The organism is Verrucomicrobiota bacterium (assembly GCA_016200005.1).
Classification (GTDB): Bacteria; Verrucomicrobiota; Verrucomicrobiia; order Limisphaerales; family PALSA-1396; genus PALSA-1396.
The window spans coordinates 1-57671 of record JACQFP010000069.1 but is presented as its reverse complement, the minus strand read 5'-3'; the positions used below and the strand labels follow the sequence as shown (position 1 = coordinate 57671).

General features: G+C 56.1%; 42 protein-coding genes (1 of these 42 running past the window's edge). 33 read left to right on the top strand and 9 right to left on the bottom strand.

The genetic code is table 11. The annotated features are described in order from the left end of the window. The 7 genes from HY298_23530 to HY298_23500 form a co-directional block, all read right to left on the bottom strand. Nucleotides 1-996 carry the 5' portion of an AP protein gene (locus tag HY298_23530; GenBank protein MBI3853233.1) on the bottom strand. 267 nt of this gene lie to the left of the window's left edge, so the window shows 996 of its 1263 coding nt (coding positions 1-996); the start codon lies at nt 994-996; the stop codon falls past the left edge of the window. After that, nucleotides 974-2197: an FAD-binding oxidoreductase gene (locus HY298_23525; protein ID MBI3853232.1), complete on the bottom strand. Its 1224-nt coding sequence runs from the start codon at nt 2195-2197 to the stop codon at nt 974-976. The genes HY298_23530 and HY298_23525 overlap by 23 nt, the downstream gene beginning before the upstream one ends. 16 nt (nt 2198-2213) lie before the next feature. Then, nucleotides 2214-3179: an electron transfer flavoprotein subunit alpha/FixB family protein gene (locus HY298_23520; protein ID MBI3853231.1), complete on the bottom strand. Its 966-nt coding sequence runs from the start codon at nt 3177-3179 to the stop codon at nt 2214-2216. Nucleotides 3180-3189: 10 nt separating this feature from the next. Continuing rightward, nucleotides 3190-3942: an electron transfer flavoprotein subunit beta/FixA family protein gene (locus tag HY298_23515; GenBank protein ID MBI3853230.1), complete on the bottom strand. Its 753-nt coding sequence runs from the start codon at nt 3940-3942 to the stop codon at nt 3190-3192. Nucleotides 3943-4101: 159 nt separating this feature from the next. Then, nucleotides 4102-5370, bottom strand: a complete 1269-nt coding sequence (locus tag HY298_23510; GenBank protein MBI3853229.1) for an FAD-binding oxidoreductase — start codon at nt 5368-5370, stop codon at nt 4102-4104. 67 nt (nt 5371-5437) lie between these two features. Further along, on the bottom strand, nt 5438-6967 hold the full coding sequence (locus tag HY298_23505; protein MBI3853228.1) for a trimethylamine methyltransferase family protein: 1530 nt from the start codon (nt 6965-6967) through the stop codon (nt 5438-5440). A gap of 127 nt (nt 6968-7094) precedes the next feature. Next, on the bottom strand, nt 7095-8378 hold the full coding sequence (locus HY298_23500) for an aromatic ring-hydroxylating dioxygenase subunit alpha (GenBank protein ID MBI3853227.1): 1284 nt from the start codon (nt 8376-8378) through the stop codon (nt 7095-7097). A gap of 213 nt (nt 8379-8591) precedes the next feature. Here HY298_23500 and HY298_23495 point away from each other — a divergent pair, with 213 nt between their 5' ends. Further along, nucleotides 8592-10172 carry a sulfotransferase gene (locus HY298_23495; GenBank protein MBI3853226.1) on the top strand — a complete coding sequence of 527 codons (1581 nt, stop codon included), beginning with the start codon at nt 8592-8594 and terminating at the stop codon, nt 10170-10172. Nucleotides 10173-10184: 12 nt separating this feature from the next. Here HY298_23495 and HY298_23490 read toward each other — a convergent pair whose 3' ends face one another. Next, nucleotides 10185-11519 carry a response regulator transcription factor gene (locus HY298_23490; GenBank protein MBI3853225.1) on the bottom strand — a complete coding sequence of 445 codons (1335 nt, stop codon included), beginning with the start codon at nt 11517-11519 and terminating at the stop codon, nt 10185-10187. Between the two features lie 439 nt (nt 11520-11958). Here HY298_23490 and HY298_23485 point away from each other — a divergent pair, with 439 nt between their 5' ends. The 3 genes from HY298_23485 to HY298_23475 all read left to right on the top strand — a co-directional run bounded on the left by HY298_23485 (nt 11959) and on the right by HY298_23475 (nt 16354). Beyond that, nucleotides 11959-12735, top strand: coding sequence for a prepilin-type N-terminal cleavage/methylation domain-containing protein (locus HY298_23485; GenBank protein MBI3853224.1), 777 nt, complete (start codon nt 11959-11961; stop codon nt 12733-12735). A 77-nt stretch (nt 12736-12812) separates the two neighbouring features. Next, complete coding sequence (locus HY298_23480) at nt 12813-13145, top strand: hypothetical protein (protein ID MBI3853223.1); 333 nt, start codon at nt 12813-12815, stop codon at nt 13143-13145. Nucleotides 13146-13285: 140 nt separating this feature from the next. Next, on the top strand, nt 13286-16354 hold the full coding sequence (locus HY298_23475) for a hypothetical protein (GenBank protein MBI3853222.1): 3069 nt from the start codon (nt 13286-13288) through the stop codon (nt 16352-16354). Between the two features lie 23 nt (nt 16355-16377). Here the strand turns inward: HY298_23475 and HY298_23470 are convergent, their stop codons facing one another. After that, nucleotides 16378-17223, bottom strand: a complete 846-nt coding sequence (locus tag HY298_23470; GenBank protein ID MBI3853221.1) for a glycoside hydrolase family 16 protein — start codon at nt 17221-17223, stop codon at nt 16378-16380. A gap of 145 nt (nt 17224-17368) precedes the next feature. Here HY298_23470 and HY298_23465 point away from each other — a divergent pair, with 145 nt between their 5' ends. From HY298_23465 to HY298_23325, 29 genes are all read left to right on the top strand, one after another. Next, on the top strand, nt 17369-18541 hold the full coding sequence (locus HY298_23465) for a Gfo/Idh/MocA family oxidoreductase (protein MBI3853220.1): 1173 nt from the start codon (nt 17369-17371) through the stop codon (nt 18539-18541). Between the two features lie 372 nt (nt 18542-18913). Next, nucleotides 18914-19615: a response regulator transcription factor gene (locus tag HY298_23460; protein MBI3853219.1), complete on the top strand. Its 702-nt coding sequence runs from the start codon at nt 18914-18916 to the stop codon at nt 19613-19615. A 282-nt stretch (nt 19616-19897) separates the two neighbouring features. After that, complete coding sequence (locus HY298_23455; protein MBI3853218.1) at nt 19898-20635, top strand: transcriptional activator RfaH; 738 nt, start codon at nt 19898-19900, stop codon at nt 20633-20635. Nucleotides 20636-20734: 99 nt separating this feature from the next. Then, nucleotides 20735-21436, top strand: coding sequence for a sugar transferase (locus HY298_23450; protein ID MBI3853217.1), 702 nt, complete (start codon nt 20735-20737; stop codon nt 21434-21436). 89 nt (nt 21437-21525) lie between these two features. After that, nucleotides 21526-22689, top strand: coding sequence for a Gfo/Idh/MocA family oxidoreductase (locus HY298_23445; GenBank protein MBI3853216.1), 1164 nt, complete (start codon nt 21526-21528; stop codon nt 22687-22689). 24 nt (nt 22690-22713) lie between these two features. After that, a complete protein-coding gene (locus tag HY298_23440) occupies nt 22714-23247 on the top strand; it encodes an N-acetyltransferase (GenBank protein ID MBI3853215.1) in 534 nt (177 codons plus the stop codon). 217 nt (nt 23248-23464) lie between these two features. After that, on the top strand, nt 23465-25732 hold the full coding sequence (locus HY298_23435; protein ID MBI3853214.1) for a hypothetical protein: 2268 nt from the start codon (nt 23465-23467) through the stop codon (nt 25730-25732). A gap of 459 nt (nt 25733-26191) precedes the next feature. Then, a complete protein-coding gene (locus tag HY298_23430; protein MBI3853213.1) occupies nt 26192-27319 on the top strand; it encodes a DUF354 domain-containing protein in 1128 nt (375 codons plus the stop codon). A 65-nt stretch (nt 27320-27384) separates the two neighbouring features. Beyond that, on the top strand, nt 27385-28581 hold the full coding sequence (gene wecB / locus HY298_23425; GenBank protein MBI3853212.1) for a UDP-N-acetylglucosamine 2-epimerase (non-hydrolyzing): 1197 nt from the start codon (nt 27385-27387) through the stop codon (nt 28579-28581). Nucleotides 28582-28584: 3 nt separating this feature from the next. After that, nucleotides 28585-29463 (top strand): glycosyltransferase family 2 protein, encoded by an 879-nt coding sequence (locus HY298_23420; protein ID MBI3853211.1) that lies wholly within the window; start codon nt 28585-28587, stop codon nt 29461-29463. Between the two features lie 49 nt (nt 29464-29512). Further along, nucleotides 29513-31408 carry an asparagine synthase (glutamine-hydrolyzing) gene (gene asnB, locus HY298_23415; protein MBI3853210.1) on the top strand — a complete coding sequence of 632 codons (1896 nt, stop codon included), beginning with the start codon at nt 29513-29515 and terminating at the stop codon, nt 31406-31408. 53 nt (nt 31409-31461) lie between these two features. Then, nucleotides 31462-32451, top strand: a complete 990-nt coding sequence (locus tag HY298_23410; protein MBI3853209.1) for a glycosyltransferase family 2 protein — start codon at nt 31462-31464, stop codon at nt 32449-32451. 12 nt (nt 32452-32463) lie between these two features. After that, on the top strand, nt 32464-34389 hold the full coding sequence (asnB, locus tag HY298_23405; protein ID MBI3853208.1) for an asparagine synthase (glutamine-hydrolyzing): 1926 nt from the start codon (nt 32464-32466) through the stop codon (nt 34387-34389). Between the two features lie 412 nt (nt 34390-34801). After that, entirely contained in the window at nt 34802-37414 is a 2613-nt protein-coding gene (locus HY298_23400; protein MBI3853207.1) for a hypothetical protein, read from the top strand. A gap of 565 nt (nt 37415-37979) precedes the next feature. After that, complete coding sequence (locus tag HY298_23395; protein ID MBI3853206.1) at nt 37980-38996, top strand: hypothetical protein; 1017 nt, start codon at nt 37980-37982, stop codon at nt 38994-38996. A gap of 45 nt (nt 38997-39041) precedes the next feature. Next, entirely contained in the window at nt 39042-40271 is a 1230-nt protein-coding gene (locus HY298_23390) for a DUF2334 domain-containing protein (GenBank protein MBI3853205.1), read from the top strand. Nucleotides 40272-40335: 64 nt separating this feature from the next. After that, nucleotides 40336-41016 carry a hypothetical protein gene (locus HY298_23385; protein ID MBI3853204.1) on the top strand — a complete coding sequence of 227 codons (681 nt, stop codon included), beginning with the start codon at nt 40336-40338 and terminating at the stop codon, nt 41014-41016. A gap of 73 nt (nt 41017-41089) precedes the next feature. After that, nucleotides 41090-42037, top strand: coding sequence for a glycosyltransferase family 2 protein (locus tag HY298_23380; protein ID MBI3853203.1), 948 nt, complete (start codon nt 41090-41092; stop codon nt 42035-42037). Nucleotides 42038-42119: 82 nt separating this feature from the next. Then, nucleotides 42120-42932, top strand: coding sequence for a methyltransferase domain-containing protein (locus HY298_23375; GenBank protein ID MBI3853202.1), 813 nt, complete (start codon nt 42120-42122; stop codon nt 42930-42932). 34 nt (nt 42933-42966) lie between these two features. Continuing rightward, nucleotides 42967-43953 carry a glycosyltransferase gene (locus HY298_23370; GenBank protein ID MBI3853201.1) on the top strand — a complete coding sequence of 329 codons (987 nt, stop codon included), beginning with the start codon at nt 42967-42969 and terminating at the stop codon, nt 43951-43953. 53 nt (nt 43954-44006) lie between these two features. Continuing rightward, nucleotides 44007-44957: a glycosyltransferase family 2 protein gene (locus HY298_23365; protein ID MBI3853200.1), complete on the top strand. Its 951-nt coding sequence runs from the start codon at nt 44007-44009 to the stop codon at nt 44955-44957. A 340-nt stretch (nt 44958-45297) separates the two neighbouring features. After that, nucleotides 45298-46884, top strand: coding sequence for a lipopolysaccharide biosynthesis protein (locus tag HY298_23360; protein ID MBI3853199.1), 1587 nt, complete (start codon nt 45298-45300; stop codon nt 46882-46884). A gap of 1 nt (nt 46885) precedes the next feature. Further along, nucleotides 46886-47833 carry a glycosyltransferase family 2 protein gene (locus HY298_23355; protein MBI3853198.1) on the top strand — a complete coding sequence of 316 codons (948 nt, stop codon included), beginning with the start codon at nt 46886-46888 and terminating at the stop codon, nt 47831-47833. An 11-nt stretch (nt 47834-47844) separates the two neighbouring features. Beyond that, entirely contained in the window at nt 47845-48942 is a 1098-nt protein-coding gene (locus HY298_23350) for a hypothetical protein (GenBank protein ID MBI3853197.1), read from the top strand. Between the two features lie 109 nt (nt 48943-49051). Continuing rightward, nucleotides 49052-49924, top strand: a complete 873-nt coding sequence (rfbA, locus tag HY298_23345) for a glucose-1-phosphate thymidylyltransferase RfbA (protein MBI3853196.1) — start codon at nt 49052-49054, stop codon at nt 49922-49924. Between the two features lie 16 nt (nt 49925-49940). Continuing rightward, nucleotides 49941-50921, top strand: coding sequence for a sugar nucleotide-binding protein (locus HY298_23340; protein MBI3853195.1), 981 nt, complete (start codon nt 49941-49943; stop codon nt 50919-50921). Further along, entirely contained in the window at nt 50918-51988 is a 1071-nt protein-coding gene (rfbB, locus tag HY298_23335) for a dTDP-glucose 4,6-dehydratase (GenBank protein MBI3853194.1), read from the top strand. Before HY298_23340 ends, rfbB begins: the two co-directional genes overlap by 4 nt. A 106-nt stretch (nt 51989-52094) precedes the next feature. After that, entirely contained in the window at nt 52095-53120 is a 1026-nt protein-coding gene (locus tag HY298_23330) for an SDR family oxidoreductase (GenBank protein MBI3853193.1), read from the top strand. A gap of 417 nt (nt 53121-53537) precedes the next feature. After that, nucleotides 53538-57671, top strand: a 4134-nt coding sequence (locus HY298_23325; GenBank protein MBI3853192.1) for a hypothetical protein, incomplete at its 3' end; no start/stop codon positions are given.

Below are 57671 nucleotides of genomic sequence, written 5' to 3'. Positions count from 1 at the left end.
GCCACGGCCATGATCGCAAGTGAGAATGAAGGTGGTTTTGCCGCGATATCCACGCAGCGATTGAACGGTCAGCCATAAAGTTTTCACGTAGTCGTCCATTTTGCGAGCGGCAACCAGGTAACGGTCGTAGCGACTCTCATGGGCCCACTCGTCGGTTTCGCTGAAGGCGATCCAAACCAACCGCGGCCTCTTTTCCGTGACGTATTCGACCGCGGCGTGGAGGTAAAAGGAATCAAAGTTCATGTCCGGCCACAGTGGTGTCGTGTCGCGGAAAAGTTTTTCCACCAGTTCCAGGCGCGAGCCGCGTTTGGCGGTGGGAGTTTTTTCGTAGCCGGTCCAGACGGGGATGCCGCTGCGGCCGGCATTGAGAATGTAGGGATGGACATCCCAATTGGCAAAGCCGGCGACGCGGTTGGTGAAGGCGGGCTTGCGGTGCAGCCATTCCAGTACGCTCACGTTGGGGTTGTTCCGCTTTTCGTTTTTGTCGATGCGGTCGTCGGCAAACCCGGTGAAGATTTCATTGAAGCCGGGGTAGGTGAATTTTTTTCCGTTCGTCAGGACGGCGGTACTGCCTTTGTTCTGGTTGCCGTGGAGCTGTCCCTGCTGCGCAATCACGGACCAGAAGAAGGGGAGGAGCGCCGCCCGGCGTTCTACCGGTGTTTCGCGCCCGAACATCTGGCGCAGGCGGTTGGTATCAGCCACCCCGCCGTTTTGGTTGTCCATCAGCAAAGCCTCGGCGCCGCCAAAAACTTCCTGCCAACGCAAGCCGTCGACAGTGATCAGAAAGACATTCTCCGTTTTGGTGGAAGTCGCGTTGAGTGATGGGCCGGTGAGCAGGAGCAACGCGGCGAGCACAAGGCATCTTGGGGCAGCCGGGATGACGAGACGCCGACCGGGAAATCCGAAATCCGAAATCCGAAATCCGAACGGGCGCGGAGATTCGTTGCTTCGGCCAAGGTGAAGGGGTTGCGAGTTAAAGGCCATAGTAAGTTTCATAAACGTGCGCGGCTTGAGTTTGAGCTTGGTCCCAGTTCCAACTGGTTTCCGTGAATCGATCCGGGCCGAGGCTTTGGACGTAGGGTGAGGGCTGGGATTCCAGCAGGGATTCGACAACGTGGCGGCCAATGCCGGCCGAACCCGAAACCCCGTGGGCGTTGCAGCCGCCGGCCATGACGAAGCCTTTGATTTTCGCGGTTGGCCCAATGATGAAGCGGCCATCCGGCGTGAACGTTGGCCAGCCCTTGAAAACACTCCGGATGCCGAGGTCGGCGACTTTCGGGAATTGCGGCACGAGGTCTTGCGCAAACTTCGCCAGGACATCCCAATCCGGTTCGATGCCGGGCGGATTTCCGTTCAGCGCATACTTCTGCGGGTCGGTGTGAAGCGGATTCGGCTCCCAACCACCGACGAGCAAAGCATTGACGTCGGTGCGGATGTAAAGGCTGAGGTCAGGAACGCGGATGACAGGCAAAGTTGGCGTCAGCCCATCGCATGGGACGCTGACAAAATATTCGTGGCGCACGGGCACGATCGGCAACTGCAGCCCGACGAGTTTGGCGATGTGAAACGCGTGCGCTCCGGCGGCGTTGATGACGACGTCGCATCGGATCGTTCCTTTGTTGGTTACCACGCCCGTGACGCGGCCCTCATGCATCAGGATTTGTTCCGCCGCTGTGTTGACGCTGAATCGCACGCCGCGCCGCCCGCTTTGCGAGCAGTAACTCGCGGTCAAATCATACGGCTGCAAATAGCCGTCGGTTGGACACCAAAGAATCGCCTTGGCCATCGAAAAGTTCATCCCCGGCCATTTCTCTTCCGCGACCTTCGGCGTGATGAATTCCGCTTCCAATCCCGCGCGGTCGGCGATCGCCTTCATCCGTTTGAATTCTGCCACCCGTGCGGCGTTTAACGCTACGCGCAACGATCCTACCTGCCGCCAGGTCGGATTGGTTTTGGTGTCCTTCTGCAAATCCGAAAAGGTCTTCACCGACCACATGGCGAGTTGCGTGCGCTCGATGGTGGTGCGCACCTGGCCGACCAGTCCGGCCGCTTGGGCTGAGGTTACGGCGGCGACCGACGGCTCTTTTTCGATGACGAGGATATCGGTCTCGCCCGCCAGCGCCAGTTGATAAGCCGTTCCGCAACCAACCGCGCCGCCGCCGATGATGACGATCTTTGCGTCTTTGAGTTTGCTCATGATGGTTCGTCGGCCGTCATTTTCCATTGAGTCCGGCAATCCACTGCGGGACGATTTCATACACATCTCCGACGAGACAATAGTCGGCCACTTCGAAAATCGGCGCTTCCGGATCGCTGTTGATGGCGACGATGGTCTTGGAGTTCTTCATCCCCGCCAGGTGCTGCACCGCGCCTGAAATCCCCAGGGCAATGTACAGTTCAGGCGCTACCACCTTGCCCGTTTGGCCCACTTGAAAAGCGTTTGGAGTAATGCCGGCGTCCACCAAGGCCCGCGAGCTGCCCGTCGCCGCGTGTAGTTTGTCGGCCAGCCCGCCGACCAGACGCTCGAAGTCTTCGCTGTTCTTGATGGCGCGCCCGCCGGAGATGACGATGCGCGCTTCGGTCACGTCGGGGCGGTTGGAAAGTTTGGATTGCAGCGCCTCGAATTCAGTTTTCTTCGGCAGGCTTGCTTCATCAATGGTCACGTTCGTGATGGCTGAGTATTCGGCGCGCGCGCTGGCGGGCGCGTAAGCCGAGGGGCGGACGGTGACGATTTGCGGTTTGCCATGCAGCGCGACCGTCGCGACAACCGCTCCGGCGAAGAGTGGTCGTCGGAAACAAAGCCGGCCTTCGCGGAATTCATGCCCGATCACCTCGCTGGCCATCGCGCCGCCAAGAACGCCCGCGGCGCGCGGCAAAATGTCTTTGGCAAAGGTCGTCGCCGCGGCGACGACCAGGTCGAAACCGCGCTCCTTCACCAAGTCGGTGATGACTTTCGCGTAACGATCTGCCACGGGGTTCGCGAGCGCGGGATGGTCGGCGACCAGCACCGGAGCGTACGCCGCCGCGTCCTGCGCGACCGTTGCGAGCGAGTGGCCGAGCAGGAGACATTCGACGCTGCCGCGCGTCTGCTCCTCGACCGCGTTGGCGAAAGCAACGGCGGACCGACTGCCGAGCCGGATGCCTTTACCATCGTGTTCGCAGAGGATCAGGACGCGCATGGTTTTGCCTTCACAGCACTTTTTCCTCGTCGCGCAGTTTGACGAGCAATTCATCCAGGCTGCCGACGCGCACGGTTTTGCGCCGCGAAGGGACGGCTTCGAGGCCGAGCACTTCCACACGCGGCTCAATGTTTACGCCGAGGTCCGCCATCGTGATGCGCTCGATGGTTTTCTTGCGCGCTTTCATGATGCTCGTCATCGAGGCGTAACGAGGTTCATTCAAGCGAAGGTCAGCGGTGACGACAGCGGGCAAGGAGACGCGAACAATTTCCAGCCCGGCGTCGGTTTCGCGGGTCACGCGCAGGCCGCCGGTGATAAACTCGGTTTTCGAGGCGAAGGTCGCTTGTGGCCAGTCGAGGAGCGCGGCGAGCATCTGGCCGGTCTGACCGTGGTCATCGTCCACACCTTGCTTGCCCATGAGAATCAAGTCGGGCTGATAGCGCTGGGCGAACGCCTTGAGGACACAGGCAACATTCCACGGGTCGAGCGGCGCATCGCACAGGATCAACGTGGCGTTGTCCGCGCCCATAGCCAGCGCGGTGCGGAGTTGGGCTTTGCAGGCTTCTGTGCCGACGCTGACGGCCAGCACTTCGGCCGCGTCGGTGGATCTCTCGCGAATCCGCAACGCCTCTTCGACGGCGATCGCATCAAAAGGATTGATCACGAAAGGCAATCCGTCGGTCACGATGCCCGAGCCATCGGGTTTGACCTGAATCTTCTGGTCAGTGTCGGGGACACGTTTGATGGGGACGAGAATTTTCACAACGTGCGATAACTTTGGCCGCCTCGATTCAGCGTCGTCGCACCTTTCTGAACCGTAGCAGCTGACGTGAGTCGGCTCTGACTTTTTGGGAATTCAGATGGAGCAGACTCACGTCCGCTGCTACGAGGTTTATGAGGAGGAGCCATATCAGATGTTGTGTCACGGCTTCGAAGTAACGGCATGTGGTTTTTCCACCTGACCATAGTAGCTGGCGTACATGTCGTAGCACTTGCGCTTGATGTCGGCGCGCTTCTGGAATCCCGGGAGGTCATGGAAACGGTCGGCCGCCATGAAATCCAGGTCGTATTTGGTTTTCCCGTCGAGGATCAAATCGGCCATGAGCTTGCCGACGATCGGGCTTTGCATGATGCCGTGTCCGGAACAACAGGAGCAATGGAACAAACCCGTCACCTCGGGCAGCGGTCCGCACAGCCCTTTGCCGTCGGGCGTGAAGGTCATGATGCCCGTGCTGATGGTCATGGGCGTGCGCTCGTTGATCCAGGGAAACCGTTGTTGGGCGAGGTGGATCAGCAAGGCGACATTCATGCTATCGCGCGCTGCTTTCATGGCGCTCATGTCGAAATCTTTCGGCAGTTTCTCCATGTCATACTCGACCGGCTCGGCTTCGTAGATGCCCACGATGAGGCCCCCGCTTTCGGGTCGCGTGTAGAGGCGGTGATGACGATTGCGCACGGCCGGGCTGAGCCGATCCACGGGATGATTGGGGTCGGGTCGCGTGGTTAAATAGTAGTGGCCAATGGCGGCGGTGGGCAGCGTCTCCTTGGCCAGATCGGCAACGAGATACGACCACGGGCCCGCGGCGTTGACGACGACAGGAGCGTGAAATTCTCCGCGCGGAGTTTTGACTCCTTTGACCTGGCCGCCCCGGATGATGACCTGTTCAACCGGGCAATTGATCTCATAGCGAACGCCGAGACCCTTGCCAGCTTTGTGGTAGGCGCTCACAAGTTCCGCGGGCTGCAGGTGACCGTCCGTGGGAGAGAAACAAGCCTCGATCAGATCGTAGGTCTTCATGTACGGCAACCGCCGCGCGGTTTCCGCGATCGAGATGTGGTCAATGTTAAATCCGATGGATTTGCCCATCGCGACCAGGTCCTTGATTTCCTGGGCGCGTTCCGGAGTTTCGGCGATGCGCAGCGAACCGGTCTTCACATAAATCTCGACGCTCGCGCGTTGCTCGAGGTCTTTGACGATCTCCAAGCCATCGGCCAACATGCGCGTGTGTTCGGCCGTGCCGCGCAACTGGCCGAGCAATCCGGCGGCGCGACCGCTGGAGCCGCAGCCAAGGCGCTGGCGTTCGAGGACAACGACGCGCTGGCGGCGCATGGCCAATTGCATGGCGATGCTCAAACCGGCTACGCCGCCACCGATGATGATGGCGTCGGCTGTCTTGCTGGTTGGGTCCACAGTTTTCCTTTTGTATCCAAAGCGGTGATGCGATGCAAATGTTCTGGCCTCGCGATTCTTTATGTGATCAAGCGGCGACTCCTTCGTTTCTCTTCACCATTGCGGCTCTTGTCGCCGCTGCCGTTGGCGCACAGCTCGCCGGCATCCGGCCCTCAATCACCTTAAAGTCACCGGCGACCATGCCCTGGAACCGCTGGCGAATCCGGGTCTCGACTTCCGGTGAGAACAGCGACGGACAATCCGACTCCAGAATTTTCCTGGCCTTCAGCAGCGCTTTGTCCGCGGTGTCCAAACCGCCTTTCTTTGACCAGGTCTCCCGACTCTCACGGTCGGCAACGTCAGGGAGGAACGCCGTGGCCTTCATGCGTTCGAGGGTCAGTTCAGTGTCAACGAACATGCCGGACGGGCCGACGGCTTTGATTTCATCGAGCGCCAGGCTGGCTTCGCTCCACTCCATGCCGCGAGCAACGCGCTTGAGTATCAAGGAAATCTCGTTGTCCACGACGGCCATCCCGAAATCGAACGTCAGCAGCGCTTCGAGCAAGCCGGCAAATTGCAGGACGTGCATCCCCGCCAGCAGGCCGCCCATGCAAGACAGCGCTTTCTCGTAGCCGGCTTGCGCATCCACAAGCTTGGAATTCGTCAGCCCGATGTAGCCGGCGCAAGGCACGCGGTAAAACCGAGCCATTTGCGCATGAGCCATGTTCAACATGCCGCACTCGATGCCGCCGGGCGCGTAGGCACCTGTCCGCACGTCGGCGACCGTGGAGAGCGTGCTGTAAATCATCGGCGTGCCGGGGCGGACCAATTGGGTGAGCGTGGCGCAGGCGAGAAACTCGGCGTTGCCCTGCGCCAGCGTTCCGGCCAGCGTCATCGGTGAAGTCAGGCCTGCGTTGGGCACGATGGTCGGGTGATTGGGCAATCCTTGCTCCGTATAAAAGATCATCAACCCCGTGGAGTGTTCGTCCATCCGCAACGGGGCGATCACCGGACAATGGTGATGGGTAATGAACGGACGCTCGCGGTAGGCCGCCTCGCTGCCGGCAATTTCGTAGGCGAGTTGAAGGATGGCCGCCGCGTCGTCGCCGGGCGCCGCGCTGCCCCGGATCGGTTTGCGGCAATACCTGAGCGCGGTGTAGAAGCGCGTGAGGCTCTCCTGGCCGGGGGGCGCGTCGGCGGCGAGCGTCGGCACGGACAAGAGATCAATGCCGGGCAACTGATCAATCAGGTGCGCGATGCGTGCGAGGTCTTCGCTCGTCGCAAGGCGATGTCCCTGTGTCACCGGATCAATGAGGTTCGGCGCGGAACTCGCCGTCATCGTCAGCGGGGCATCGTCGGGAATGGTTCGATCGAACTCCGGTTGGTGCGCGCGGAAAGTAAACTGAGGCGGGATGGACTTGAGCGATTCTTCGACCAACTGCGGCGGAAACGTCACGCGGGAGTTTTCGCCGACTGCGCATCCGTGCCGCTTGAAAATCTCGCGGGCCTTCCCGTTTTGAACCTCGAAGCCGACCTGTTGAAGAATTTCCAGCGACGCCTCGTGCGTGCGCTGCACTTGCGCTTCCGTCAACAACTGGGCGAATTGAGGAAAGCTCATGGGCTGCGGCTGAGGTTGCTCTCGCTTATGGGGACGAATTTCGAGTCGAATGACTGGGGAGTGGTTGAGACGTGATGCGTGATGCATGAATGGGTGGGTGAGCGTGGGGCCATGGTTCACTTCACTTTCACGCCTCACGTTTCATTGTTTGCAAATACCACCGCACAAAGCCGTCCACGTTGTATTCCTTGTAGGTGGAATAGGGGCCGGGAGTGTAAGCGCTGGAATTGACCCCGCGTTGCTGGCGATCGCAAATTTCCCAATCCTGTTCGGAAGTCAGTTGCCAGAAGGACATCACCTTTTCCAGTTGATAGTCGCTGCCTTCCACAGCCCCGGCCTTGACAAGCCAGTAAACCCGGACGGCGGTTTGCTGGGGTCCGGCGGGCAGCAAGCGCGTGCTGACGGCGTGGTCGCAACTGGAATGGTTCCAAAAGTTCGGCAGAGACCGCATCCGCAACGTGCCGACATCGGCTTCGCGATAATCGCCCATGAGGGGGGCGACTTGTTTGCCGTCCATCGTTTCGCTCACGTAGCCATCCACCAATGCGGTGCGGTTGGCGGAAAACCAGATGTTGTTTTCGGCGGCGGGAAAAACCGTCATCCCGGTTTGCTTGTGGGTGGCGGCCAGACCGGCAGCGGCCCACTTCTGTTCGCTGTGCGCCACCGCGGCGGCGATTTTCTTCCTGAGGCCGGGCGTGGTGTCATCCGCGTTGTAATGATCGAAGTTGGCCTTGATGTATTGCGGATGGCCGAAGTTGCAATGGAAACATTCGCGATTGTTTTCCCAGACGAGTTTCCAGTTTGCCTTCACGAGGTAATCAACGGCCTTTGCGACCTTCGCCTTTTGCAAGCCTTGAGGCCGCGCCAGCGAGGCGAGCCGTTGCGCGGCGGGATCAAAGCTGGGCGGTTCGTCCGCAAGGCTGATGTAGATCAATCCTTCAACTTCGCGCGCGTGGACGGGACGCAAGCCGAACTGTGACTTGTCCAAATCCTCCTGCATGCCACGGCACGCGAGCAATCGCCCATCGCGGCTGTACGTCCATTGGTGGTAAGGACAGACCAGCCTGGCCGCATGACCGGTCGGCTCGGTGCAAATCAGCGAGCCGCGATGGCGACAGACGTTGTGCAATCCGCGCACGAGGCCGTCGTCGCCGCGAATGATGACGAGCGAATCCGTATCCACCGCCAACGTGAAGTAATCACCCGATTTCGGAATCTCGCAGGAATGGCCCGCAAAAAGCCAGCCGCGCCGCCAGATGCGGTCAACGTCAGCGCGGTAAACAGGTTCGTCGCAATAAAACTCTCGCGGCAAGGACCAGCCGGGCTGGCAGCGCGCGATCCGAGTGTCGATCAATTGCGCCCGGTCGGAACGATTATCGTGGCGGCTTAGGATTGTCAGGCGGTGCGACATTGTTGCGCGCCTGGATATTTTTGAGGTTCGGGACCGCATGGGTTTTGTGCGAGCATACTTTGAATGATGAGATTCACAATGGCCAGTTTTGGGGGGATGGCCGGTGAATTCAGCCACGCCGGGTTGATTTTGTAATTGAACACGTTCTGAGGTGGCTTTTTTGCTTTCGGCAACCAGGCACTTTGTGATTCGCTTCCACCCACCGCCGACAACATGGCCAAGCGCACCAACAGAAATTATGGCCCCGCCCAGCAACAGCCCACGATCATTCCCGGGCTCGGAGTTGACCTTTCAGAATTGCAGCAGGCGCGGGCGCTTTGGCAACTCAACCGCTTTGATGAGTCACTGCAATTGTTCGAAAAAGCCGTCCGGACGCATCCACAAAACCTTGTGGCACTGATTGACGCCAGCCGGGCGTTGGGCGCTCGCTTTGAAATCATGCGGGCCGAAGCGATGCTCGACCGGCTGATGAAGCTGGGCGCGCAACGCCCGGATATTCTTCACCTGGCTGGCCAAAGCTACCGCATGTTTTTTCGACCGGACAAGGCGATCGACTGCTTTCGACGCGTCCTAGCACTCACAAAACAAATTCCGGACGCTCAATTGGAGCTGGCCATTCTCTACGAGCGTCGGCACCGACTGGAAGAGGCTTATGCGCTGATCGAAGATTGCCTCAAAGCTGAGCCGGACTATCTGGAGGCAAAACTGTTCAAGGCTCGCCTGCTTCGCCGGATGAAGGAGGAAACTGCATCGGAGTCTCTCTTTCGGGCACTCGCCAGCAACGATCACGCCCACCCACAGGTCCGCGCCCAGGCCTGGGCGGAGGTTGCGCAGATGCTCGACGGCCGCGCGGAATTCGAGGAGGCGATGCAGGCCATGCAGCGCTGCAAGGAGATTCTGCTTCGAGAGGCCGCGCCGCTTCACCGCGAGTCGGAGAACCTGCAACGACACTTGTCCGACCTGACGAATTCACTTACGGCAAAACATTTCCAGAATTGGGCGGAGGCGGGACGTGCGTTCACCCGTCAAAAAACGGCCGCGCTCACCAGCTTTCCCCGTTCTGGCACGACGTTGTTGGAGCAGGTGTTGGACAGTCATTCCGGGCTGGTGAGTTCTGATGAACGCGAGGCCTTCGCGCGCGACATCTTTCCGGCCATGTGGCTGAGCGACAAGACCCGGCTGCCAACGGCGGCTGCGCTGGACGCCATTCCCCTGGAGCGATTGGCCGCTCAGCGCGCGCGTTATTTTAGTTACATGGCGGCCGCGTTGAACGAGCCCATCGGTGACCGCATCCACCTCGACAAGAATCCTTCGCTCACACTTGTCCTGCCCGCGGTGCTGCGTCTCTTTCCGGAAACGAAGCTGCTCATTTCGCTGCGCGATCCACGCGACGTGGTGCTGAGTTGTTTCATGCAATACCTGCCGCTCAATACGAACAGCGTTTGCTTTCTGACATTGGAGCGCACGGCACGTCGCTACGCGCATGACCTGGGAATCTGGCGAAAGTTGCGCGAAATAATCTGTTCGCCGTGGCTGGAAGTCCGTTACGAAGATTGCGTCGCCAATCTGGAACGCGAGTCGCGGCGGGCGCTGGATTTTCTGGAATTGCCCTGGGAAGCGCACGTGATGAACTATCGCGAGCGGCTCAAGCAAAAGGCCGTTGCCTCGCCCACCTACGAGGCCGTCAGCCGGCCGCTTTACACCAGTTCAATTGGCCGTTGGAACAATTACGCGAGGCAATTGGAGCCGTGCCTGGAAATTCTCCAACCATCCATCGAGGCCTTCGGTTATTGACACTCGTTGGTATCATTTTTGGAGGAACTTCACCACGGCTTCGGTGCGGGAGTGGACCTGGAGTTTCTCAAAAATATTCTTCAAGTGCCCGTGCACCGTCCAGACGCTGATTCCGAGCGACTGTGCGATCTCCTTGTCCAGATAGCCTTTGCTCAAATGGCCAAGGATTTCCTTTTCGCGCGGTGTGAGCCTGCCGATCTCATGGAATTCGCCGCCGGATTGGAGCAGCGTGGTGACGTTCTGAAAGTATTGCCTGACCTGCTGAACCATCAATTGCGGTTTAATCGGTCCATGCGGCAGCAATCCGGCGATCGGCTCCAGCATCTGTTCCGGCAGAGTGCGCTTTAACATATAGCCCGCCGCACCGCCCGGCGTGGCCTTGAACAACTCGTCGCTATCTTCGTAAACGGAATAAATCAGAACCGGCAACTGCGGCGCGACACTCTTCATTCTTTGCAGAAGCCCGTCGCCCGACATGTCGGGCAAACTGTGATTGGCGAGCATCAGTTGGTACGAATGGCGGGGAACTTCCCGCAGTGCGTCTGTTCCGCGGGCGATGCCCACAGCGTTGCTGGCAGGCTGAAAGCGGCGGAGGTGCCAGGCGATGGCTTTCTGAACGCCGGCGTCGCCTTCAACAATGACAATGCTCAAAGGCGACTTGTCCTTGGCCTCCTGCGGTGGCGTCTCGGGCTTTTGAATCCGTGTGTGAATCGTTGTGTAAGTCCAGGCCACGGGGTTGGTGGCCCAGTGGAAACCCAAGGTCAGTTCGCGGGAAAACCAGCGGTTGGCCGTGTCCCATCCTTTGCTCACAACCGTCCGGTAAATCTCCAACGCTTTCGTTGCCGCGGCTTCCTCGGCCAGTGCGCCCAACGGAAAAAAGTGACTGATTCCTCCATGTTCGATTCTGACGGCGAATTCCTCGCCCGGGCCAGTCATGGAGAGACGGGAGTGCCGGCGTCGAAGCAAACGAAGTTTCCAATAACGAATACTGGTTTTCAGTGATTGCGGCGGCCTGACTTCCACCGCTGGCTGTGCACGGGCAAGCTTTTTTCTGGCGTAGAGTTGAGCGGCAATGTCCCAGCCTTTTCTCAGAATGGTTTGGTAGATTTGCCCCGCCTTCAACGCGGCTGCGAGTCGGTTGCTCGGGCCCAGGGAAAAGGTTCGGCGTTTTCCTTGGTATTGGATTCGGATTGCCCATCCTTTGACGACAATGCTCTGACCGCCGCGGGTGAACGTGCTCTTGAAAACCCGTTTGCGCCAGAAACTCGCGGGCTTAAGCGAAGCACAATTGGCCGCCCATGCCGGGGAAGCGTGGCCAGGAGATTTGCTTGGACGTTGCTTGGCCATTCTGTATTGCCAACAACAGAATCCGTTTCACCGAGGGTGTCAACATCCACGACGCTCGCGAGAAACCGATTCGGCTTTCACTCATCCAAAGGATGGCCTGACTCCAGACGCAGCACGAACAGGTGAACCGATTCAAGCCGATCAGCTTTTTAATAGGATTGCTTCTGCGAGCGAGGCACACGGCGAATTGCGGGCCGATTTTGTGGGCAGCGGGGTTCACGGAGCTTTCAGCCAACCGACAACCGTTTGCCCCCAAAACAGGCTATTGTTCACTTTAGATTTCACTGTAAATTGTCTGCACCAGCACAAATCATGAAGGACGCGAACGTCATCTGCCAGCAGCATAGAACGTCAACCACCGGCCAACGACGTCAAAACAGCAATTCCTTCGGTGCCTTTCCCTAACAGGTTTGGCGACTTTCTCACAACGACTGCCAAAATGAAACCCAGCCGCAAACCACGACTGTTCTACACAAGCTTTTTGAAACAGGAAGTGTCTGGTTTCACTTTGATCGAGTTGTTGGTTGTCATCGCCATTATAGCGATTCTCGCCGGTTTGCTGTTGCCCGCCCTGGCCAAGGCCAAGAAGAAGGGACTGCAGATCTCGTGCGCGAACAATTTGAAACAGATGCAATTGGGCAGCCAGATGTATTCGGAAGATGATCCGAAAGGAAACTTCTCCAACGTCCTTGGGGATGGGGATGATGACCAGAGTTGGTTGTATTCGAATTATATTTCCAACCTGAAGGTTTTTGTTTGTCCGGCGACTCAAAACTTCATTCGCAGCACCAATTACATCCGACGTTCAACTTCAGCGACAGACCTGGTTCTCCTGGACCTGACACAATTTGCCCTTAGCAAGAAGCATCCGGGTTCCAGTTATGAACTTTTCGGCTGGTGGGGCTACAGTTCAGGTGCCTACGGCCTGAATGCCCGAAAAACTTCGTCCAACGTCCAAAACTGGATCTATCATTTTTCGTCTTCGTACGGATTTTCCTTCAAGGGCACGAAGGCCAGCCCTTCGCAGGCCTGGCTGTTTTTGGATGGCGACGGTGGCTATCAAGGCACGCGCAACAACATTCCCGACCCGATCGATAATCACGGCGCCGATGGCGGGAATATTTCCTTTTGTGACGGCCACGTTGAATTTGTCTCAGATCGTCCAGAAAAGAGATACATTTTGAGTTTGTACCTCGGTTGCGATTCTGATCCTTGACCTGAACCATGCCGCTACGAAAAACAAATTGCGTCGGAGCCTGGCACCTGCACTTTCGGGTTTCACTGGTCTTTGGCATGGCTGCAGCACTGCTGATCGGGAGCGGTTGCCGGAAAAACATCGCCGAAGAGGCCAGCGATTCCGACGCGAACGGTTATATGTGCACCAAATGCGGCGGCAAGTTTTACACGAGTCGCTCTCAGTTTCTCGGGGTCACTTGCCCAAAATGCAAGGACGACGGACTCGTGGAAGTCGTGGGATATTATTGCGACAAGGACAACCACCTGACGTTGATGCGCAGAAATAATGACCGCGGCGGACCGACTTGCGAAAAGTGCCGGGCGGCCCTAAGCGCGATGCGGTTGCCGCGCGAGAAAGATCTGAAAACGTGGGGCGCGATGAAGAATTGAGACAACTTGAGGTAACCCGACGGTGGAAAAAACTACAATCAGCGTATTGTGAGCACAGCCATAAGAACAAAGCCAGGTCCACACCGATTTGGCGAATCATTTCAGTCAACCGTAAACATCCACGAACAAAAGCGAAAACCATGAAAACAAAATTCCGAATGGGCGCTTCCATCCTCGCTGGGGGGATGGCCTTCATCGGCAACGTCAATGCCATCGACCTGATCCAGAACGGTAGCTTCGATACCTTGATCGGAGGCGCAAGTGCGTACGGTGGACGCCGGGACGGGATGGAAGCGGGTTGGGACGGCATCGTCAGTTCCATCTCGCACTCCTGGTCGGTCGCATACTATGACGGGGTGACGATTCCTGCCGCCGAGAATCCCGGCAGCCATTATGCCTGGCGGCACCAAAGTGCGGTGGATGCGTATGCACTCTTTGTCACTCCGACCAACCTGACCGACCATCTGCAATACAATTTGAAATACGCGCTCAAGCAAACGGTGAATCTTACCAATGCGTTGAGCGGGACGGACATTGACGCTAACCGCGGTCAATACACGTTCAGCGCCTGGCTCGCTTCCTATGGCAAACCCCACTCAAATCCGGAACAGCCCTTTCTGAATCTTCGATTTTTCGATGCGACCGGCACCAACCAGATTGGCACCAACGTCATCTTTGATCGCACGGACGGCACCCATGCCGTCATATTCGCCGACGGCACTTCCAACTTCCCCGGGAATCTTGCAGGTAATCATGAATGGATAAAATATTCCACAAGGGCGCCAGTGCCAACGGGAGCGCGTAAAGCGACCGTGTATATCACACGCAGCCCCAATGCGGGTGTCAGCGGCAGCCCCGACACCTATGTCGATCTCGTGAAGCTCGACGTGATCAATACCAATGAGACAACCCTTCTCGAAACCGCGTCGCCAACCGACAATCAGCCCGGCGTCAGCCCGGCGGTTCTCATTAATGTCGGCTTGAGAGATGTCGCCAAGACGGTGAACACCAACTCCCTCCAGTTTTCTTTCGATGGCTCGCCCGTGACGCCGACCATTCAGAAGTCCGCCGATCTGACGACGATTCAATACGATCCTCCCGGGCTCCTGACGGCGCTTTCGACCCACACTTACAGAATTGTCTGGAGCGACAACGGCCTCCCGGTCACCACAAAGACCAATCAATTTCAATTCACGGTCGGGTCTTACGTGAACCTCAATCTTGGCCCGCCCATTTATCTGGAAAACTTTGATGCCTTGGCGGAAGAGACCTTGCCTGCCGGGTGGTCGGTCGCAAACTCGACCGACCTTGATGTCATTCCTGGAAATGATCTTAACGACTTCCGTTCGGACTCCTTTACGAACTGGGTGGTGATCAGTCGCAGCACCCTGTCCAATCTGACTACGGTGCCGAACGACTTGGGGCGGGATTACTTGAGCGCTTTCAGTGTCGCACCCAATCAATTCATTAACGGTGCGCCGGTCACAAACCTGATCGACACAAACTTCATCTTCGCTGTGTCGGCTCATCGCTCGGCAGGCAATCAGATCCAGTATCTATTCACAAGGGATTACAATCTGACCGGCCATTCCAATGTCCATCTCTCGTTCCACAACATTTACAAGCAAAACCAGGACAGTCTCGGTTCGGTCGAGTACTCCATCAATGGTGGCGCCACCTGGTTGCCTGCACTTTACCTGCTCGACGGCCCGGACATCGCCTTCAACAACGCGCACAGTGTGGATGCGTCAAACACCTTTGCGGTTGCGCACGGAGACGTGCCTCCGCCGGGCAATTACGGCGCTTTCATTGGCGTGGGCCAAAGCCAATGGTCCACCCTCGGCCCCTACCTCAGCGCCCGGCTGAACGATGACGATGCGGAATCCAAGCGCGTCGAAGTCATTCGTTTGACCGCGGCGGACAACCAGCCTGCGGTACGGTTTCGATTTGCGCAGGTCGCGAGCGATAGCTGGTATTTCGGCGTGGATGACTTTGGCCTCTACAGCCTCTCTCCGTCGGCCTTCAGTCCGCCTTTGATCGCCGCCGGCCCCGCTCCGGTGAATCAAACAGTCGCGATCGGCAACGCGGCCGAAGTGCTGACGGTCAGCGCGGTAGGCTACGGCTTGCAATATCAATGGCGTCACGACGGCACGAATCTTCCGGGCGCGATTCTGTCTGTTTTTAATATCCAAAATGCGCAAGTTTCCGACGCTGGCAGTTATGATGTGATCGTGAGCAATGCCGGCGGCTCAGTGACGAGCAGCGTGCCTGCATTGGTGACGGTCATTAACCCCGGTGCCGTTGTCACCGGCCAATGGGACTTCAACGGCAACCTTGCCGCAAGTTGCGGCCAGGACCTGCAATATTTTGACGCCTCGGTGCAGGCCACCACCACGTTCAATACGACTGCCAATTTCGCCATCGCCAGCATCAATGGCCAGCCGGCCACGGTTATGAAGTTCACTCCGGCCAGTGGCAGTAACGTCAGCCCCGGCGAGAATCCCAGTACTGACGCTTGGGGCGGCTACAAAATGTTCCACGGCGCGTTGCCAAATGGTGGCGGCGCCAATGTCAATCAGTACACCATTATCTATGACATCCTTTATCCCAGCAGCTCAGACCTGGCGTGGCGCGCCTTGCTGCAGGCCAGCACGACTGCCACCAACGGTGGCGATGACAGCGAATTCTATATCGACGATTTCGCCAATGGCATCGGGATCAACGGCATTTATCACGGCAATATCACGCCGGATGTCTGGCATCGGATCGCCCTGGCGGTGGATATGTCCGGCCCCGGAATTCACCCGGTCGTTGCCAAGTTTGTTGATGGCGTCAAGGTGGGAGAACAGACGGAAGGGCTCGATGTGGTGGATGGCCGGTTCTCGCTGCAAACTTCTTTCGCGTTGCTGTTCGCCGAAAACAACGGCTACAACAACGATGCCTATGTCAGCAGTGTCCAGTTCAGCAGTGGGCGGAGATCCGATGCTTCCATCGCTTCGTTGGGCGGTCCGAGTGCCGGCAAAATTCCAGGATGCATCACCGTACGGCTGGAAGGCAGCGATATCGTCATCCGCTGGACGGGCGGTGTGCCGTTGCAAAGCGCCGACAACATCGGCGGCCCGTGGAGCGATTTGGTCGGCGCCACCAGTCCCTACACCGTGCCAGCCCCATTGGAAGTCAAGAAATTCTATCGCCCGAAAACTCCATAAAAACGCTCTCTGGTCCGGCCCTGCTAAAACCGCCGCGGCACCGCGTTGGTGGGCGCGTAAACACGGACGTAATCAACCTCCATCCGTTGCGGAAACGAGGTCGAAGCGTCCGGGTTTCCCGGCCAGTCGCCGCCCACGGCGACGTTGAGGAGCAGAAAATGGTTGTGATCGAAAACCCATTTCGCCCCGGCAGGAAGGTTCGTGGTTGTGACTGTGAAATAGAGCTTGTTGTCAAGAAACCACCGTATCAGCGCCGGCTCCCACTCGATGGCGAAGAGATGAAAGTCACCGGCAACCGAAACCCGGTTGGTAATCGCGCCGCCGATGCCGCCACCACCAGAGTAGCCCGGCCCGTGGATGGTGCCATGAATCGTGAGAGGTTCGCGCCCGATGTTTTCCATAATGTCAATCTCGCCACACGCCGGCCAATCGACGGTGGTGATGTTTGTGCCGAGCATCCAGAACGCGGGCCAGATTCCCTGACCTCTTGGCACCTTTATACGCGCCTCCATTCGACCAAACGTCCACGACACTTTGCCCAGGGTCTTAAGCCGCGCGGAAGTGTAATTGCGCTTGACGCCGTCGGCGCCGGTCAAGGTTTCCCGGCGGGCCTCAATGATGAGTTTGCCGCCCTCAATCCGGGAATTGACCCGGCGGTCGGTGTAGATTTGCAATTCGTTGTTGCCCCAGAGCCCGCCGCCCAGATCATAAACCCATTTTGCCGGGTCGGGCGCACTGCCGTCGGCCTGTTGGAATTCATCCGCCCACACCAACCGCCAGTCACCGGCTGTTTGCGCAGGCGCTGCCAGTACGCAAGCCGCGGCGACCACGAGGCAGAGGCGGAGGATTCGCGTGGCAACCTGCTTCATGAAGGCAAGGGGAGCGTGCGCAGAGCTTTTTGTCAATCGCGAGGCCTTCCGAACGCGCGTTGGTGCCCATGCGCGCCGCGAAGCGAGTCGCAATTTCAACACCGCCAAGGCCCTGACAAGGGTACAGAATAAAGGAACCAAATCGATGAAGACGCAAGCCCATCAAATAACCCGTCGTGAATTCGCGAAGACAACTTTACTCGCCGGTGCCGCCGTGGCGTCTGGCGCCGTGACCGCAGTGGCCGATGACACCAAGCGCATCCGTACCGGCATAATCGGGTGCGGCAGCGTGTCGGGTTCTTATCTGCCGGTGCTCACGAAATGTCCTTATGTCGAGGTCGTGAGTTTGTGCGACATCCGACCGGAGCGCGCGCGCAAGCGGGCGGAAGAATTCAAAGTGGCGCATCACTATCCGCACATCGACAAGATGCTGGCGGGCGAGCCGTTCGACTTTCTCATCGATCTTACGGACATGCAGGAGCATGAGCATTTGAACCGGCAGGCGCTCGAAGCGGGCAAACATGTTTGGAGCGAAAAGCCCATCGCCAACTCACTCGCCGCCGGCCAAGCACTTCTGGCCTTGGCCAGGAAAAAGAACCGGCGACTGTGGGGCGCGCCGATCACGGTGCAAAGTCCGCAGTTCGCATTCATGGCGCGTACACTGGCGCAAGGCGCTCTCGGACGCGTCGCGGCGGCGCACGCGGACTATGGACACGAAGGGCCGAACTGGTCTTCCTTCTTTTACGAAAAGGGTGGTGGCAGCATGCCGGACCTGATGGTTTACAACATCACGTCGCTGACCGGATTGCTCGGCCCGGTGAAACACGTCACGGCAATGTTGAGCATCGTCACGGCGGAGCGGGACATCACGGAGAAGGGTAAGATCAAGGTGACCGAGGAAGACAACGCGATGGTGTTGCTCGACCACGGCAAGGGCGTCATTTCGCACGTGCAGTCGGGCTTCAATTACTTCAACCCGCATGGCCACGACGGACGCGGCGAACAGCGGCACACCATTACGATTGTCGGTTCGGGCGGGTTTATGGGTTTGGTGGGTTACGATTGGGCACCGCAAGGCGTCGATCTGGCGACGAAGCAACAACCGAAACTCGAGCGCCATGTGACGGACGCGGAAGGTTACATCTGGCAGCAAGGCGCGGCGTTGGCTGCCGAGTGTCTCGTCACTGGAAAGGAGTTGCTGGTGACGCCGGAGCAGGCGCTGCACGTCTTGGAAATCATCACTGCCGCACGCGCGTCACAGGAAACCGGCAGACGCATCGCGCTGACGTCCACTTTCAAATGGCCGATTGTGAGTTGAGCGGCCAGGCGTGAGACGCGAGTTTGGTTGCCAGTGCCTTCGCGGTGGGGCAAGCAATCCGCGCTGGCGCGGTGCTGGCTGACGTTGGCGCTGTTGCGACGGGTGTGCCATCCTCGGTGTGAAGATTTGGCTGAGGCCCAGCGTGAATATTCCTGGAAAGCGCCAAGCGCCATTCAACCGCCCAGGACTGGCCGTGTGCACTCTGTACAAAGTGGTGCGCGTGCGAGTCAGCGCAAATAATTTCTTCTGGCTTGCAATTCGAGACTCGTGGCGGCATAAGTAATGTCTGTAAAAGTGGGTTAACAGCGATGAATCGAATCAGGATTTTTGGTGGCGGCGAATGGGTTTCCAGATTGAATCTTAAAGACGCAGATGAAAGATGCCAAACACAATCAGACGGGTAATCACAGCCATACCCGCATTCTGATCATTGATGACCATCCGCTGGTGCGCTTGTCGTTGAAGGGGGTTATCGAACGCGAACGTGATTTGATGGTTTGCGGCGAAGCGGAAGATCGTGAGCAGGCTTTGTTGGCGGTGGCGGCCTCGAAACCGCAACTGGCCATTATAGATCTGACTTTGAAAAACTCCGACGGGATGGAACTCATCAAAGACCTTCGCACCCGTTATCCAAAAGTACAAATTCTGGTGCTCTCCGCGCACGACGAGGATCTTCACGCAGAACGGGCGATCCGCGCCGGCGCGCGCGGGTACATTACCAAACAGGAAGCCGCCACAAAGATTCTCGTGGCCATCCGGCAGATTTTGAATGGCGAGATTTATTGGAGTGAAAAGGCGGCCGCGCGCGTGGCCTCCCGGATCGCCGGTCGTTCCCGCCCCACTACGGGTTTCCCCTTGGATTGTTTGACGGATCGGGAGTTGCAAGTTTTCGAATTCATCGGGGCAGGGCGCAGCACCCGTCAGATTGCCGCAGAACTGCACATTGATGTCAGCACGGTGGAAACTTATCGCGCGCGCATCAAGGAAAAGCTGAATCTCAAAGACGCCCTCGATCTGCTTCAATACGCCATCCGCTGGCATGTCGCCTCGCAGGCTAGTAGTCCGAATCCCTGAGGTCACGACGCATTCTCCAACCCGGCGCGCCGCCGCCGCTTCAACACCTTGGATGGTTTGATCGATTCCGACCTCTCCTAATCGGCGTGGTGAAGCAGCAGTCATGAAGGTTTGTCCCGGCCGCCGCTACAAAAGAATGAGGGTAGGCCACGACAGACATTTGCTGCGGATGGTGTGTAGATTCATGCCGGTGAGATTCACTATATTCAACATGCGGGAAGTTCTTGGCCGGACATCCGATCGTGCTCCTGTCGCGAGGTTGTTCCAGAATTCGGTTTTTCCGTGGGCGACAAGGTATTGTGTTATGGGTTCCGGTGTAATCTGCCTCCTGCGCCTGTCATGGGCATTGTTCTTGGAAGGATTGGCGCCAAGAATCTCGAATGCTCAGTGTCGGCAAGCCACTCCGACGAATTACCGCGGTCCCTGCGCCACCTTTCAACGCTGAAAATGCAAACCAACGCCCCAGCCTGGTATTGCGCGCGCACAAAGCCGAAGCATGAACACATTGCCGCGGCGAATCTGCGCAAGCACCTGAAATTGGAAGTTTTCCATCCCCGTCTGCGGGTTGAAAGGGCGACCCGCCGTGGCGTGGTGCGGGTCATCGAACCGCTGTTCCCTTGTTATCTTTTTGTCCGTTGCGTGATTGGAGAGCGGCTGGACGAGATCAAATACACGTACGGGGTAAGCAATATCGTTCACTTCGCGGACCGGATTCCGGCAATTCCGGATTCGGTCATCGAGGAGTTACAGGAGTGTTTCGAGACGCAAGATCCCATCACGGTTGATGACCTTCTCTCACCTGGGGCGGAGGTGCTCGTCGCCGATGGGGCTTTTGTCGGTATGCGTGCTTTTGTTCTGCGGGTGATGCCCGCAAGACAGCGCGTTCAGGTTTTACTCGACGTTCTGGGCCGCCCCACTGCGGTGGAGGTCGATCGGGGTTTGGTCGTGCTGGAGAAAAACAGCGTGGCGGACCGGGTGCCGTTTTTGGCAGCACCGCAGCGAGCGGTGTTGCAGGATTAAGTTGAGATGGGGGCAAGAAATAAAACTCCGGGGGTGCGTCCGGAGCGTGAGAGTGGGTCGGGCGAGGATTCGTCCCAACCTGCAAGTGCGGAGCTTTGCATGAAAATTCCACGTTGGAAGCGAGTGCTCGACATGGCTGCAATTCTGGTGGCCCTGCCCTTGCTGTTTCCGTTGATGTTGTTCATCGCTTTGTTGATTCGGGCTGTTTCCGCCGGGCCGGTTTTGTTCAGGCAGGAGCGCGTCGGTTACCTGGGCAGACGATTTACGTGCTTCAAGTTTCGCACCATGGTTGTTGGTGCTGACACGACAGTACACCAAGGCCATCTAAATCACCTGATGAGTTCGGATGTGCCCATGGTCAAAATGGATACGCAAGGCGACCCGCGGCTCATCCCCTTGGGTTTGCTGCTTCGTTCCTCCGGGCTGGATGAACTGCCTCAAATAATCAATGTGCTGCTAGGGGACATGAGCCTGGTAGGTCCACGTCCCTGTCTGCCCTACGAGTATGACAAATATCTTCCGTGGCAGCGAGAACGATTCAATACATTGCCCGGGCTGACCGGACTGTGGCAGGTCAGTGGCAAGAACCGAACCACTTTCGTGGAAATGATCCAGTTGGACATCAACTACGTGAGAAACAAGAATCTGTGGCTGGACTTCAAAATCATTCTCAGAACCATCCCGGCCCTGATAATGCAACTACAGGAGACGCGGCACAAAGGAAGTTCATTCGCTGGTCGTGGCCGGTCGGGAATCATACTTCCAACCAGGGATGTCAATCAGCAGTCCATGCCACAATAATCTTTCCATGCAGTTACCGGGATGAACAGGAGAGACGTTTGAACACAGAAGGAAACATAGAAAACGGAGTCGTAACAAGGAGTCGTAATATGAAAAACCCAATAAATATCGGTGTAGTAGGTTGCGGATACTGGGGGCCAAATCTGGTACGCAACTTCCGATCTTTACCCGATTGCAATCTGAAAATGATGTGCGACATCAGCCAGGCGCGCCTCACACATCTTAAGTCGTTGTACCCAGAAGTCGAGGGTGCGACAGATTACAGCCACATGTTGAACGGCAGTGGCTTGGATGCCGTGGTCATAGCCACCGCGGTCAGGACGCATTACCCGATGGCGAAAGCGAGCCTGCTGGCGGGGAAACACACGTTCATCGAAAAACCGATCACCACCTCCTCTCATGAATGTGAAGAATTGATTGAAATTGCGCGAAAGCAGGGTTTGGTGTTGATGGTCGGCCATACCTTCCTTTATTCACCCGCCGTGAGAAAGATCAAGGAAACCGTCGATGCCGGTGACATTGGTGAAATCCGGTACATTTCAGCCCGACGACTTAACCTGGGCCTTTTCCAGAAGGACATCAATGTAGCGTGGGACTTGGCCCCGCATGATATCTCGATCATTCAATACATCATGGGGGAACAACCCGTCACGATAAACTGCCGCGGCAGTGCTCACATCACGCCGGGCGTGGAAGACGTGACCACCATGTGCCTCAGCTTTCCCAAGCAACGAACGGCCATCATTCACAGCAGTTGGCTCGACCCGCGCAAGGTGAGGGAGATGACGATTGTTGGCAGCAAGCGAATGATCGTGTATGACGACATTGCGCCGATGGAAAAGATCCGGATTTTCGACGCCCGAGTCGAAAGGCCGCCGCACTACGATACGTTTGGTGAATTCCATTACGCCTACCATTATGGTGACGTGCATATTCCCTATATCAAACAGGAGGAACCGCTGAAGGTCGAATGTCAGCACTTTCTCGATTGCATCAAGCAAGGCACCATCCCGCTGACGAGCGGCAAGCGGGGGCTGGAACTGGTTCAGATTCTTGAGGCATCCTCGGAATCTCTGAAACGAGGCGGCGCTCCAATTGATCTGTCACACCGACCCAACGGCGATGTCCATCCAAACGGAGACATCTCCGTGAAGGTGACGGTCGGAACCGTGCCACAGCCATCGGTGCCTGAACCGGCAAGGAGGGCAACACGGTCGCTTCAAACTGATCAAAGACTGCCGGTGAGTGTATGAACATAGGATGAGTTGTATTGACTCATGAATTTACCACCACAACCCCTGCAGCGAATCGCTTCCAATGTGAAGCTTGGCAAGAACGTTCGCATCTACGACTTCACCAACCTGTACGGCTGTGAAATCGGAAACGACGTGAAGATCGGGACGTTCGTGGAAATTCAAAAAGGGGTCAAAGTTGGTGACCGCTGCAAAATCTCCAGCCATACGTTCATTTGTGAGGGTGTGACTTTGGAAGACGAGGTTTTTGTTGGGCACAACGTTACGTTTGTCAACGACCTTTACCCCCGCGCCACCGATGTGACGGGCAAACTGCAAACCGAGTCGAATTGGAAGTGCATCCCGACCTTGGTCAAGCGATGCGCCTCAATCGGGTCCGGCGCCACGTTGCTGTGTGGCATCACCATCGGCGAGAATGCCCTGGTCGGCGCTGGCAGTGTGGTCACCAAAGATGTGCCGGCAGGCGCCGTGGTGGCCGGCAATCCGGCCCGAGTGCTGAAATCGATTCCACTCAGAGTTCCAGCACGTCGAAATTTCGCACCCGCGCAAAGCGTGTAGGAGTTTGTCGGAATCCGATTGGCAGCTACGCCCGTTTGGCCTTGGTTCTGGAACCCTTCCTGCCAGCCCCAATGGAAGTCTGATGAGCCTTGCTATCGGTAATGGACATGAGATGCTCAGCCTTGGCTGGCGCAAGTAATTACGACAAAGCCCAACGTTGAGACATAGGAGGATTCTTCGTAATTCTCCTTTGCTTGATGAAAGCAGACGAAGCAACATGAAAGATGATAGAGAACAAGATGATAAGCCCCATGGGATGGCTTTGGACGATATCTACTTTGTGTTGTTTCGGCAGAAGTGGACTATCATTCTGTTTTCTGCAATCGGCGTGTTGGGGGCGGTTGCCGTATTCGCGATCAAGCCGCCACGTTACCGTTCCGAGGCCAAGTTGTACATCCGCTACGTCGCGCAAGCCAAGGCGCTGACGCCGCCGGGAAGTGACGCGCCCACGAGATCACCCGAAGGGGAGGGAGCGAGCATTCTCAAGACTGAAGCCCAGATTTTGAAGAGCCTGGATGTGGCGCAACAAGTGGTTGAGACGGTTGGGGCGGACAAGATCCTGGGTGAAGGGGGGGGGAACACGAACCGCGACCAGGCCGCTGGCCGGGTGCTGGGTATGATGGAGGTCGTACCGTCTCCCGACGGCAGTGTGATTTCGGTTTTCTATGAGCATCCGGATCCTGAAGTCACTCGAGAGGTACTTCGCAAAGTCATCGTCGCCTATGTTAAGAAGCATAAGGAAATGCATCAAACGGCTGGGATATTTGGTGACTTCGTGAGCCAGGAGACCGAACGGCTGCGTACCGATCTGGCCCAAACGGAAAAGGAGCTTAGGGCAGCCAAGAGCAAGGCCGGAGTCACCTCCCTGGAGGATGCGAAGAGGGCCTGGACGGAGCAAATTTCGAGGGTCCGCGGAGATCTCTTTAGCGCTCAAGCCGAATTGGCAGAGCGTCAGGCCAGGTTGGAGGAAACGACCGGGCTCGTGCCTGCCAGTTTAGAAGCGACCAATACGGAGCCGCAAATTCCCTCGGAACAGGTTAAGGAATATAAAACAATCTGCGCGCGTCTCGATCGGTTAACACAAAAAGAGCAGGAGCTTTTGGTTCAATTCACGGAGAACACCAGTTTAGTCCGTGAGGTGCGGGAGCAGATCGCGGGAACAGAGAGGCGCAAGCAGGAGCTTGAGGAAATGCACCCGCGGCTTGCAAGTTTGGCCAATTCCTCCCCGAGGTTTGGGGGGCCATCGGGAGGGATTTCGGTTGATCCGTCCTCTGACTTGGTTCAGGTAAAGGCGCTCAAATTGAAAATCGAGGTTCTGAATTCGCAATTGGCCAAGATTCAGGCGGAAGCGACCAAGCTCGAAGAGCTGGAAGGACCCATCCAGGAACTACAACGGAAGAAAGAGCTTCAGGAAGCCGACCTCAAATACTTTTCGGCCAATCTGGATCAGTCCCGGATTGAGGACGCCTTGGGATCTGGAAAAGCCCCGAACATCGGCATTCTTCAATCGCCCTCGCCTCCGGTTATGGGGTGGTCAAAACCCTTCAAAAAAAAGGTGACGATGCTGGCGGTAATCCCCGCAGTTTGCGGGGTTGCTCTGGCCTTTCTGATCGAGCTGTTTCTGGATCGTTCCGTGAAGCGACCGGGCGAAGTCGAGACAAAGTTGCAACTGCCCTTGTTTATTTCCATTCCCGACCTGCGCCGAAATGGAAACCGCCTGCTTCCACGAGCTACGGGGAAGGCACGCCTGCGTTTGAGCGATGTAAGAGGCGCCGCGCTTGAGCTTGCCGGCAAAATGATGCCGTCCGGAAAAGCTGGCACGACGCAAGTCGCTGCTTGGGATCAGCGCCACCCCCTGCGCTGTTTTTTTGAAGGGTTGCGAGACCGGCTGCTGGTTTACTTTGAGGTTCGGAATCTTAACCACAAACCGAAGCTCGTCGCGGTGACAAGCTGTGGCAAAGGCGCTGGCGTTTCCAGCGTTGCGGGCGGTCTGGCCGCATCCCTATCGGAAACGGGAGGCGGAAAAGTTCTGTTGGTCGATATGAATCTCGAGCAGGCGGCGGCGCAGCAGTTCTTCAAGGGCACACCTGACTGTGGGTTGGAGGAGGCCTTGCGAAGTGAGACGATGGAAAGCGCAATGGTTCAGGCTAACCTTTACTTCGCCACTGAACGGACGGACAACGACAAACTCCCGGCCGCCCTGCCCCGGCGCTTTGCGAGTTTGATGCCCAAACTCAGGGCCAGCGACTACGATTACATCATCTTTGACATGCCCCAGGTCAGCCAGACCAGTGCGACGGCGCGTCTTGCCGGTTTCATGGATATGACGGTGCTCATCATCGAATCGGAGAAGACCCGCCAGGAAGTCGTCAAACACGCGAGCGCATTACTGGCAGAATCGAAAGCAAATGTGTGCGCGGTGCTCAACAAGACCCGCAGTTATATTCCCGCTCGATTGCATCAGGAATTTCTGGACGACACCTGACAATGCCGGTTTCGAATTCACGTCCAATACTGACGAGCGACGCAAGGTTGAACAGAGAATCACAGGTCAAGTGCAGGGAAGGTTTTGGCCGTGGAAAACGCATCTGTGCCTGACAGGTCGCGGGCAGCGACGAGGTAACAGCTACGGGTCCGCCAACCTGGTCCGGCGCTGACGGATTTCGAAATTATACTGCCAGAATTGATTTCCGAATTGCCCCTCACCCTTCCCTCTCCCCATCCGATGGGGAGAGGGTGGTCGAAGACCGGACCGGGTGAGGGGTCTGTGCGTTTCTATCCGGAAAGTTATTTTGGCAACCGCACTTGAGGCTTGCCGCCTGCGTTCGTAGGTTAATGGGCCGGTGGTTTGGTCTGGCAAAACAAGAGGACTTTCAAGGCGCTTCAGATTTTGAAGGCGCTTATTGCACACGAGAACAACCAAGCTGTGGCTAATCCACTTCTCATCACATCAAGCAAATTCGGGCAAACCCGGAGCGACTTCACCTCGTGTGAACTTCGGTCCGCCGCTGCCGGTGTCGGCTCCGGCAAGAAAATCTGGATTGATCTCGACAACACCCCGCACATCCCATTTTTCAAGCCGATCATCAGGGAACTTGAGAAACGTGGCTACATCGTGGTGTTGACGGCGCGCGACGCTTTTCAGACCTGTGAGCTGGCGACACGATTTGACCTTGCCTACACCAAAGTCGGTCGCCATTACGGCAAGAATAGTTTCCTGAAAGTATGGGGTCTCGTGTGGCGCAGCTTGCAACTGCTTCCATTCGTGATGCGGGAGCGCCCCGCGCTGGGATTATCGCATGGTTCGCGATCCCAGATCCTCCTGTGCAATCTCCTCCGTATCCCAACCATTATGATAATGGATTATGAACATGCCCAGACACCGCTACTCCTGCGTCCACGGTGGGAAATTGTCCCCGACGTGCTGTTCAAGGAGAACTTGCACTGCCAGGCAAGGGAACGAATTCGAAAGTACAAAGGCATAAAGGAAGATGTCTATGCGCCCGAGTTCAAACCGGACCCAACGCTTTGCCAGCAACTCCAATTGGGTAACGGCAAAATTGTCGTGACCGTTCGCCCGCCAGCTACAGAGGCCCATTATCACAACCCGGAAAGCGAACTATTCTTCGTGCAATTCATGAATCGCGTTTGTAACTCTCCGGGAGTGAAGGCCGTGCTTTTGCCACGCAACAAGACCCAGGAAACTCAGTTAAAGGCGGGTTGGCCGCAGTGGTTCGGCGATTCCAAGGTGATCATCCCCAAGGAGGCGGTAGATGGACTGAACCTGCTTTGGCATTCGGATCTGGTCGTGAGTGGAGGCGGGACGATGAACCGCGAAGCGGCGGCGTTGGGCGTCCCAGTCTACAGCATTTTCCGGGGCAAAAGCGGCGCGGTAGATCGTCACCTGCAGAGCCAGGGGAAGATGACTTTGATTGAGAGCATCGCGGACGTGCAGAATAAGATTCTACTCAAACCACGCACAAGAAACGGTTTGCCAGACTCCAGGCCGCGGGAAGCTCTTCGTGAGATTGTGGAACAAGTTGAGGACATCATCAAGCTGGACTGCTGCTGAGGACAGTTGATAGTTGAGAGTTCTAACTCTCAACTATCAACTCTCAACTATCAACTATTGGATGCATGACCCGAAAACTCAAACTCCTCATCATTGCCGGCGCGCGGCCCAACTTCATGAAAGTGGCGCCCGTGATCAAATGCATTCGCAGCCGTGGTACCGACGGAAAGCAAAATGGTGTGTCGCTTGAATACCGCCTGGTTCATACTGGCCAGCATTACGACGAGAAGATGTCCAAGGTGTTCTTTGATGAACTGGGCATCCCGGCCCCAGACCTCAATCTGGGCGTCGGGTCTGGCTCACACGCGGTGCAGACGGCCAAGGTCATGACTGGATTTGAAACCGTTTGTGAACAGGAAAAGCCCGATTGGGTGGTTGTGGTGGGGGACGTGAATTCCACCATGGCCTGCACCCTCGTTTGCGCCAAGATGGGGATAAAAGTTGCGCATGTAGAGGCGGGGTTGCGAAGTTTCGACCGAACGATGCCCGAAGAAGTGAACCGCATCGTGACCGATTCGCTGGCCGACCTGCTGCTGACACCTTCGCCCGATGCCAACGAAAATCTTAAACGGGAAGGTGTTCCTGATGCAAAAATAAGGCTCGTTGGTAATGTCATGATAGACACCTTGGTGGCCAATCTTGAGAAGGCGCGCGCGAGTCATCTGCTGAACACACTCCGGCTGAAGCGCAGCGGTTTTGCCTACGTCACATTGCATCGCCCATCGAACGTAGATAATCAACTGAGTCTGACTACAATCATGGCGGAACTCGACCAGCTTGCCCGGCAAATACCGGTTGTGTTCCCCATGCATCCGCGCACCCGGAAGATGTGTGGTCAGTTTGGGATTTCACTCGATAACCAGAATGGCCTTAAGGTTTTGGATCCAATCGGGTACCTAGATTCACTGAACCTGACCGAGAACGCGCGCTTGGTGTTGACCGACTCCGGCGGTTTACAGGAAGAAAGCACATACTTTCGAACGCCGTGTCTGACGCTGCGTCCGAACACCGAACGGCCTGTGACCGTCACCCTGGGTAGCAACAGACTCACGGACCGGGAACGTCTGTCTGCGGATCTTGATGAAGTTCTCGCGCGCGAAACCAAGTTCGGCACCATCCCCCCCTTGTGGGACGGTCGCGCGGCAGAGCGGATCATCAATGCACTTCTGGTGCAGCGTCAATGGGGCGCCCCCCGGATGAATTCAACTTTGCCCCGTGTTGACGTTCAAAGGGCCGACATGCTCACGGGCATAATTGAATAGAGAGTGACTAGTTACGTTGTCATTACTCCGGCGCACAACGAGGAAACGTTCATCGAGAAGACGATAACGTCGGTGATCGCCCAGACCATTCGTCCACTCAAATGGGTGATAGTGAATGACGCATCAACGGATCGAACAAGAGAGATTGTTGAGGGTTACACGCAACGGCACCGCTTTATCGAGCTGGTGAACATTGAGCGGTCGGTGGGGCGGCATTTTGGCAACAAGGTGCGTGCATTCAATCAGGGCCTGGAGCAGGTTTGCGACTTGTATTTCGATTACGTCGGCAATCTGGACGCGGATGTATCTTTTGCGCCGGATTATTTTGAAAACATTCTTCGCGAGTTTGCAAGGGATCCAAAACTGGGGATCGCCGGCGGAATGATTCATACCCGGTTGGGAGATGGATACGTCTCACAGGAAGTGGCCTTGGACAGCGTGGCCGGCGCTGTGCAGTTGTTCCGGCGCGCGTGCTTCGAACAGGTTGGCGGTTACATGGTGCTGCCTTATGGCGGGATAGATACTGCCGCCGAGGTCACGGCGCGAATGAAGGGTTGGAAAGTTCGCACCTTTCCCGAATTTCACGTGCTTGAGCATCGCCGAACCGGCTCCGCCACGGCGCGTCCGCTGGCGTCCCGGGTAAAGGAAGGTCGCCGGTTGCAAACGCTGGGTTACGGTGCGGTGTTCTTTTTCCTCCGCTGTCTGCATCGCGCGAAGGAGCAACCCAAAGTAGTGGGCAGTTGCGCCGCGTTTTGGGGATTCCTCGCCAGCAAGTTCGGCGGCGAGCCGATCGCCCTGCCACCAGAGGCTGTCCGTTACCTGCGCGCGGAACATCGCGCGAAGCTTAAGCGCCTCTTCCACTTGCCGTCCGCTTCCTCGTAGTTGCACCTGCCGGGATTGGCTCGCTGAATCAATTTCAAAATACAACGCCATGTGTGGCATAAGCGGCATATTTGACCTGTCCGGCAACCCGATCAATCCGGGTCTGTTGGAACGGATGACCTCGATCATCCACCATCGCGGCCCTGATGGTGACGGGCGTTATGTGGATCGCGAAGTCGGCCTAGGGCATCGCCGGCTGAGCATCATTGACGTGGGCGGCGGGGCTCAACCAATCGGAAACGAGGATGGCAAACTGCAAATTGTCTTCAACGGCGAGATTTACAATTTCATCGAGCTGCGCGAGGAATTGGAGGAGTTCGGACACATATTCAAAACCAAGTCGGACACCGAAGTGATCCTTCATGCTTACGAGCAGTGGGGCGCTGATTGTGTCAAACGCTTCAACGGAATGTTCGCCTTTGCCATCTGGGACGCACGCAAGCGGGAGGTTTTTCTGGGGCGGGATCATCTCGGCATCAAGCCGCTGTATTACGTTCAGATTGGTAACCGCCTGCTGTTTTCATCTGAAATCAAGGCGCTGTTGCAGGACCCGGAATGCCCGCGTGAAGTTGATCTGGAGGCGTTGGCCGAACTTTTTACGTTCCGCTGTGTGCCTTCGCCCCAGACACTGTTCAAGCGCATTTTCAAGTTACCGCCCGGCCATCTCATGCGGGCCACGCGGAATGGGCTTCAGATCAGCCGCTTTTGGAACTGGGTGCCGGGGCAGCGCAAGCAAGCGAGCGAAGGCGCACTGATGGAGGAATACCAGACGCTGCTCGAGGATGCCGTCCGCCTGCAATTGCGCAGCGATGTGCCGCTGGGATTGTTTCTCAGTTCTGGCGTGGATTCCGGGGTGTTGCTCGCCATCATGAGCCAATACGCGTCCGGTCCAGTGCAGACCTTCACCATCGGTTTCGAGGAAGGCGAAAAGACCAATGAGATTGATGATGCCCGCGAGGTGGCGCGCCGGTTCGGTGCGGACCACTACAGCATGACGGTGACGCCGGAGAATTACGTTCATTACTACGAGCGTTACATGATGGACCTCGAAGAACCCGTCGGCCATGAGGCGGCCCCCGCGTTTCACTTCGTCTCCAACATCACGAGCAAACACGTGAAAGTAGCGTTGACGGGTCAGGGCGCAGATGAACCGTGGGCGGGTTACGATCGTCACAAAGGGGTGAAGCTCTCGGGCATTTACAGCCGCCTGCCAAAATTCGTCACGAACGATCTCGCCCATCTCATCGGCAAAACGCCGGGCCGAATGGAGCGTCTAAAACGCGGCCTGACCTCGCTGGCCGAGCCGGACATGCTCACGCGGTTCACGAAAATCTACTCCTTCTTCAACGCGGACATGAAGGCACAGCTTTACAAAGGCGTTTTGAAGCAGCAATTCGATGCCGACCCTTACGGCCCGCGGCACGCCTTGGCGCGGCTGCAATCCGATGTTCAGGGTCTCGATCCGCTAACGCAGATGCTTTACATCGACACACGCGCCAATCTCCCGGACGACCTGTTGATGGTCGGCGACAAGACCGCCATGGCCAACTCGCTGGAAGTGCGCGTGCCCTTCCTGGATTATCGCCTGGTTGAATTCATCGAAAGTCTGCCTACGCATCTAAAGTTGAAGGGGTTCACCGGCAAATATCTGCACAAGAAAGCGTGCGAAAAATGGCTCTCCAAGAAAGTGGTTCACCGGAAAAAGAAGGGCTTTGCCAACCCCGTCGAAAAATGGTTTCGGGTCCGAATGCGATCGTTCGTCGAAGACTGCCTGCTTGGACCGGATTCCTCGATGGGCCGCTATTTCGACCAAAACTTCATCCGGCGGATTCTGGAACTGGATCGCGAAGGCAAGGAGCAGTACCGGCGGCACATCTACCTGCTCGTGTCGCTGGAGTTATGGCATCGCACCTTCATGCGCCCGCAACCGTTCGCCGCATCCTGAACGCTGGCGGCGAGTTTTGACCGGCGCGAACGGCGCCAACCCAAGTTTTTTTGATGGATCTCTCAATCATCATCGTTAATTGGAATTCAAGAGACCACCTCCGGAAGTGCCTGGCTTCGGTGTTGGCGGAGGCGCGCGATCTAACGTACGAGATCATCGTCATTGATGCCGCGTCGTTCGACGGCAGCGAAGACATGGTGCGCAAGGAATTCCCGCAGGTAAACTTCATCCTGAGCCGGGAAAATCTCGGCTTCTCCAAATCGAACAATCGGGCTTTCGAGGCTTCCAGCGGTGAATATCTGTTATTTCTAAATCCCGATACGGAAGTGGTCGGCCCGGCGATCCAGGCGCTACATTCACTCACAAAAAGTCTGCCCGATGCGGGGGCCGTCGGGTGCAAACTATTGAATACTGACGGAACGCTTCAGACCAGTTGCGTGCAGGCGTTTCCCACGATCCTCAATCAACTCCTGAGTGCCGAGGCGCTGCGCCGGTTGGCACCGCGCGCCCGGCTGTGGGGTATGCGCGCCATCTTCGAAAACGGCGGGAAACCTTCGCCGGTGGAAATGATTTCGGGTGCTTGCCTGCTGATGCGCCGCGCTGTTTTTGAGCAGATCGGGCGCTTCAGCACGGATTACTTCATGTACGCCGAAGACGCGGACCTTTGCTACAAAGCCCGCAAGTTGGGTTTGACGAACTATTATTTCGGCGAGGCGGCGGTCGTCCATCACGGAGGCGGAAGCACTCAGCAGGCGCGCAGCAATTTCTCGAATATCATGATGATGGAATCCATCCTGCAGTTCCTCCGGAAATGGCGCGGTGGCTTCTACGGCTTGTGTTACCGGCTGGTTTTGAGCGTGGCGGCGTTGATCCGGGTGGCCTTGCTGTTGATTCTGTCACCCATCTTGCTGTTCCAAAGCGACGCAACCCGGTGGCGGGCATCCTGCAGCAAGTGGTTTGCGGTCTTTAACTGGGGACTTGGTTTGTCGCGTTGGACAAAACAATACCGGAAACTTGATAGTCCACGGTCAGCGGCTTGTTGAAGTTCTCAACGTATGTGCGGCATTGCAGGAAAGCTTTATTTGGACGGACAAACGCCGGTTGAATCCGAATTGATTCAGCGGATGACGGACATCATCGCCCATCGCGGCCCGGATGGTGCGGGGAAACACTTGTCCGGGCCGGTGGGTCTGGGACACCGCCGTTTGTCCATCATTGACCTGCGACCCACGGGCGCGCAGCCGATGTGCAACGAAGACAAGACCGTGTGGATCGTCTTCAATGGGGAGATTTACAATTATCTGGAGTTGCGCGCGGAATTGCTGGCCAAGGGACACAAATTTACTTCGACCACCGATACCGAGGTCATCGTCCACCTGTACGAAGAATACGGCGAAGAATGTGTGACGCGCCTGCGGGGGATGTTCGCGTTCGCCCTCTGGGACGAACGCAAAAAGTTCCTTTTCCTGGCCCGCGACCGTGTCGGCATCAAGCCGCTTTACTACCTCAACACCGGCAAGGCGCTGCTGTTCGCGTCGGAAATCAAGTCACTGCTCGTTGACCCCACCGCGCGGCGCGAAGTCAATCCGCGCGCCATTGATCGCTTTTTGACCTATTACTACCTGCCGGGCAACGAAACTCTCTTCAAAGACATCTACAAGCTTGAGCCGGGTCATTACCTGACGGTTAGCAATGGTAAGTTAGTTGACCGGGAATATTGGGACCTTTCCTTCCAAACCTCAAACCATTGGACAAACATCGAAGAAGCGGTCGAGGCCTTGCAAAAGCTGCTTTCGCGCACCATCAAGGACCACCTGATCAGCGATGTGCCGGTAGGCGTGCTGCTGAGTGGCGGCGTTGACTCCACCGGCGTGCTGCGTTACGCGGCGGAACATGCGGACAAGCCCCTCAATACTTTCACCGTCGGATTTTCCGGAGCGAGTTTTGCGGACGAACGCCCCTACGCGAAGATGGCCGCCGATAAGTTCCGCACCATTCATCATGACCTCACAGTGACGGCCCAGGATTTCCGGGATTTTCTGCCCAAGTACATCTGGCACATGGAGGAGCCGGTGTGCGAACCGCCCGCCATCAGCCTTTACTACGTATCACGCCTGGCCCGGCAATCTTCGGTCAAGGTGTTGCTTTCCGGCGAAGGCGGCGACGAGGCGTTCGCGGGTTACCCCAAATATCGGAACCTTCTCGTGTTGGAAAGAATGAAATCGGCATTCGGACCGGCGCGAGGGCTTTTGTCAGCCGGCTTGAAAGTGGCTGAAATGTTTACGGGGAAGGACAACCGGCACTACCGGAACTGCATCCACACCGCGATGCCGGATTATTACTACGGTCTGGCGGCCACGCCGGGAACGCCGTTCAACCGGCAAAAGGGTGCCCTCTACAAAAATGATTTCACCGCCTCGTTGGGAAATTACCTCTCGGATCAACCAACCCAGCGGCTTTTTTCGCGAGTGGACGGCAAGGCGCCGCTGCAAAAAATGCTGTATGTGGATACCAAGTCATGGTTGCCGGATGATCTGCTCGTCAAGGCGGACAAAATGACGATGGCTACATCGGTCGAGCTTCGCGTACCGCTACTCGATCATCAGGTGCTGGAATTTGCCGCATCGTTGCCGTCGGAGTTCAAGGTCCGCGGCAAGACCATCAAGCGGGTGCTCAGACTGGCCTTGCAGGAGTCCGTCCCGGACGAAATTCTGACGCGCAAAAAGGCCGGATTCCCATTGCCGTATGATCGCTGGCTTAAGACCGAGCTGCGCGAGTTTGTAAACGACACCCTCCTCGCACAGAACTCCGCGTTGGATTCATATTTTCACAAGGCGTCCGTGCGGGACATGCTGCAAAAGCAGCAACTGAACTCGTCCGACAACCGAAACGGCGGCAAGGCCCAGCACGCGCTGGATTATTCGCGGGAGATTTTCAGCCTGCTCGTGCTTGAGATGTGGCACAAAGAATTTCGCCTTTAGGCAGTCCTTGGTGTCTAAGAGAGTGGAGTGGAAAGGTGGCCGCGGAGAACAACGCAACCTCGCCGTATGCGGGTGATCAAACAAGCCGCAGGTTACCAAGTGCCTTGTCTCAAAAGTTATCTGACCGTTCCGAAAGTAAACACTGGACGAATCGAGGTTCGCGGTTTGAAACTCTAGCTAACTTGGGCGTCCGATTGGATTTGAGGTGAAGGCCAGGAATTTCCTAGCAACACCAAGGAAGCTCCTCGTTGCAAGCCAACAGGCTAAAGGCCACGTTTTCAGCATGTTATTGAATCTTTTAAATGGGGAACGGACCGGAACGCCCCAGCGGGACTGCCGGACCTCAGTGGCCAAAAATGATCGCTCTTGCGCCCGGATGAAAAATGGCCCGGTTTCTGCCCACAAGAGATGCATGATGAACAGAAACGCATTTGTTTACGGGCCGGTTCTCGCCTTTATACTGGTTTGCTTCGGAGCTATTTCCGCCCGTGGGGCGAACGTCTGCGTTGGACCGTCGGCCACTGGCAACGGCAGCGGGGCAGACTGGAACAATCTTAAAGCATGGAGTGGCAGCCCGGCTCGCGGTGATACATGGTATCTTGTGGACGGTAATTACTCCGGTAAGACGTTCAGCACTCCCGCCAGCGGCTCCACGCTCATTACGATCAAGAAAGCAACGGTTGGCGACCACGGAACCAACACAGGTTGGGTGGATAGCATGGGTGACGGTCAGATGGTGATTGCCGGGCAGACAACCTTTGAAACGAGCAATTGGATGGTTGATGGCCAGACAGGTGGTGGGCCACTGAATTACTGGACTAATAATTTTGGCATCAAGATAAATGTTACTGGTGCTTCGGACGGTTCCGGTTTTTGGGTCAACAGTTGGGGGCCGACCAATGTGACGTTGAAACATTTTGAGGTCGTTGGCAATGGTGGTGGAGATCTCAGCTATAACCGGGGAACAACCTTTGGCGACAACGCCAACAACTGCACGGTGTCTTATGCATACATTCACGATACTGGCGAATGTCCACTCTGGTCGGGTGGTAGCGATTCGACTTACGAATACGTTTATACAGGAAGATTCGAGAGTACCTCGGCACAACATGCTGAAATTCTCGCCAACTACCTGCTTCCGGCCAGTCAAAACCTGCGTGACCGATTGACATTACGCTACTGCGTATTTACGTGGTGTGAGGGGACAGGGGGGTTGATGTTTGAGGGCCGCACGATGAATGTTTATGGTTGCGTGTTTGTCCGGCTAGGAGGCTCGACGTTTGACTATTCCGACGGCCTAATTGGGGCGTGGATTAACTACAATACCGTCAGCGACTACAGAATCTACAACTGTTCGTTTATCAACTTCAATGACAACGGGTCGAGCCCGGGAACCCCCACCTTCCAGACCGGGGGTTCATCCACGGGCGTCATGGAGGTCAAGAACTGTCTTTTTTACAATGCAAGTCTTGGATTCGGCGGCTTCTCGCATGATTACAATACCTTTATCACCCCATTTGCCACCGGCACATCTTTTACGCCTGAAGCGCATGGCGTCACCAACTCAACCTTGCCATGGGTGAATTACCCGGCCCTCGACTTCCGCCTGATCGCCAACACCGCGCCGGGCACGCCCTTGGGCGCACCCTACAACTTAGACATGTATGGGAACACTCGCACGACTTGGACAAGAGGTGCGGTGGAATTCAGCAGCGGCACCAATCCGGTGATCTCGGTCTCGCCGAGCCAGTTGGATTTCGGTTCGGTTACAACGAACACAGGCCGTGAGATGAGCTTCACCGTGCAGAACTCAGGCGCTGGAACTCTTGCGGGAACCGCAACTGTGTCGGCGCCCTATGCGATCATATCCGGTGGAACCTTTAGTCTGGGGGCGAATCAGAGTCAGACTGTAACGGTTCGCTTCGATCCCACAACACTCGGCTCTGTTAACCGGACTGTCACTCTCACCGGCGGTGGTGGGGCGGCTGTGTCCGTGATCGGTATTGGTGTCATTCTCCCCGAGACAACACCGCCCACGATAACGTTGACCGCGCCGGCCAATGGAGTGACGGTGAGCAACACAGTGAATTTAACCGCCACTGCAAGCGATAATGTTGGCGTCGTTGGCGTTAGATTTTTTGTCAGCGGCACTCAGATTTCCGATGACACGGCCTCTCCCTACGCCCAAAACTGGGATTCCACCACGGTAACGAACGGTTCGTACAGGATTTACGCGCAAGCCTATGATGGCGCCGGCAATACTGCTTGGAGCGGAACCAACGTCATTACGGTTAGCAACGCGCCAACGGCGTTGCCAAGCCCTGCCGCCTACTGGAATTTTGACGAGGGGACCGGCACGATGGCGGTGGACAGCGTGTCCACGAACACTCTCACGTTGCGGCCCGGCGCGTCGTGGGCCGGCACCGGAAAGTACGGCAACGGACTTCTGCTTGATGGTGTGAATGGTCGTGCCGACGCTCCGAATAGTTCGGGGTTGGACATCAGTGGTAATACTATCAGCGTGGCAGCTTGGGTGCAGCTCGAGAACCTAGGCACCTGGCAGCAGATCATGTGCAAAGTCAAGGAAACCGGCGCCTTCACGTCGCCTTATTTCGCATGGCATCTTTTTAGTGGCCATGTTTCCTCCACTACGCAGTGGACCCCACAATTTCAACTGGTCAACGCGAGTGGTAACAGCGTGAACGTCAGTTCCTCGGTTAACGTGAATTATGGCGAATGGGTGCATGTGGTGGGCGTCTTTGACGGGTCGGCGGTGCGCATTTACGTCAACGGAGTGGAGCAGGGCAGTGCCGCACAGAGCGGCAGCATCATCAGCTACGATCAGCCGCTTTACATTGGAGCGCATGGGTTGCCAGGTGAATTCGCCAAGGGAGTGATTGACGAGGCGCGGGTTTATTCGGGCGCATTGTCGGCAACCCAGGTTCAGGCGCTGTACCTCTATGCGCCGGCACCGGTCGCGAATCGTCCGCCACCCCCATTGGGACTTCGTTTTGTTCAGAACTGATTAATAGGCATTTTTTGGAACGGGGTAAACTCCACCCGTTTGGCTGATCGACTGCTCTTCATGCCTCAAGCCAGTAGTAGCGCACACGAATTTGCGGGCCTACCGAAAACGGCTCGCTCCTCAGGGAAACCTTAGAAGTACTTTTTTTCGTAGCCTATAGCACCGCAAGCCACCGCCTACGTCTGCGTCGTCGGTGCAGTTCTAAATTCGGATGGTAATGACTTGGAAGTACTGACCGCGTTGATTTGTGACTCCGCTTTTCATTGTTATTGCCTTGGCTTTGCTGCTGGCTCAGTTTGCCCTCCCTCGGCGCTTCGCTTTCCTGCCACTCTTGATCGCTGCCAGTCAACTTCCGAACCTGACGGTCATAAACCTGGGGGTCAGCTTTTTCCCTTGCCGGCTCTTAATCCTGGCGGGTTTGATCCGTGGTGCGTTTGGAAGACTAGGCAAGAGGTCTCCGCGGAATCCGTTGGACGTCTTGATGTTTTGTTGGGCCTGCTGGGTGATTCTAAGCAGCTTTGGCCACAACCCTGAGGATCATAATCCACTTTCGCTCAGGTTGGGAATGGCGTGTGACCTATTCGGCGCTTATCTCTATGCCCGGATCTTTCTCACGGACCGCGATGACTTCCTGAGATTCAGCAAATCGGTAGCCATCGTGACTGTTCCCTTGGCGATCTTCCTGGCAGCAGAGCAGGCGAGCGGTCGGAATTTCTATGGCGTAGTGGGCGGTTTTGGGCCGGAAGTCCGGCTGGGACGCGTTCGTGCCCAAGGACCTTTCGCCCACGCCATCCTCGCCGGAACAATCGGTGGAGTTTGTTTGCCGCTGGTCATCCCGCTTCTTCGGCTGTACCGGCGGCTCGCGATCACGGGCTGTATCGCCTGCATGGTCATCGTTTTCTCCACTGCTTCAAGCGGCCCAATCATGACCTTATTCGCGGCTCTGACAGCAGCGGCTCTGTGGCGCTGGCGTACGAGGATGCGTCAGATCAAGACAGGCGTTGTTCTTGGAATCGTCGGGTTGGCGCTGGTCATGAAAGCACCCATTTGGTATCTGATTGCGCGAATCGATTTTACTGGTGGCAGCACCGGATATCACCGGGCGGAGTTGATCACTCAGGCGGTGGATCACTTGGGCGACTGGTGGCTGGTTGGCACGGATTACACGCGCGATTGGATGCCCTACGGAATCGCGTGGAGCCAGAATGCGGTGGACATCACCAACTATTTTCTTCAGATGGGTGTAATTGGCGGTCTGCCATTGATGCTGGCTTTCATCGCCGTCTTGTTCAAGGCGTTCCAGTTGCTGGGCCGGCGCATGAGCGCCATGCGAAGAGAACGAGACCCTGCCGAGTTCGTTCTTTGGTGCGCCGGGGCTGCGCTGTTCGCTCATTGTGTGACCTTTTTTTCGATTACGTATTTCGACCAAACCTACGTCTTTCTTTTCTTCGTGATCGGCGCCGTGCCTGGACTTGTGGCTGGGCGCAAGAGGTACCCGGTAAAGGTGTCACCAAGCTCCGTCAACGAGGAAGCCGATTCAACTCCATTCCAGAATGCCAAAGGTCGCCCGCAGTCAGTGTAGTGTTGACGGCGATGGCCTGTGCAAGTGACGAGATCGAGTCTATTTATGGAGGAAGCTCTCCTGATATTGGGGCTGTATGTGGCCTTTGCGCTGATGCCGATCCGTATTAGCGCCGGTGAGATCTTCGTGGTCCTAAGGTTCGATGATTATGGAGGCGACGTTGTGACGGAGTTTGACCAGAAACTGATCCAAGCCTGTGAGACCCACGGCATACCCGTTACCATTGGAGTTGTTCCGTTCATGAGTAAAGGCGATGTGGAGAACCCGGCCACAACAGGTGAAATTCCTCTGGGCGAGAAAAAAGTGAACCTTCTGACAAACCTTGTGCGAAGGGGAAAAGTGGAGATCGCGCAACACGGATATTCGCATCGGACTCGCAATGCGCACTATACGTCTGAATTCGATGGCCTACCCGTTGGGGAACAAGTTGAGAAAATCGCAAAGGGAAAGAAGTATTTGGAGGACGCCTTCAAGGTTCCGATCACGACGTTTATTCCGCCTTGGAACCGATACGATACTAACACCATCGTCGCACTGCAGACGCTGGGCTTCAAGTCGTTGTCTGGTGGCACGCGTTCTCCAGCGCTCGCCAGCGCTGGTTTAAAGGTGCTTCCTTCGACCTGTGAGCTTGGAGAATTAAAGAGGGTGATCCAGTACGCGCAGAACCGGCCGGAACGAGATAACATCGTGGTTGCGATTTTTCACGCGTACGATTTTGTCGAGGTTGATGCTGCAAGAGGGAAGCTCGATTATTCGGACTTAGAGGAGATCTTCGAGTGGTTGGCACGGCTTCCGGATGTAAAGACGCGCACGATATCCGAGATGACGAGCGCGGCAGATTACCTAAGCATGCGGACTTTTGCGAACCACAGGCGAAACTGGTTTGTTTGCCGGTTGTTGCCGCCCTTTTTGGTAGCGCCCGAGAACCATCTTTATCGGGAAGATGCCGCGACCAAGAAGATTTATGGCTGGAATCTCATTAAGGCAGCAGGGTGGTATCTGCTTATCGGGGCCGGGGTGACGACGGGTGGTCGCCTTACTGCCAGGCTTTGTTTGAGCACTAGGCCCCTCCGTGGAGTAATTACCAAGCGCACTTTTATGTTTTTGTGCACCAGCCTTGTACTACTGACGATGCTTTACGGCTGTCGTCATCTGAACGGGAGTTACCGTGAGTTTACGATCGGAGTTGTCGGGTTGGGAGTTCTGCTTTCGATTTGGACCCTCCCCGACTCAGTGTTTGGGCGTAGTGGGACGGCTAAGCCAAGAAGTTGTTGACGTGATCAGCATCTATACCTTTTCGAGGGGGCGCGAACTGTATGTTCGGCGACTCGTGGAGTCCATGGAGCAGTTTGGCGGCTCCCAGGTGCCTTTCGAGCACCATATCTGCTTTCAAGGGGTTGAGGCGTCAACCGAGCTGAGGAAGTTCCTGAGGACGGGCCAAAGAGCAGAGAGGATCATCTGCCACTTTTGGGACCGGAATTACGGCACTGGCGAAGGGAACAACCGGATCGTTCCGCTTTTGAGAGGCGCGTTGATCATGAAGCTGGATGAGGACGCCATGTTTCGGTCGCCGGACTTTTTTGTCCATGTCATGGCCGTGCACAAGCTTGTTCCAGACGCGGTGTTTTCACCCTATCCGGTGGGGCTGATCGGACATCCTGGCGGTGACAAAGGCGAGCGGCATTTTGTGAAGTACTCTGACGAAACCGACACGTATTATACTTTTCGCAGCGTTCCCCATACGGGAGGTTTGGCGAGAATAGCGCCCGCAAGAATCGCCAAGGGTATTCACTGTCCATACGATCTAAACGAGAATAGTGGCCGGGAAGATGAATCGTTTGCCGAAGCCTGTTTGGAGACCAAGACGCCAATGTATTATCTGGAAAACGCCCTGATCGTGGAACATCAAGAAAGCACGCTGGGGCAGATGGAACGGTATAAGGAGTACTTTGGAGGGCGCACAGATTTTAAGACCAATTCTCGATTGAAGTGGGCGATCAAACGAATATTGGGGAAATGAAGTCGTTGATGAATGTCGTTCCTATTTTGCAACTGAGGCGTAGCACTTCTGCGACCGGAACTGGTCCAATGTGATGCATCATCCACTCGTCAGCATCCTCGTACCCGTTTACAACGCCGGGAGTTATTTGAGGCCGGCGCTAAAGAGCGTCTTGGCCCAAACGTACACGAACTTGGAGGTCCTCATTGTGGATGACGGCTCCACGGATGGATGCCTTGGCGAGATTGAGGATTTGACGGACTCGCGCATCCGTCTCCTTCGGAAAGAGCATTCCGGGAGAGCGGCGACTCTGAATTATGCCTTAAAACAGATATCCGGTGAGTTCTTCGCCATTCAGGACGCCGATGATTTGAGTGATTTGCGAAGAATCGAGCGTCAGGTGAGGCCGTTCCTGGAAGACTCAAGTCTGGCAGCCGTGTTCACCGGCTACGACATCATACTAAACGAAAAACGCATGGCGCCGAGGTATCGCCACAAGAGTATCGAGGAATGCAGGAACGACATTCAGGATTTCCGGATGCCGTCTCACGATCCCACAGCGATGTTCCGATGGTCATTGGCCGGGCGTTTTGAGTTCGAGGAAACCTTGCAGGTAGGGGCAGGCTGGGATCACATTCTCCGGGTGGGGGAAACCTTCCCAATGCTGGTGATCGGGGAGTGCCTTTACAGCTATCGAATAAGCCCCACTTCGAACACACGAACCGACCCAATGCGAAGGCGAAAAGGGGTTGGAATAGTGCTGGAGCGTGCTTTGAACAGGCGAGGAAGCAACGTGTGCAGCGCAACCTTGCTACAAGCCCGCGAAGAGAAGGCCTTCAATGGGCGGGAACATGGGGTCGTGACGCACTTCATGGAAAGCGTCCTCGACCAAAAAGCCGACAGGAAGGCGAGCAATGCGATCCGAACCGCGTGGTCTTGTGCGCGCCTGCATCCGCTCACGCCCGAGTATTATAAGCCGCTCGTTTATTCCGTCGTCCCGACTCTCGTGATTAAGTGCTATCGGTCGGCAAAAAAGTGCTGAGGTTAATAATCGTGCGGATGTCACAAAACATCGTACTGATATGCTTGAGGATACTATATTTCGATGAGGAGAGATTAAGAACATGCCAAGTACATATTACGGCCGAGAGTTTTTTGAAAACCAAGCGGCGTCCTCACTGAGATCAGCGGAAGCAATCGTTCCTGATCTTATCCAGCATCTACGGCCTCGGAGCGTCGTTGACGTAGGTTGCGGAGTCGGGACCTGGTTGTCGGTTTTTCTATCACATGGGATGACGGATGTTCTGGGCATTGACGGAGATTACGTTGATCGAGGAATGCTTCTCGTTCCCAAGGATGTGTTTATGCCGCATGACTTGGCGGAGCCGCTTCGATTGCCTCGACGGTTCGATCTCGTCCTGTCACTTGAAACTGCTGAACATCTACCTCCGACATGCGCTGAAACGTTCGTTCGCACACTGACTGGACTCGGCGATGTCGTGGTATTCTCCGCAGCAGTTCCAGGACAGGCTTGGATCAAGAACATCCATTTGAACGAGCAATGGCCGGATTATTGGGTGAATCTGTTTCGCAAAAACGGCTACGATGTTCTTGACTATGTTCGCAGAAGAGTATGGTCGAATGACCGTGTATGCTGGTGGTATGCGCAGAATATACTGCTCTTTATCAAGCATGATAGGTATAGTGCGTACGCGCATCTCCAAAATCGCGAAGTCGATGACTTTCACAATGCATTCCCACTTTCGATCGTGCATCCGAGATTCCTTGAGCAATACGCAGACTTTGATCGTATGTCACTGGCACGCAAGGTGTGGCTCATCAAGAAAGCCCTCAAATCGGTTTGCTGTGACCTGATCAGAAAAGTCCTGCGAAAAGTTGCTGGCGAAGGGCAGAATAACACCTCAGCCCGGAATTGAAGCAATTGTGCCTCCGCAACGGGACATTCAGAGGTTGCAGAAGATCACGATGAACAACGTCAGAGACGCAGAGAATCACGGCGCTTTGTCAGACTCGAGTGGTCCGACGATTTCAGTGGTGGTGGCTACTTTTAACCGGCGGGAATCGCTCCGCCGGCTCCTTGAGTCGCTCGCAAAGCAGACTTTTTCTGCGGATCAGTTTGAAGTAATCGTGGTCAGCGACGGCTCAACGGACTGGACAGTGGACATGCTCCGTGAACTCAAGGGTGGTTTTCGGAATCTGGAAATCCTGGATCTGAAGAACCGCGGCCCAGGTGCGGCGCGAAATGCCGGCGCTCGTCTGGCGCGCGGGAAATACCTGGCCTTTACGGATGATGACTGCCTCGCTGCTCCTGACTGGCTGGAACAATTGGTCCGAGCGTTCGAGTGTACTGGAGCGGTTGGGTTACAGGGCCAAACGACAACCGATCGGCTGGCCCGAACACCACTAACTCATCAGATTGAAATCCTCAAGCCTTGTCTTACCTCAATGCCGACCTGTAATGCGGCCTATCTCAAGAGCGCGTTTGATAAGGTCGGAGGCTTCGACGAGTCATTCAAATTCGCGCATGACGAAGATGCAGATTTGGCCTGGCGTGTCGAGGATCTCGGTAAAATGGTTTTCGTACCAGAAGTACACATCATTCACCCGCCCCGGCGTGACAAACTCATGAAACGCGCACGTTGGGTTCGCGGTCTTGAAAGCGAATTCCTGCTCTATCACAAGAGCCCGGAAAAGTATCGAAAGTATGTGAAAAGCCCCTCACCATGGTGGACCATCTACTGGAAAGTATTTGTTGTTGGTCAACTTCAATGGGCAAAGTCATGCTGTAAGTACCTGCTCAAACCTTTTAGACCGGATCTTTTCATTGTAGGTATCACCTTGGTTGTGGCGCGATGGTTCAATTTGATTCGATTTCTTCCATCATATTGGAACGCGCAATCCGTTTATCGCACCAAATTCTCAAAATCTCAGATATGATTGAGACTGGAGTCCAGCCGGGGCAACACCGATCCGATTCCGAGCATTTCATCATGAGATCCGACTTGTCCGTTTCCATCATCATTTGCACCTGCAACCGCGCAGCCAGCTTGCAGCCGACTTTGGAAGGCCTTGGAAAGGTTAAGATTCCCGCAGGCTGGCAGGTCGAGGTCATTCTAGTTGACAATGCTTCAACGGATGACACAGGCAAGGTGGCGCGAAGCGTCACGCTCCTAAACATGACATTACGATACTTGTATGAAGGGAGAAAGGGAAAGAGCAATGCGCTCAACGCTGCGATGGCGAAAGCCCGCGGGGAGTTTCTCTTGTTCACCGACGACGATGTATCCGTGCCTGAAGATTGGGTGGAAAAAATGGTGTCACCGCTTCTGCGGGGCCAAACTGACGCGGTAGTGGGGAAGGTAGTGCTGGCACAGAATCTGATAAAGCCGTGGTTGACCGCCTGGCATCAAGTTTTTTTGGCCGTGGTTGATCGGCAATTCCATGGGCAGGTCGGGTTGATCGGCGCCAACATGGGCTTTCGCCGGTCGGTCCTGGAACGCGTGCCGGCATTCGACACGGAGTTGGGTCCTGGATCTCCTGGTCTGCTCAATGAAGAATCACTGTTCGGCCTGCAATTAGTCGAGGCTGGTTTCAAGATTGGATATGTCGAAAATGCGACGGTGACTCATCAGCCCGCGGCGGACCGGCTTAAGCGCAGGCAATGGCTGGCCGCAGCCGGCAAATACGGACGAACGCAAGCCTACATAGCCTATCATTGGGAACATAAGGATATCGGAAATCCGCGGCTGAAATGGTTTTGGCACTGGGTGAAGTTGCACTTGAGAAGAATTATTCAGCCTCCCGCGGATCTCGATAGCGAAGGATGTCCTGCTTGGGAAATGAGTTACGTCCTCGACATGGAAATGGGCAGGCATTTTTGTGTTGAACGTCGGCGTCCGCGAAATTACTCACGCAAGGGCTTGACAAAATGCTGCTCGTAAAACAGGTCAAGTTCATCCATGTCGAGCTCGCGTCTCCCTTTGTTGCCGTGCCAAGGAAGTCGTTCATTGATTTGGCACTTTTGAGGGCGTATTTCCAAAAAGAACTGATGAGTTTCGGAGCGTGGACTGTCTCCGTCCGATGCAGTAGTGGCCATTCCAACAGTACTGGATCCCCATGCATTTGGGCGTTACCAGATTGCTGGCAACCGGGACGGTTCGCCCTTCGAATGCAGAAACAGATCGGGGCAACACTCTGACACGGCACGAATCCTCAACGCACGGAAGAAATGCTGTTTCACGATGACTTTGGAATGCCGTCGGTGGCCTGAGGGAAAGTATGATGACCAATCAACTGGTTAACGACAATGACGACGGGCAGCCAGGTACCACGAATGCTCTCCTGGGCGACAGGCTGAGTCGCACCATACCTGAAGCGACATTTGCGCGCATCAACCCCGATCAATTGAAGGGAAAATCCGTTCGAGGCGGAATGCTCACCCTGATCAACCAAGCGGTGAGTTTTGTGCTCCAGACCGTGTCCACCGTGGTTCTCGCCCGGTTGTTGTCTCCCAAAGATTTTGGTCTGCAGGGAATGGTGATTGCCATGACCGGAGTTTTAGGACTTTTCAGAGATCTTGGTCTCGGCGCGGCAACCATCCAACGTGAGGAGATCACGCACAAGCAACTCTCGACTCTTTTCTGGATCAATGTCGCCGTTGGGGTGGGATTGACGACGCTTGGGATGGCGTTGGCGCCGGCTCTGGTCGTTTTTTACGGAGAGCCTCGCTTGTTTTGGATCACCATTTTTTCGGCGTCGGCATTTCTTCTCAACAGCGTCTCGATGCAGCATGGGGCCTTGCTTGTGCGGGATATGCGCTATGGCACGATAGCAAAGATTAACATTTCCTCGGTGGTTTTCAGTTCCGCATTGGGCATTGCGATGGCCGCGCGCGGGTTTGGTTATTGGTCGTTAGTAATGATGGCCCTCTGCAGTCCCTGCATCCAGAGTTTTGGCCTGTGGTTTGCCGTTCCCTGGCGTCCCGGCAAACCAAGCCGCGGATGCGGTGTTCGCTCCATGCTCCACTTTGGAGGAACCGTTACCCTCAATCAATTGGTCGTCTATGTGGGCTACAATGCGGAGAAGGTCCTGCTGGGCCGTTTTTGGGGGGCGGCGGCGCTGGGCCTGTATGGAAGAGCCTATCAGTTGCTCAACCTGCCGCTTCAGCAATTGTACAATTCTATGCACTCTGTTGCTTTCCCCGCGCTCTCGCGGATCCAATCCGACACCGAACGCCTTTGTCGCTCCTTTCTGAAAGGGTATTCCGTGCTGCTATCCTTAAGCATTCCGGTCACATTGGTCTCCGCCCTTTTTTCAGATGAACTCATCAAGATCCTGCTTGGACCGAAATGGGTGGAAACGGGTCCGATCCTGTGGCTGCTCACACCCGCCATAATCGTATTCGCGATGATTAATCCATTCGGATGGTTTCTGATTGCGACCGGCCGGGCGGGCCGAAGCCTGAAAATGGCCCTAGTGATAAGCCCGACGGTGATCCTAGGGATCGCATTGGGAATGCGGTATGGACCGAAAGGGGTCGCCGTGGGATACTCTGCGGCCATGTGTACTTTGTTGGTGCCGATTTTGGCTTGGGCAATCCACGACACGGGAATTACCGCAAGAACTTATTGGCAAGCCTCGAGAAAACCGCTTTTGGCCGGGCTATTCGCAGCGGCGTGCGGTTTGGCGTTCAAGATGGCCTTTGGGGCTCTTTTGCCGGCTATCCCGCGCCTGATATTAGGGCTTGGAATTGTCTTTTCGGTTTATTTGGGAGTTCTCTTGGTCGTTATGAAGCAAGCGGGGTTATACCGGGATTTAATAAATCAGATCTTTCAGCGCACTCTGGGTAAGGAGACAAAACCTGTTTAGAATGGGCCTGCATGTTCCAAGGGTCAGTATCGGATTGCCCGTGTATAACGGAGAAAAATATCTTCGATTCGCCGTGGATTCCATCCTGCAGCAGGACTACAGGGACTTTGAATTAATCATCTCGGACAACGCTTCGTCGGATGCCACAGCGGAGATCTGCCGGCGGTATGCCGAAAGCGATGAGCGCGTCCGTTACTCCCGAGTTGATGTGAATCTTGGCGCCGCACATAATATCAAGGCGGTTTTCCAGCAGGCCAAAGGAACTTATTTCAAATGGCAATTTCATGATGACGTCTGTTTGCCAGGATTCCTGAGGAAATGTGTTGAGGTTTTCGATCAGGCGCCGTCATCAGTGGTATTGGTGGCGCCGAGGACTGAGGTCATCGACGGGGAAGGAAAGAAAACAAATTACGTGGTTGAAGAGCTTAACACGCGCCGTCCGCGACCGCACCAGCGCCTGGCTGATGTGCTGCGGACGGTCGAATGGGCGCCGGCTCAGAATGGTCTGTTCCGCAGGGATGTCCTGAAAAAAACGCGTCTGATCGACGCATTTATTGCATCGGATTACGTATTGCTTGCGGAAATCGCGTTGCGTGGTGAAATCCTGCAAATCCCTGAGGTACTCTTTCAAAAACGATTTCATTTGGGAATATCCATTAAAGCCAACAAAAACTTGACGGACTTTCAGGCATGGATTGATCCATCGCGGAGGACGCACAGGCGATTTCTTTCACCACGACTCCACCTCGGAATTGAATTTGCACGCTCCATCAGTCGGAGTTCAATGCCCCAGAGTGAACGACTCTTGTGCTACTTGACTTGTTTCGCCGTCTGGTATTCGCGTGAAGGTCGCCGGGCGGCCGCCAATTTTAGAAACAAACTCGCGCTCAGAACCAGGTTGAAGGAGTGCGTCGTGGGAGCGTCGCGTAATTCTTTGGATCTTTCTTGAAACAAAAATAAATGCCAAAAAGTTTACAATTGCACGTTGGGGAATGGGTCGAAGTTCGCAGCAAGGAAGAAATCTTGCAGACGCTTGACCGGCGTGGGCAGTTGGAGGGATTGCCGTTCATGCCGCAAATGTTCCAGTACTGCGGCCGGCGATTCAGAGTTTTTAAACGAGCGCACAAAACCTGCGATACCGTCTTTCCCGTACGCGGTCGAAGAATGGCGGCAGCAGTCCATTTGGAAACTCGGTGCGATGGCCAGGCTTACGGTGGCTGCCAGGCCGGTTGTCTTATCTTCTGGAAGGAGGCCTGGTTGAAGCGGGTCAACGCCGACGTAACCGAGCAAGAACCGCCAACTTCCACAGGAGCGACTGAGCATGTCGCGCTTGATGAAAATGGAGGCTGTACAGAACAAAATGTGTGGGCTGGGACCCGCGTGCCCGGGAGGCAAGATGAGCAAGACCCTGCTTACGTATGTCAGGCAACGCGATTGCCGTATGCGACCACGCCGCTATCCTGGTGGGATCTCCGGCAATACGCCGAAGATTACAGCTCCGGCAATGTCGGGATTTGGCGGGTTGTGAAAGGACTGATTTATTCGCGCTACTACAATTTGAGCATCGCCGGTCTTGGGCTGGGCCGGATAATGCGTTGGTTCTATGATAAATTCCATCCGCTTTGGCGCGGCACACCATTTCCCAGGAAGAGCGGCAGTATACCCGCCGGCCAGCGGACACCTGGCGGCACGCTCAACCTGCAACCCGGGGAACTGGTTCGTGTGAAATCACATAAGAAGATCTTGGCAACCCTTGACACAGCCAGCAAGAATCGCGGCCTATATTTTGATGCCGAGGCTGTCCCCTATTGCGGGGGCACCTACCGCGTTGCCAGGCGTGTCAGCAAGATTCTAGATGAGAGGACGGGAAAGCTCGTCAAGATGAAGACTGAATCGATTGTGTTGGAAGGAGTTTATTGTCAGGCTCGTTACAGTGCTTGCAGAATGTTCTGTCCTCGGAGCATCGATTCGTACTGGCGAGAGATCTGGCTTGAAAGAGTCAACGAAACCGGCACGGACAATAGGGTGCCGACCATTAAAACGTCTTCAGGTCAATAATCTTCTCACCAAAACCTTCGCACGCTGCATTCGTCGAAGACGCGAAGCATCCTTTCGGATTTCACGAATACTTCGATCGAGGAAGCCGGATGTTCAAATTTCAAAAATCATGAAGGGCATAATTCTCGCGGGCGGTGCCGGAACCCGGTTATTTCCGCTGACACTCGTTGCCAGCAAACAGCTCCAGCCGGTTTATGACAAACCGATGGTGTATTATCCGCCGACCACGCTGATCGAGGGTGGCGTGCGCGAGCTTTGCCTGATTTCGACCCCGCATGATTTGCCCCGCTTCGAGATGTTACTGGGCAATGGCCGAAAATGGGGACTGACGATTGAGTATCGCGAGCAGCCCAAGCCGCAGGGCATTGCGCAGGCTTTTCTGGTGGCAGAAAGTTTCATCGGTGACGATCCAGTTGCGTTGATCTTGGGCGACAACTTGTTCTACGGCGGAGATGTTTTTCAAAAAGCCTTCGCGGAGTTTCGGGATGGCGCAATTATTTTTGGCTACCATGTGAACGATCCGGAACGCTACGGCGTGGTGGAATTCGACGAGCGGGGCCGCGCGATCTCGATCGAGGAGAAGCCCAAGCAGCCGAAAGGCAACTACGCGGTGCCGGGATTGTATCTCTACGACAACGCAGTCGTTTCCATCACCAAGGCGCTCAAACCCTCAGCCCGCGGCGAGTTGGAGATCACTGATGTCAACGTGGAGTATCTACGGAGAAAGCAGTTGCGCGTTTTCAAGTTGAACCGGGGTTTCGCCTGGCTGGACGCGGGCACGAGCAGCAGTTTGCACGACGCGTCGGCCTTTGTGCAAACCATTGAGAAACGCGCCGGTGTCAAGATCGGTTGTCCGGAGGAAGCGGCGTTCCGGCGCGGATTCATTTCTCGGCTGGATTTTGAAACCTTGGTGAAGACCATGCCCGACTGCGAATATCGGGCTTACTTGCAAGGCGTGGTGACGGAATCGGCGGCGGTTTGAAGATGGATTTAGGTTTATGGTACTTCTTTTAGGAGCCAGCGGATACATCGGTCAGGCCTTTGCAAACGAATTGAAGCTGCGCAAGTTCTGGCTGCTGCCGTTGTCCCGTGCGGAACTCGATTATACGAAGTTCAGCGTTTTGCTGGAATTCCTGCAATCGCGCAAGCCAACGTTCGTCATCAATGCCGCGGGCCACACCGGACGTCCCAATGTGGATGCCTGCGAGGACCAAAAGGCAGATACCCTCCAGGGAAACACGCTGCTTCCAGTGACGGTCGCGCAAGCCTGCGTGGCGGCGGGCGTGCCGTGGGCGCATATTTCGTCGGGCTGTATTTATTCGGGCGGCAAGGTCTTGAGAGATGGCGAGTGGGTTGTTGAGCGCAACCTGAACCAACCTCACCTTCGTGAACTGTTCAGAAACGAACCTGATCGCTTTCGCGGATTTGTCGAAACCGATCCATCCAACTTTTCGTTCCGCAGTCCGCCGTGCAGCTTCTATAGCGGGACCAAAGCGCTGGCTGAAGAAGCGCTGGCGTCCCTGGAGGGTGGATATATCTGGCGTTTGCGGATTCCCTTCGACGAATTCGACAACTCGCGAAACTACATTTCCAAACTGTTGCGCTACCCTCGAATCTACGACAACATCAATTCGCTTTCGCATCGTGGAGATTTCGCGAGGGCCTGCCTGGACCTTTGGCAGCGCCAGGCGCCAACCGGTACGTACAACGTCACGAATCCGGGGGCAGTGTCGGCCACCGACGCCATCAAGCTGATCCAGGAGATATTGCGCCCGCAGCGCGAGTTCGCGTTCTGGTCCGATGATGAAGAGTTTTACCGCTTGGGCGCAAGGGCACCGCGTTCCAACTGCCTTCTGGATGTCAGCAAGCTCTTGGCGACTGGAGTCCGGGTGCGGCCGGTGCAGGAGGCGCTCAGGGAAGCGCTCGCAACCTGGCAGCCCGAGGCGAGCCAGGACAGCAAAGCCACTAAAGCAATATGAACCTAATAGTGACAGGCGGCGCGGGATTCATCGGATCAAATCTGATCCGGCACATCATCGACCAACCGGAGATTGACCGGCTCGTCAATTTAGATTGCCTGACCTACGCTGGCCACTTGGAAAATTTGAGTGATGTCGAAGGGCATCCCAAGTACGTTTTCGAGAAGGTTGATCTGCGCGACAAAGCCGGCGTCGAGAACGTCGTGCGACGCCACAAGATCACGCACGTGTCGCATCTTGCTGCTGAATCGCACGTTGATCGGTCCATTGCCGGCCCGGACGATTTCATCCAAACTAATGTGATCGGCACGTTCAATCTGCTTGAGGCCTGTCGCGCGTTCTGGTCTGGCAACTGTGAAGCGCGGCGCTTCCATCACGTCTCCACGGATGAGGTGTACGGAAGCCTTGGCGCGACCGGGAAGTTCACCGAGGAAACTCCGTATGCGCCCAATTCTCCTTACTCCGCGAGCAAAGCCGCGTCCGACATGCTTGTGCGTGCCTACCATCACACCTATGGCTTGCCGACGGTCGTTACTAATTGCTCAAACAACTATGGTCCCTTCCAGTATCCGGAGAAACTCATCCCTGTGGTCATTCAAAGTGCGCTCAATCGCCGTCCGATCCCGGTGTACGGCGATGGCATGAACGTTCGAGATTGGTTATTTGTTCTGGACCATGCAGAAGCTCTGTGGACCGTTCTGCGACGCGGCGGCTCCGGCCAGACTTACAACATCGGCGGGAACAATGAATGGCCGAACCTGAGGATTGTGGAACAGATTTGCGATCTGGTTGATGAATTGCGGCCAGGGTTGGGTGGGAATTCAAGACAGCTCATCACGTTTGTGAAAGACCGCCTCGGTCATGATCGTCGTTATGCCATCGATGCCGGCAAGGTCAGCAGTGAACTGGGCTGGGAACCCCGGCATGATTTCGCTGCGGGACTTCGACTGACGGTTGCCTGGTATGTGGAGCATTCGGATTGGGTCGGCCGCGTGACGGGTAAACTTAATGGAGGGCAACCAGAGGGGCCGCGTGTGACAGAGCCGGTGATTGTCGAACGTCGTTGAACCCGAATCTGGCGCTGAGGCCGCGGAATAACCGACTGAGTACTTCATGGAATGCCTGGAAAACCTGAAAACATTTGGAGAAACAAAAGTAACTCGATGAAACAATATGCGTGTCTGTGTAACTGGTAATGATGGCTATCTGGGGTCTTTACTCGCGCCGGAATTGTTGAAGCGCGGTCATGAAGTGATCGGGCTCGACACCGGCTTCTACAAGGAGGGTACGTTGTACCGGAGCGGACCGGTGACGGCGCAAACGCTGGTCAAGGACCTCCGGCAGGTGGAGGCAAAGGATTTGCAAGGAGTTGATGCGATCGTCCACATGGCCGAACTCTCCAATGATCCCGCTGGTCAGTTGGCGCCACACATCACTTATGAGATCAACCACAAGGGTTCAGTCCGGCTGGCTGAGTTGGCTCGCTCGGTTGGCGTGCAACGCTTCGTGTACATGTCTTCCTGCAGTGTTTACGGAGTGTCCGATCAGGAATTTGTGGACGAAGAATCGCCCGTGAAACCGCAGACGGCTTACGCAGAATGCAAAACGCTCGTCGAGCGCGACGTGAAGCCAATGGCCGATGACCGGTTCTCGCCCACGTTCATGCGCAACGCCACCGCCTATGGAGCCTCACCGCGGATGCGCTTCGACATCGTGTTGAATAATCTCGCCGGGCTGGCGTGGACGGAGAAGGAAATCGCCATGACCAGCGACGGCACACCGTGGCGACCCCTGGTTCACGGCTTGGATATTGGTCGCGCCATTATTGCAGCGCTGGAGGCTCCGCGGGAATCGGTTCACAATCAGGTTTTTAACGTTGGTGATACGGCGCACAACTATCGGGTCAAGGAGATTGCCGAAATTGTGTCTGAGGTGTTCGTCGGCTGCCGCGTTACCTTCGGCCCGGCCAGCACTGACAATCGCAGCTACCGGGTTTCGTTTGAGAAAATTCGGAAGCATCTGCCGGGTTTCAAGTGCGCTTGGGACGCGCGGCGCGGCGCGCAACAGCTTTACGATTTATTCAAAAGAATCGACATGCCGACAGAGGTTTTCAAACATCGGACCTTCACACGCCTCAAGCAACTTGAATACCTGATCCGCACCCAGCAGATCGACGAACAATTCTTTTGGCGGGAGTGAAGCCGTTCGCTCGGGGAACTTCCATTCACGCACCGGACTCCCACCCAAGCAGTCGAAAAAATGAAATTGCTTCATGAGCTAACAGAATCTTTGAAAATGAATGTGTCCTGGTTACCTCCGGTCGCCGCGGAATGAATCTGAGCTTCGATTCGGGCCTATTAACGTTCAGATTCCCGGCTTGTGGCGTTTACCATGACAACCGACCACGGTTTCCACTACAACCGAATGAGGGACAGCCACGACAGACAACCTTGTGACATCGTGTAGATTCAATAACGTGAGATTCGCCGTATTCGGGTCGCAGTGTGCTCTCGACGTGGTAGGTGCTGTCTTCGAGCAGTGCTTTGTCGCAGACCTGTCTTAATGATAAATCTCAGCGTTCGGTAGATTGCGGAATTATCTCAGAATTTTATGCCTATGAAACCAACAAGAACTACCCTTACTGCTTTCCTGTTCGTGACTGCATTCGCCGTACTCGGCGTGGCGCAGACGCTCGCGTTGCCGGCGCTGGCCCCCATACCCAATCAGAGCCTGATTGAGGATCAGCCGACGCTGGCGCTTGAAATCACGAATGTGGATCTGACGACGCCGGGCGGGGTGTTGAGCGCCGCCTCGTCTGACACGACACTGGTTCCCGTTGAAAACATCTTCTTCGGGGTCGCGGGATTGAACCAGCGGTACATCACGGTGACGCCAGCGTTTGGGCAGACCGGGACAGCGACGATCACGGTGACCAACACTGAAACAGGGGACAGCACCAACACAAGTTTCGTACTCACGGTCAATCCTCCTCCTCCCGGATTTGCAAGATTCGTTAATACATCGTCCATCACGATTCCGGACTCGGGAAACGCAAGCCCATATCCGTCCACGATCAACGTCTCCGGGACGGTAGGCGCAATCACCAACCTGACTTTAACGTTCAGCAAATTCAGCCACGGGCGGGTGCAGGACGTGAACATGCTTTTGGTTGGGCCTACTGGTGTCAGTGCGGTCATTTTCAGGGAAATCAGCGGTAATGAGCGAAGCTGTAACAACAGCGTTACAGTGACTTTGACGGATGCTTCATTTTTTCCGCTCCCGGCAGATTTCGATCTCTGGTCCGAACCACTTAGGCCGGCTGACTACGACCCCGGCGCTGGCTCGTTTCCACTACCTGCACCCGCCGTACCGTATGATGGGGTGGCGCTTTCCACCTTCAACGGCCAGTCAGCCAACGGCACATGGTCATTGTATGTATATGACGATCAGGCGGTGAACACCGGATCCATCGTGGGGGGATGGAGTCTGATGGTCGCAACCAGCACGGCGCCGACGATAAGCGACATCCCCGATCAAACGATCCCGTTGGACACCAGCACGGGGCCGATTTCGTTCAGCGTCAGCGATCCGGACACGGATCTGAACACCCTGACGTTCACCACGAATTCATCGAATACAGCGCTGGTACCATTAAGCAACATTGTGTTGGGAGGCAGCGGGGCCAATCGAACGGTGACGGTTACGCCGACGTTCGGATTGACAGGCCAATCGACGATCACGGTAACGGTGAGCGACGGTGTGGACAGCGCGACGGACACATTCCTGCTGACGGTCAGCGCGGCGCCCGGAAACACGCCACCGACGATTTCCTCGATTGCGGATAAGACGACGTTAGTGGGGAGGTCAGTGGGGCCATTTAATATCACCGTTGGCGACGCGGAGTCGGCGGCAGGGAGTTTGACATTGAGCGGGAGTTCGTCGAACACCAACCTGGTGCCGAACACCAACATCGTGTTTTTCAACATCAACGGCACCACCCGGACGCTGACAGTGACGCCGGTGGATGGGCAGACGGGGACTTCTACAATCACGGTAAATGTGAGCGACGGGGTGAACATCACCAGCACCAATTTCAACCTCACGGTGAGTCTGCCCGGTCCTGGCACGGCGATTTTCGACAACACCAATGCCATCACGATTGCCAACCAGGCTGCGGCGAGTCCTTATCCCTCCACAAACCACGCGTCCGGGCTGGCGGGGGTGATCACGAACCTGACCCTCACGCTCAAAGGAATGAATCACTCGGCGCCGCATGACCTGGAAATGTTGTTGGTTTCACCGGCTGGCCAGAAGGCGGTGCTTTTCGCTCATGTGGGTGGAGGAACCGTCAGCAACATTACGGTGACGCTGGACGATGCCGCCGAGTACGCGCTGCCGCCCAGTCCCTTTGCGATTCTGACCGGCACCTACCGGCCGCTGGATGCTGGGCACGACGCCTTTCCGTCGCCGGCACCGGGCGGGCCGTATGGGACGACCAATGCGGCGTTCAACGGGGTGTCGCCCAACGGCGACTGGCTGTTGTATGTGTTCAATGACCCCGCTGGGAACGGAGCGGGCTCGATTAGCGGAGGCTGGAGCCTGGCAATTACGACCGATATAGTCGGAACCGGGCCCACGATCAGCGACATCCCTAATCAAACGATCTTTATGGACACCAGCACGGGGCCGATTTCGTTCACAGTCAGTGACCCGGACACGGATCTGAACAGCCTGACGTTCACCACTAATTCATCGAATACCTTGCTAGTACCGTTAAGCAACATTGTTTTGGGAGGCAGCGGGGCGAACCGGACGGTGACGGTGACGCCGGCGTCAGGATTGACGGGCACAGCGACCATCACGGTGACGGTCAGCGACGGCGTGGACAGCGCGACGGACACGTTCGTGCTGACGGTCAACGCGCCGCCGACCCAGGTTCGGGTGGAGACGGCAGCCAACGGCAGTGGCACAGTGGTGCCGGCGCAGAACATCAGTCCGAACAGTTCAATAACAGTCTATGCCATTACGCGAGATGCTTCCAACAACTTCGTAGCGAATGTAGCGGCGGATTCCTGGTCACTGACAAATGTCACGGGTGGTGTGATCAATAGCGATTTGGTGGTGGCTGGCAACAGCAAGAGTGCAACCTTTACGGGCCACGTTGGGGGAAGTGCAATGGTTCATGTGACCTCGGGAGTATTGACCTCGACGGATTCAGGGACATTGACGGTTTTGGCGAGCGCGCCACCGACGATTTCGGCGATTGCGGACAAGGCGACGTTGGTGGGGAGGTCAGTGGGGCCATTTAATATCACCGTTGGCGACACCGATACCCCGGTGAACAACCTGACGCTGAGCGGGAGTTCGTCGAACACCAACCTGGTGCCGAACACCAACATCGTGTTTTTCAACATCAACGGCACCACCCGGACGCTGACAGTGACGCCGGTGGATGGGCAGACGGGGACTGCTACGCTCACGATATCGGTGAGCGACACGGTGAACACCACCAGCACTAATTTCAACCTCACGGTGAGTCTGCCTGGTCCTGGCACGGCGATTTTCGACAACACAAATGCCCTCGCGATACCCACCGCGGTTGCGGCGAGCCCGTATCCCTCCACGAACCACGTGTCTGGGCTGGCGGGGGTGATCACGAACCTGACCCTCACGCTCAAGGGTATGAATCACTCGGCGCCCCATGACTTGGAAATGTTGTTAGTTTCACCGGCTGGCCAGAAGGCGGTGCTTTTCGCTCATGTCGGTGGAGGAACTGTCAGCAACATTACGGTGACGCTGGACGATGCCGCCGAGTACGTGCTGCCGCCCAGTCCCTTTGCGATTCTGACCGGCACCTATCGGCCGCTGGATGCTGGGCACGATGCCTTTCCGTCGCCGGCACCGGGCGGGCCCTATGGGACGACCAATGCGGCGTTCAACGGGGTGTCGCCCAACGGCGACTGGCTGTTGTATGTGTTCAATGATCCCACGGGCAGCGGAGCGGGCTCGATTAGCGGTGGCTGGAGCCTGGCAATTACGACCGACACGCAAGGCACACCACCGACGATCAGCGATATATCCAATCAAACCACCACCGTAAATGTGCCAACCGCCGCGATTCCGTTCGTGATCGGTGACTTGGAAACAGCGGCGTCGAATCTGGTGCTGACGGCCGGTTCATCGGATCCAACTGTGGTTCCGACGAACAACGTTGTCTTCGGCGGCTCGGATTCAAACCGCACGGTGACTATTACTCCCGCTTCGAATAAGATCGGTTCGGCGACCATCACCATAACCGTAAGCGATGGAGTGTTGACGACAAATGACAGCTTCGTACTGACGGTCGAGCAAGGTGAGCTAACCGTCGCTGGTATTACCGCCGCCAACAAAGCTTACGACGGGACAAATACCGCCACCATTGACACCAATGGCGCGACACTTGTAGGCGTGGTTGGTTCGCCCGACGTGAGCCTGGTGTTGAGCAACGCGAGCGGGAGCTTTGACACTAAGAACGTGGGCACCAACAAGACGGTGCAGGTGGCGGGGCTGGGGTTGAGCGGCGCGGATGCGGGCAACTACACGCTGACGCAACCCACGACGCTGGCCGACATCACGGGCAAGAGCGTGACGGTGGTGTCGGGTCTGGCGGCCAACAACAAGGTGTATGACGGCAACACGGGGGCGACGATCAACTCGAACAACGTGGTGTTGAGCGGCGAGCTGGGCGGGGACGCGGGCAACGTGAGTCTG

Excerpts from the sequence above, each read along its gene's own strand:
- HY298_23460 (MBI3853219.1), top strand. The coding sequence starts at position 18,914 with ATGAAAGATGCCAAACACAATCAGACGGGTAATCACAGCCATACCCGC.
- asnB (MBI3853210.1), top strand. The coding sequence starts at position 29,513 with ATGTGTGGCATAAGCGGCATATTTGACCTGTCCGGCAACCCGATCAAT.
- HY298_23520 (MBI3853231.1), bottom strand. The coding sequence starts at position 3,179 with ATGCGCGTCCTGATCCTCTGCGAACACGATGGTAAAGGCATCCGGCTC.
- HY298_23410 (MBI3853209.1), top strand. The coding sequence starts at position 31,462 with ATGGATCTCTCAATCATCATCGTTAATTGGAATTCAAGAGACCACCTC.
- HY298_23365 (MBI3853200.1), top strand. The coding sequence starts at position 44,007 with ATGAGATCCGACTTGTCCGTTTCCATCATCATTTGCACCTGCAACCGC.
- HY298_23505 (MBI3853228.1), bottom strand. The coding sequence starts at position 6,967 with ATGAGCTTTCCTCAATTCGCCCAGTTGTTGACGGAAGCGCAAGTGCAG.
- rfbA (MBI3853196.1), top strand. The coding sequence starts at position 49,052 with ATGAAGGGCATAATTCTCGCGGGCGGTGCCGGAACCCGGTTATTTCCG.
- HY298_23350 (MBI3853197.1), top strand. The coding sequence starts at position 47,845 with ATGCCAAAAAGTTTACAATTGCACGTTGGGGAATGGGTCGAAGTTCGC.
- HY298_23375 (MBI3853202.1), top strand. The coding sequence starts at position 42,120 with ATGCCAAGTACATATTACGGCCGAGAGTTTTTTGAAAACCAAGCGGCG.
- HY298_23450 (MBI3853217.1), top strand. The coding sequence starts at position 20,735 with ATGAAAATTCCACGTTGGAAGCGAGTGCTCGACATGGCTGCAATTCTG.
- HY298_23495 (MBI3853226.1), top strand. The coding sequence starts at position 8,592 with ATGGCCAAGCGCACCAACAGAAATTATGGCCCCGCCCAGCAACAGCCC.
- HY298_23395 (MBI3853206.1), top strand. The coding sequence starts at position 37,980 with ATGGCGTGTGACCTATTCGGCGCTTATCTCTATGCCCGGATCTTTCTC.
- HY298_23380 (MBI3853203.1), top strand. The coding sequence starts at position 41,090 with ATGCATCATCCACTCGTCAGCATCCTCGTACCCGTTTACAACGCCGGG.
- HY298_23340 (MBI3853195.1), top strand. The coding sequence starts at position 49,941 with ATGGTACTTCTTTTAGGAGCCAGCGGATACATCGGTCAGGCCTTTGCA.
- HY298_23435 (MBI3853214.1), top strand. The coding sequence starts at position 23,465 with ATGAAAGATGATAGAGAACAAGATGATAAGCCCCATGGGATGGCTTTG.
- wecB (MBI3853212.1), top strand. The coding sequence starts at position 27,385 with ATGACCCGAAAACTCAAACTCCTCATCATTGCCGGCGCGCGGCCCAAC.
- HY298_23385 (MBI3853204.1), top strand. The coding sequence starts at position 40,336 with ATGGAGCAGTTTGGCGGCTCCCAGGTGCCTTTCGAGCACCATATCTGC.
- HY298_23525 (MBI3853232.1), bottom strand. The coding sequence starts at position 2,197 with ATGAGCAAACTCAAAGACGCAAAGATCGTCATCATCGGCGGCGGCGCG.
- HY298_23500 (MBI3853227.1), bottom strand. The coding sequence starts at position 8,378 with ATGTCGCACCGCCTGACAATCCTAAGCCGCCACGATAATCGTTCCGAC.
- HY298_23400 (MBI3853207.1), top strand. The coding sequence starts at position 34,802 with ATGATGAACAGAAACGCATTTGTTTACGGGCCGGTTCTCGCCTTTATA.
- HY298_23485 (MBI3853224.1), top strand. The coding sequence starts at position 11,959 with ATGAAACCCAGCCGCAAACCACGACTGTTCTACACAAGCTTTTTGAAA.
- rfbB (MBI3853194.1), top strand. The coding sequence starts at position 50,918 with ATGAACCTAATAGTGACAGGCGGCGCGGGATTCATCGGATCAAATCTG.
- HY298_23355 (MBI3853198.1), top strand. The coding sequence starts at position 46,886 with ATGGGCCTGCATGTTCCAAGGGTCAGTATCGGATTGCCCGTGTATAAC.
- HY298_23465 (MBI3853220.1), top strand. The coding sequence starts at position 17,369 with ATGAAGACGCAAGCCCATCAAATAACCCGTCGTGAATTCGCGAAGACA.
- HY298_23480 (MBI3853223.1), top strand. The coding sequence starts at position 12,813 with ATGGCTGCAGCACTGCTGATCGGGAGCGGTTGCCGGAAAAACATCGCC.
- HY298_23470 (MBI3853221.1), bottom strand. The coding sequence starts at position 17,223 with ATGAAGCAGGTTGCCACGCGAATCCTCCGCCTCTGCCTCGTGGTCGCC.
- HY298_23490 (MBI3853225.1), bottom strand. The coding sequence starts at position 11,519 with ATGGCCAAGCAACGTCCAAGCAAATCTCCTGGCCACGCTTCCCCGGCA.
- asnB (MBI3853208.1), top strand. The coding sequence starts at position 32,464 with ATGTGCGGCATTGCAGGAAAGCTTTATTTGGACGGACAAACGCCGGTT.
- HY298_23360 (MBI3853199.1), top strand. The coding sequence starts at position 45,298 with ATGACCAATCAACTGGTTAACGACAATGACGACGGGCAGCCAGGTACC.
- HY298_23475 (MBI3853222.1), top strand. The coding sequence starts at position 13,286 with ATGAAAACAAAATTCCGAATGGGCGCTTCCATCCTCGCTGGGGGGATG.
- HY298_23330 (MBI3853193.1), top strand. The coding sequence starts at position 52,095 with ATGCGTGTCTGTGTAACTGGTAATGATGGCTATCTGGGGTCTTTACTC.
- HY298_23445 (MBI3853216.1), top strand. The coding sequence starts at position 21,526 with ATGAAAAACCCAATAAATATCGGTGTAGTAGGTTGCGGATACTGGGGG.
- HY298_23390 (MBI3853205.1), top strand. The coding sequence starts at position 39,042 with ATGGAGGAAGCTCTCCTGATATTGGGGCTGTATGTGGCCTTTGCGCTG.
- HY298_23440 (MBI3853215.1), top strand. The coding sequence starts at position 22,714 with ATGAATTTACCACCACAACCCCTGCAGCGAATCGCTTCCAATGTGAAG.